The sequence below is a fragment of the Pseudomonadota bacterium genome, from assembly GCA_026388315.1.
In the GTDB taxonomy this organism is placed as follows: Bacteria; Desulfobacterota; Syntrophorhabdia; order Syntrophorhabdales; family Syntrophorhabdaceae; genus MWEV01.
In genome coordinates, this window is sequence record JAPLKA010000020.1 from 1 (window position 1) to 46654 (window position 46654).

51 protein-coding genes, 1 tRNA gene and 1 riboswitch are annotated in these 46654 nt (G+C 45.2%); of the genes, 31 read left to right on the plus strand and 21 right to left on the minus strand.

Going from position 1 to position 46654, the window contains the following annotated elements; translation table 11 throughout:
- Positions 1-247 precede the first annotated feature (247 nt).
- The 18 genes from NTX75_01345 (at position 248) to NTX75_01430 (ending at position 12980) form a co-directional block, all read left to right on the plus strand.
- Positions 248-673 (plus strand): hypothetical protein, encoded by a 426-nt coding sequence (locus tag NTX75_01345; protein MCX5814874.1) that lies wholly within the window; start codon positions 248-250, stop codon positions 671-673.
- Positions 663-1469 (plus strand): hypothetical protein, encoded by an 807-nt coding sequence (locus NTX75_01350; protein MCX5814875.1) that lies wholly within the window; start codon positions 663-665, stop codon positions 1467-1469. Before NTX75_01345 ends, NTX75_01350 begins: the two co-directional genes overlap by 11 nt.
- A 9-nt stretch (positions 1470-1478) precedes the next feature.
- Entirely contained in the window at positions 1479-1862 is a 384-nt protein-coding gene (locus tag NTX75_01355) for a hypothetical protein (protein ID MCX5814876.1), read from the plus strand.
- Positions 1863-1925: 63 nt separating this feature from the next.
- Positions 1926-2081, plus strand: coding sequence for a hypothetical protein (locus tag NTX75_01360; GenBank protein ID MCX5814877.1), 156 nt, complete (start codon positions 1926-1928; stop codon positions 2079-2081).
- Between the two features lie 48 nt (positions 2082-2129).
- Positions 2130-2612 carry a PRTRC system protein E gene (locus NTX75_01365; GenBank protein MCX5814878.1) on the plus strand — a complete coding sequence of 161 codons (483 nt, stop codon included), beginning with the start codon at positions 2130-2132 and terminating at the stop codon, positions 2610-2612.
- The gene (locus NTX75_01370) at positions 2609-2941 is read left to right on the plus strand and encodes a PRTRC system protein C (protein MCX5814879.1); all 333 of its coding nucleotides are present in this window, start codon (positions 2609-2611) and stop codon (positions 2939-2941) included. The genes NTX75_01365 and NTX75_01370 overlap by 4 nt, the downstream gene beginning before the upstream one ends.
- Entirely contained in the window at positions 2938-3906 is a 969-nt protein-coding gene (locus NTX75_01375; GenBank protein MCX5814880.1) for a hypothetical protein, read from the plus strand. The genes NTX75_01370 and NTX75_01375 overlap by 4 nt, the downstream gene beginning before the upstream one ends.
- Before the next feature lie 34 nt (positions 3907-3940).
- Positions 3941-4231, plus strand: a complete 291-nt coding sequence (locus NTX75_01380; protein MCX5814881.1) for a hypothetical protein — start codon at positions 3941-3943, stop codon at positions 4229-4231.
- 11 nt (positions 4232-4242) lie between these two features.
- Entirely contained in the window at positions 4243-4425 is a 183-nt protein-coding gene (locus NTX75_01385; GenBank protein MCX5814882.1) for a hypothetical protein, read from the plus strand.
- Positions 4426-4490: 65 nt separating this feature from the next.
- Positions 4491-4688, plus strand: a complete 198-nt coding sequence (locus NTX75_01390; protein MCX5814883.1) for a hypothetical protein — start codon at positions 4491-4493, stop codon at positions 4686-4688.
- Positions 4630-5367, plus strand: coding sequence for a PRTRC system protein B (locus NTX75_01395; protein ID MCX5814884.1), 738 nt, complete (start codon positions 4630-4632; stop codon positions 5365-5367). The genes NTX75_01390 and NTX75_01395 overlap by 59 nt, the downstream gene beginning before the upstream one ends.
- Complete coding sequence (locus NTX75_01400; protein MCX5814885.1) at positions 5364-5978, plus strand: PRTRC system protein A; 615 nt, start codon at positions 5364-5366, stop codon at positions 5976-5978. Before NTX75_01395 ends, NTX75_01400 begins: the two co-directional genes overlap by 4 nt.
- Positions 5975-6799, plus strand: coding sequence for a PRTRC system ThiF family protein (locus tag NTX75_01405; protein MCX5814886.1), 825 nt, complete (start codon positions 5975-5977; stop codon positions 6797-6799). The genes NTX75_01400 and NTX75_01405 overlap by 4 nt, the downstream gene beginning before the upstream one ends.
- Positions 6800-7061: 262 nt before the next feature.
- A complete protein-coding gene (recQ, locus tag NTX75_01410) occupies positions 7062-9536 on the plus strand; it encodes a DNA helicase RecQ (GenBank protein MCX5814887.1) in 2475 nt (824 codons plus the stop codon).
- Between the two features lie 215 nt (positions 9537-9751).
- Positions 9752-10750: a tyrosine-type recombinase/integrase gene (locus NTX75_01415; protein MCX5814888.1), complete on the plus strand. Its 999-nt coding sequence runs from the start codon at positions 9752-9754 to the stop codon at positions 10748-10750.
- Positions 10737-11717 carry a tyrosine-type recombinase/integrase gene (locus NTX75_01420; protein MCX5814889.1) on the plus strand — a complete coding sequence of 327 codons (981 nt, stop codon included), beginning with the start codon at positions 10737-10739 and terminating at the stop codon, positions 11715-11717. The genes NTX75_01415 and NTX75_01420 overlap by 14 nt, the downstream gene beginning before the upstream one ends.
- Positions 11693-12856, plus strand: a complete 1164-nt coding sequence (locus NTX75_01425) for a cytoplasmic protein (GenBank protein MCX5814890.1) — start codon at positions 11693-11695, stop codon at positions 12854-12856. Before NTX75_01420 ends, NTX75_01425 begins: the two co-directional genes overlap by 25 nt.
- The gene (locus NTX75_01430) at positions 12849-12980 is read left to right on the plus strand and encodes a hypothetical protein (GenBank protein ID MCX5814891.1); all 132 of its coding nucleotides are present in this window, start codon (positions 12849-12851) and stop codon (positions 12978-12980) included. The genes NTX75_01425 and NTX75_01430 overlap by 8 nt, the downstream gene beginning before the upstream one ends.
- Positions 12981-13157: 177 nt before the next feature.
- Here NTX75_01430 and NTX75_01435 read toward each other — a convergent pair whose 3' ends face one another.
- From NTX75_01435 to NTX75_01450, 4 genes are all read right to left on the minus strand, one after another.
- A complete protein-coding gene (locus tag NTX75_01435; protein MCX5814892.1) occupies positions 13158-13934 on the minus strand; it encodes an ABC transporter permease in 777 nt (258 codons plus the stop codon).
- Positions 13931-14791 carry a molybdate ABC transporter substrate-binding protein gene (modA, locus tag NTX75_01440; GenBank protein MCX5814893.1) on the minus strand — a complete coding sequence of 287 codons (861 nt, stop codon included), beginning with the start codon at positions 14789-14791 and terminating at the stop codon, positions 13931-13933. Before modA ends, NTX75_01435 begins: the two co-directional genes overlap by 4 nt.
- A gap of 430 nt (positions 14792-15221) precedes the next feature.
- Complete coding sequence (locus NTX75_01445; GenBank protein ID MCX5814894.1) at positions 15222-17375, minus strand: S41 family peptidase; 2154 nt, start codon at positions 17373-17375, stop codon at positions 15222-15224.
- Positions 17376-18373: 998 nt separating this feature from the next.
- Positions 18374-22216: a metallophosphoesterase gene (locus tag NTX75_01450; protein MCX5814895.1), complete on the minus strand. Its 3843-nt coding sequence runs from the start codon at positions 22214-22216 to the stop codon at positions 18374-18376.
- A gap of 681 nt (positions 22217-22897) precedes the next feature.
- Here NTX75_01450 and dnaN point away from each other — a divergent pair.
- From dnaN to NTX75_01500, 10 genes are all read left to right on the plus strand, one after another.
- Positions 22898-24001, plus strand: coding sequence for a DNA polymerase III subunit beta (gene dnaN, locus NTX75_01455; GenBank protein ID MCX5814896.1), 1104 nt, complete (start codon positions 22898-22900; stop codon positions 23999-24001).
- Positions 24002-24065: 64 nt separating this feature from the next.
- A complete protein-coding gene (locus NTX75_01460; GenBank protein ID MCX5814897.1) occupies positions 24066-24566 on the plus strand; it encodes an SWIM zinc finger domain-containing protein in 501 nt (166 codons plus the stop codon).
- Positions 24567-24617: 51 nt separating this feature from the next.
- On the plus strand, positions 24618-25091 hold the full coding sequence (locus NTX75_01465; protein MCX5814898.1) for a hypothetical protein: 474 nt from the start codon (positions 24618-24620) through the stop codon (positions 25089-25091).
- Positions 25091-25354 (plus strand): hypothetical protein, encoded by a 264-nt coding sequence (locus NTX75_01470; GenBank protein ID MCX5814899.1) that lies wholly within the window; start codon positions 25091-25093, stop codon positions 25352-25354. The genes NTX75_01465 and NTX75_01470 overlap by 1 nt, the downstream gene beginning before the upstream one ends.
- A 159-nt stretch (positions 25355-25513) precedes the next feature.
- Positions 25514-25768: a hypothetical protein gene (locus tag NTX75_01475; protein ID MCX5814900.1), complete on the plus strand. Its 255-nt coding sequence runs from the start codon at positions 25514-25516 to the stop codon at positions 25766-25768.
- Positions 25761-25982, plus strand: coding sequence for a hypothetical protein (locus tag NTX75_01480; GenBank protein ID MCX5814901.1), 222 nt, complete (start codon positions 25761-25763; stop codon positions 25980-25982). The genes NTX75_01475 and NTX75_01480 overlap by 8 nt, the downstream gene beginning before the upstream one ends.
- Positions 25979-26251 carry a hypothetical protein gene (locus tag NTX75_01485; protein ID MCX5814902.1) on the plus strand — a complete coding sequence of 91 codons (273 nt, stop codon included), beginning with the start codon at positions 25979-25981 and terminating at the stop codon, positions 26249-26251. Before NTX75_01480 ends, NTX75_01485 begins: the two co-directional genes overlap by 4 nt.
- A 1-nt stretch (position 26252) precedes the next feature.
- Positions 26253-26603, plus strand: coding sequence for a hypothetical protein (locus tag NTX75_01490; protein ID MCX5814903.1), 351 nt, complete (start codon positions 26253-26255; stop codon positions 26601-26603).
- Positions 26594-27016: a DNA repair protein RadC gene (locus NTX75_01495; protein ID MCX5814904.1), complete on the plus strand. Its 423-nt coding sequence runs from the start codon at positions 26594-26596 to the stop codon at positions 27014-27016. The genes NTX75_01490 and NTX75_01495 overlap by 10 nt, the downstream gene beginning before the upstream one ends.
- A gap of 9 nt (positions 27017-27025) precedes the next feature.
- Positions 27026-27328 carry a hypothetical protein gene (locus tag NTX75_01500; protein ID MCX5814905.1) on the plus strand — a complete coding sequence of 101 codons (303 nt, stop codon included), beginning with the start codon at positions 27026-27028 and terminating at the stop codon, positions 27326-27328.
- A 79-nt stretch (positions 27329-27407) separates the two neighbouring features.
- Here the strand turns inward: NTX75_01500 and NTX75_01505 are convergent, their stop codons facing one another.
- The 3 genes from NTX75_01505 to NTX75_01515 form a co-directional block, all read right to left on the minus strand.
- Positions 27408-27896, minus strand: a complete 489-nt coding sequence (locus NTX75_01505) for a hypothetical protein (protein MCX5814906.1) — start codon at positions 27894-27896, stop codon at positions 27408-27410.
- A gap of 1 nt (position 27897) precedes the next feature.
- Positions 27898-30075: an ATP-dependent RecD-like DNA helicase gene (locus NTX75_01510; GenBank protein MCX5814907.1), complete on the minus strand. Its 2178-nt coding sequence runs from the start codon at positions 30073-30075 to the stop codon at positions 27898-27900.
- A gap of 466 nt (positions 30076-30541) precedes the next feature.
- Positions 30542-30613, minus strand: a tRNA-Thr gene (locus NTX75_01515).
- Between the two features lie 320 nt (positions 30614-30933).
- Here NTX75_01515 and NTX75_01520 point away from each other — a divergent pair.
- Complete coding sequence (locus NTX75_01520; GenBank protein MCX5814908.1) at positions 30934-31401, plus strand: hypothetical protein; 468 nt, start codon at positions 30934-30936, stop codon at positions 31399-31401.
- An 83-nt stretch (positions 31402-31484) separates the two neighbouring features.
- Here NTX75_01520 and NTX75_01525 read toward each other — a convergent pair whose 3' ends face one another.
- The 12 genes from NTX75_01525 to NTX75_01580 form a co-directional block, all read right to left on the minus strand.
- The gene (locus NTX75_01525) at positions 31485-32537 is read right to left on the minus strand and encodes a two-component system response regulator (GenBank protein MCX5814909.1); all 1053 of its coding nucleotides are present in this window, start codon (positions 32535-32537) and stop codon (positions 31485-31487) included.
- A gap of 91 nt (positions 32538-32628) precedes the next feature.
- Positions 32629-33726 carry a threonine-phosphate decarboxylase CobD gene (gene cobD / locus NTX75_01530; GenBank protein ID MCX5814910.1) on the minus strand — a complete coding sequence of 366 codons (1098 nt, stop codon included), beginning with the start codon at positions 33724-33726 and terminating at the stop codon, positions 32629-32631.
- Positions 33719-34711 carry an adenosylcobinamide-phosphate synthase CbiB gene (gene cbiB, locus NTX75_01535; GenBank protein MCX5814911.1) on the minus strand — a complete coding sequence of 331 codons (993 nt, stop codon included), beginning with the start codon at positions 34709-34711 and terminating at the stop codon, positions 33719-33721. Before cbiB ends, cobD begins: the two co-directional genes overlap by 8 nt.
- Positions 34702-35583, minus strand: coding sequence for an adenosylcobinamide-GDP ribazoletransferase (gene cobS / locus NTX75_01540; protein MCX5814912.1), 882 nt, complete (start codon positions 35581-35583; stop codon positions 34702-34704). The genes cbiB and cobS overlap by 10 nt, the downstream gene beginning before the upstream one ends.
- The gene (gene cobT / locus NTX75_01545; protein ID MCX5814913.1) at positions 35573-36622 is read right to left on the minus strand and encodes a nicotinate-nucleotide--dimethylbenzimidazole phosphoribosyltransferase; all 1050 of its coding nucleotides are present in this window, start codon (positions 36620-36622) and stop codon (positions 35573-35575) included. Before cobT ends, cobS begins: the two co-directional genes overlap by 11 nt.
- 28 nt (positions 36623-36650) lie before the next feature.
- On the minus strand, positions 36651-37172 hold the full coding sequence (gene cobU, locus NTX75_01550; GenBank protein MCX5814914.1) for a bifunctional adenosylcobinamide kinase/adenosylcobinamide-phosphate guanylyltransferase: 522 nt from the start codon (positions 37170-37172) through the stop codon (positions 36651-36653).
- A complete protein-coding gene (locus tag NTX75_01555) occupies positions 37160-37960 on the minus strand; it encodes an ABC transporter ATP-binding protein (protein ID MCX5814915.1) in 801 nt (266 codons plus the stop codon). Before NTX75_01555 ends, cobU begins: the two co-directional genes overlap by 13 nt.
- 9 nt (positions 37961-37969) lie before the next feature.
- A complete protein-coding gene (locus NTX75_01560) occupies positions 37970-38977 on the minus strand; it encodes an iron ABC transporter permease (protein ID MCX5814916.1) in 1008 nt (335 codons plus the stop codon).
- Positions 38974-39837: a cobalamin-binding protein gene (locus NTX75_01565; GenBank protein ID MCX5814917.1), complete on the minus strand. Its 864-nt coding sequence runs from the start codon at positions 39835-39837 to the stop codon at positions 38974-38976. The genes NTX75_01560 and NTX75_01565 overlap by 4 nt, the downstream gene beginning before the upstream one ends.
- Positions 39838-39874: 37 nt before the next feature.
- The gene (locus NTX75_01570; GenBank protein ID MCX5814918.1) at positions 39875-40543 is read right to left on the minus strand and encodes a diphthine--ammonia ligase; all 669 of its coding nucleotides are present in this window, start codon (positions 40541-40543) and stop codon (positions 39875-39877) included.
- Positions 40540-41508 carry an asparagine synthase-related protein gene (locus NTX75_01575; protein ID MCX5814919.1) on the minus strand — a complete coding sequence of 323 codons (969 nt, stop codon included), beginning with the start codon at positions 41506-41508 and terminating at the stop codon, positions 40540-40542. The genes NTX75_01570 and NTX75_01575 overlap by 4 nt, the downstream gene beginning before the upstream one ends.
- Before the next feature lie 57 nt (positions 41509-41565).
- Positions 41566-43482: a TonB-dependent receptor gene (locus tag NTX75_01580; GenBank protein MCX5814920.1), complete on the minus strand. Its 1917-nt coding sequence runs from the start codon at positions 43480-43482 to the stop codon at positions 41566-41568.
- A gap of 49 nt (positions 43483-43531) precedes the next feature.
- Positions 43532-43670: riboswitch (cobalamin riboswitch) on the minus strand.
- 47 nt (positions 43671-43717) lie between these two features.
- On the opposite strand from NTX75_01580, the gene NTX75_01585 reads away from it, so the two are divergent.
- On the plus strand, positions 43718-44179 hold the full coding sequence (locus NTX75_01585) for a PaaI family thioesterase (protein MCX5814921.1): 462 nt from the start codon (positions 43718-43720) through the stop codon (positions 44177-44179).
- Entirely contained in the window at positions 44145-44798 is a 654-nt protein-coding gene (locus NTX75_01590) for an endonuclease III domain-containing protein (GenBank protein ID MCX5814922.1), read from the plus strand. The genes NTX75_01585 and NTX75_01590 overlap by 35 nt, the downstream gene beginning before the upstream one ends.
- Positions 44799-44810: 12 nt before the next feature.
- Here NTX75_01590 and purM read toward each other — a convergent pair whose 3' ends face one another.
- Both purM and NTX75_01600 read right to left on the minus strand, forming a co-directional pair.
- The gene (gene purM, locus NTX75_01595; protein ID MCX5814923.1) at positions 44811-45848 is read right to left on the minus strand and encodes a phosphoribosylformylglycinamidine cyclo-ligase; all 1038 of its coding nucleotides are present in this window, start codon (positions 45846-45848) and stop codon (positions 44811-44813) included.
- Between the two features lie 122 nt (positions 45849-45970).
- Positions 45971-46255, minus strand: a complete 285-nt coding sequence (locus NTX75_01600; protein MCX5814924.1) for a GYD domain-containing protein — start codon at positions 46253-46255, stop codon at positions 45971-45973.
- Positions 46256-46654: the final 399 nt, after the last annotated feature.

The window sequence follows — 46654 nt, forward strand, 5'->3', positions numbered from 1 at the left end:
TATCCGCAAGGCCGGAAACAATTTGTTCTATTTCACTCTTGGTGAATTTAGAGCATATCCAGATGATGAAACGGGCTATTTTGGGCATGTTGGGCTTGTCTCCTTTATGGTCTCGCAAACACATAAAAACCCTATTTCGGTGGGGGGAGACAAGCTCTTTTGAAATAATAGTTTGGAATTAAAAGAGTTTTGTGAAATAAGATCAGAATCATTTTACAAAACCCATTTAAAAGGAGAGAGAGGATTCATGAAAAGTCTCGATGAAAAAGAAACAGAGGCCATTAAAAATGTTTTGAAAACAATTGAAAGACATCATAAGGAAAAAAGCCGATGGGTTACCCGTTCAAGCGTTGAGGCATTTGATAATGATTTTGTTCAAATCAATGCCATATGGGGTATGGATGGATCCAGTTTTGAGGAGATCTTCGAGATAGACAGGAGGATTCTTCTTAAACCAGGGCTCACAGAATCTTTGTATTCGCCGAAGGAAAAACCATATCGGGTCATTCTTTGGGATTGCAGGTTTGAAAAATCCAAAAAACATACTATAAGCGTTACGGCAATCAATGCGGATGAGGCTGTCACAAAAGCAGCGGAAAAACTCGGAACAGATAATTATGAGCTCGAATCAACATTCAATAAAATAACAAAAGGAGGAATCCATGAGTTTTGAGGTATTGGCTAAACAAAATGAGATAGACGAAGAGTATCACAAGTCCATCGAAGAGGGTGAAACAAAAGTAAAGACTGATACCGCTTCCGGTTTTATTAATGGAATCAGCGCGTCCATGCAGAAAACAACTGTGGACGATTATGTATCAACACATGAAAATGCAATCGAAAATGCAGATAAGTTAGAGGAACTCGTTAAGAAAGCAAATGTCACCAGTATAGAGACCTACAAGAGTGCATTCGAACTGAAAGGTCTCCTTTCGTCATTGTTCTGTTACACGTTTAATAACAATAAGGATACTTTCAAAAAGGTTAGTGCCCTCGAAAGTGAACTCGGTCACAAGATCGGAACGTTTGCAAAAAAATATGGCAAGGCGTCCAAGGATATGCGGCCCGCTATCAAGTATCTCCTTTGGAACAGAAGATACACAAGCACGGACTATGCGAAGGTTGCCAACAATTTAATCAAAGCCGGGCATCTATGGAAAAGCAATAAAGGCAATTACTTTGTTACAGGGCTTCATCTGGCTGTCGGAGACAACACATTCACATTTAGCAGAAACACCGGAAAAGAATACAGAAATTACGTGAAAGTCTGCGCTATCCAGTGCTTCTATGTCTCTTCTTTTTGGCAGGATACATTGAAGGTATTTGAAGATAAAGGAATCATTGGTACCATCCCGTTGATTGATGAGACAATTTACCATCGCACATCTATCGGGGATTACAAGGGCTCTGCAAAAATATCCTTTTGTTACAAGGATAAGCAGCACATCCTTAACCATTATGTTAGTTAGGTGGCGATTATGATTACTTACCAGGTAAAAACATATATCACGACCACGATAGTAGCAAACGGATTTCCGATTGGTAAGTTTGTACAAAACCGACTCGATACCTATGAAGAACCTCAAAGGGAGGGCACAAAAAAAGGTGATCGGATAGGCTTCTCAAAAAAGAAGTATCTCGCCACATTAATGATGCTCTTTAACACAACGCAGGATTGCATCGCTAAAACCATCGGCGTCTCTTATGGTTTATTGAGAAAGTGGAACACCGAGGCAGAATTCAAGAAGATAGTTGAAGCTCATTGCAGGGAATTCGCCAAAACATTGAACGATACAGCGTCAAATGACGTGCAGTATTACAGCAAATTACTCAGGCAATGCATAACAAAAAATCAAGGATAAAGCAGCACATCTTTGAACATTATGTACCATAGATAATTATCAAAATTTAAAAGAAGGTTAAAGATGGGAAAAATGAGCATCAGATACAAAGGGAGAACCATTGATCTGGAGAACTGCGATCTTGATGAAGCCCGCAAACTGTACTGGAGTTATTTTTGGCGCACCGGGAATTTTCTCCATGCTGTATGGACTGATTTAACAAACAAAGTATATCTGTAGGCAAAACCACAGACAAAAAATACCAACAAAAAAAAATAAGGAGGCACCATGTTAGATTTCGTAAAAATCAGCGGGATTATTCCGTCTGAAGGAACACTCTCGCTCACAATGTCAAAGATCAAAGACGGACGCATCGTTGTCAGCTATGCGCCGAAATTCAAAGACAAAAATCACGAGGAATTTTCCCCGATTACACTGGCAGGCACGCCGGAAGAACTTAATGCAGAGTTTTCCGCTGCAATCGCTGATATTGCCAAACAGCAGGAAAAGCTGTACGGGCTTCTGAAGGTCAGCGCGGTGGTCTCGAAGAAAAAGGCAAGCATTACCAAAGCCGTTGCTGCCGAGGAACAGAAGGTTGCCAAGTCAGGCAGCGCTGACATTAAAGCTGATGTGAAAACGGATACAGTAAAACCCACTCAGTTCGACCTGTTCTCAGCGCCCCCCGTTAAACAGACTCCAGATACACCGTTGGAGACGAAACCGGTACCGGTCAAAGAGAAAGAAGAAGAAATTGAGGAGGACATTCTATGAGTATAGAAACATTGCAAAGAATATTCTCATACAACAACCTCAGGCTCGAAGACCCTGATCCCTCGATGACACCAGAAAAGGTCAAAGAGTTTTATGCGGGTATCTATCCGGAACTCACTCAATCCATTATCGAAGAACCGCAGGTCAGCGAGAATGCAGTCACATATAAGTTTGCAAAAACCTATGGCACAAAAGGGGCGGAAACGTTGGAAGATACCGATGACGATACCCCGGCTTCATTTTCTGATATGGAGACGTTCTGCAATATCATGTTCACACATGATATCAGATATGAGGCATTTCCTTCCGAGGTACTGGAGGCGATATGAATCTCCCGACACGGATCGAAGCGCCAGTGGTCATAGAAATCAAGGATGTCCTGTCTATGTATTCAAATAGCAGGATAATCGAAGAAATGGCGAATACCTATCCCCTTCTCGGAGGGGACAGGCCTTTTATTTTACAGAAAGATACTTGCTCAGATATGGAGCTTGTTATCAATGAAAAGTTAAAGGAACACCTGTTCCGGTATGATCGGTTAAGTAACGAAGACAACATCCTGTCTTATGAGGTGATGCACCGCTACAACGTAACGGAGTATCACCTGGCTGTGAGAATGCATATCTGCTATGTCTGTAAATGCACGTTCGATTTTGTGCTGGAAACTGACCCCGCAAGGCATAAGGCGGTAGATGCGATACGCCTCGTGGGGAAAATGATGGTACACGATCTGCTTCTGTCGGTAAGCAACCCTCCGGCATTCTATGAAGAGAAGGCTGAAATGGGTATGTTACATGAAGAATACGACATCGAACCTGAGACGATAAAAGAGTTAGAAAAAGACGTTAAGCAATTCAAGACACAATTCGGCAAAGGCCGGAAAGCGACAAAAAGCAGCAGGTTGGCGCGTCTGAAGAAGGCGAGACAATCCCTGAAAAATGAACTTGCCCTACAGGAACGCTCGATACTGGACAATGCGATAGAGCTATTTACCATATGTGCCGACCCGGAATTATCGAATAAAATGTTAAATGCAATAAATTTCGATAACTGGGAAGAAGGAGAGATAACACCACTGGCGCTGTTTTCTTTTATTGGACTACAAAGGTATTCGTCCATGGAGGATTGGTGGTGGAATGAACTCGAAGGATATAGCCAAAGCGGTTGCGCTGAGCCTGTGATTGAGGTGTCAATCCAAACAAAGGAGGATGCGGAGGGTCTAATCGGCCTTTCCAGATACTTTACGCTGCTCAAAGATCTGTTCTGCGCCATCGATAAACTGTCAGGGAATTAATAACAAATTAGAATAACAAATCAGGAGGTTATGAATGCCGGAAATGGCAGAAGCTAAAGGGAAATCAGCAATAAAGATTATTACATGGGATATCACGGAGAACCAAGTTGTGGAGCGTAGAAAAGAGTGTAGCAGGGATGAACTCGCTAAAATCCTCGTAGGCGAGACCGTAGAAGTTCCGGACCCGGAAGACCCAGAAAAAGAAGGGTATAATAACGGCTTTGTAGGAACGGTAAAAGCGTTAAAAGTTAATTACACCACGGTTGCCGACCAGGATGAAAATTGTTTCGACATCGAAGTATCAAAACTTACGGTAATGCTGTAAGGAGGGGCGATATGCAGCGGTCATGGAAATGGTACATAAAGTTCCCCCAGGATGCGTATGCCCTGGGACCCGTTGAGTTCAGCCGGAAAGAATATGAAAAACCGCCAGACGAAAAAGATGTACGCGAATACGCCAGGGGATGGGAGGGCGTCAAAAGACTCCCGCGTGGGTTTGAGTGCTGGCCCGCAAAGTAAAAATCAAATACCGGGTGACGCCACACGGCGTTGCCCGGCAACACCTTCAAGGAGGATACATATATATGACAAAACTGGAACAGATAAAACCCCGGCTGCCGATGGAGGCAGCACTGAAGCTGAGAAAGTGCGGGGTAATTAAAGACAAAAGAAAGCAGTCGCTCAAGTATGGCTGCAGAAAAACAAAAGGAAGGAAGGTGAATAATGGCAATCACACATCGTTGCAGTTTCGAGAAGGAGCCTCAGGGAATAAGCAGGCGTGAATACAACTATATCTGTAAGCAGGCGCTTTTGATATACAAGTGTGCAGATGATAATGACGATTTGCCGCAATATGTTATCACGCAGCACCCTATGGACGAACACGGAATTATTCGCAGCGGGTCTCCCCTGACAAGAGGAACTATCAGAAACATTTACAGAGGTCTTGCGTCCGGGCATGATACGAAACCGTGTTATTTGCCCCCGGAAATCATCGCATATGTATCCGGCCTTTTTGTCATGTGGTGGCGTCCCGGCGATGTGCGATACCTGTTGTTTGCGAATAACACAGGCATAAAAAGCGGGTATTCGCCCGTACCGCCTGCGCTGTTTCTTGCGAACGATCAGGGTCTGATGGTGTGGGCGCTGGAGGAAAATAAAAGACCTTTACCCGAGACAAGGCTGCATCATTACCCGCTATTTAATATTCATAGCAATGGAAGCTGCTGTATGGGGAATATCAGAGTGCCCGACAAAATGAACATCGAGGTGACAAAAGAATATGAACAACTATTCTTCGGTGGTGTGTGCAACAACGATCTACCGCCAACGCTGGATAAAATTACCGGAAAAGATTTATGGAACATGCTCATTCGTAAAAAAATGAAGCATTTCCCCATGGAGTATCTTGCAGATACAAAGAATACCATCGAAAACATATTGAACGGAGGACATATATGAATAGACTCGATGCAATTATACAAGGTACGTTTCCGACCGTGATGGTTCCGGCACACCAGGAACTCGAACCCTTGAAAGAAGGAATGACGCGCCTGCTGATGGCAAAAAACGGTCTTTATTTAGAAACAAACCCCCCGTGGGGGCATCTGACAGAACAACTGTGGGACTCTTCAAGAGAACTCCCTTACGGAGTAGTTGAAGAAAGGGATACGTTTAAAGAAGTGATTGCGAACACCGATGTGCTGGAGATAATCCGTGACGAAATCTTGCCTGTCGCAGTAGACTATGCTCTCCGCAGAAAAGAATGGGCGGGCTGGATAATCCGGCAAAACGGTAACTACAGCTTTATGCCGCTCAACATAGACGCTTCAAGGGAAAGTGTCCGCTATAATGCGGATTCCCTTGATGAAGGAGCCTGTGTCGTGGTCGATATTCATTCCCACGGGCGTATAAAGCCTTACTTCTCTGAAACAGACGACCTTGATGATGCTGGCGGAGTAAAAATATGCATCGTTATGGGGAATTTTAGAGAAGTATATTCCCATTCTCCCTTCGACCCGCAGATACGGTACGCTGTACAAGGATTTTTCATCAAAAGGGAGTGGTTATGATGCACTACCTCAAAAAAGATATTGTCATTGCGGATCAATTTTCTCCCGTAAAAATACTGCTGGCAGGGGTAGGTGGCACAGGCAGTCACATATTAACAGGGCTTGCCCGTATGAACCAGGCTTTAAAAGCGCTCGGACATCCCGGCTTGTATATATTAGCAATAGACGGAGACAACGTATCTGAAGCCAATGTCGGTAGACAATTATTCTCGAAGGCTGACATAGGCAGAAACAAGGCAACTGTTCTTGTCACACGCCTGAACGCTTTTTTCGGGACAGACTGGATGTCCTACCCATACGAGATCACGAAAGAATTCTCAAATGGAGATGGTTCGCCTCAAATCATTATCACTGCTGTCGATAGCCTCAAATCCCGCATTCTCTTTTATAGGTCCGCAAAAAACCTCACTGCACACTACTGGATGGATACCGGGAACACGGCGGATACGGGGCAGGTTATATTCGGATCGGTTAATCCTGTGGAACAACCCGATAAACCAGGAGTAACACCGTATCTTCCGAACGCTGTAGACCTCTACGGCAATAATCTCTCAGTCGGGGAGGAAGACAGTCAGGGTCCAAGCTGCTCTATGGCGGAAGCCCTAAACAGGCAGGATCTCTTTATCAATCAAATGGTTGCAACCTGCGCACTTCATATTCTGTGGCAGGGATTCAGGTACGGCTATCTCACGCAGCATGGCGCATTCATCAATATGCAGTCGATGACGACGCGACCGCTTCCCGTAGACCCTGAAACATGGAATAGAATGGGGTGGAAGGGAATCAAGGAAAAGAAGAAAAAATCTAAGTCGGCAAAATAAAGTGTGCTATCAGCTTCGCAAGCCTCTAACTCAAAAAGTTAGGGGCTTTTTTATGCATTATATGTTTGCTGTAAGATAAACTGTATGTGGTAACTTTTGATGAAAGCGATGTATTACTTTGAAGAAAATTAACAGTTAATGACTGTTTTTGATGAACTTGAGAAACAAAGATAGCCTGAAGGCCCCATAAACTAAAGCCTGCCACAGCAAACCTGACTGTTTTCTTCTGGCTATTGTTACAATAACAATATTAAAGTAAACAATGGAAACAGCTTCCTCGGCTTCCCCTCATCACATATTGCGCTCATACTTTGGTTATGATGCGTTTAGAGGCAATCAAGAAGATGTTATTCGACACCTTCTGTCTGGAAAAGATGCATTCGTTCTCATGCCCACAGGAAGCGGTAAATCGTTATGTTATCAGATCCCTGCCATTATTCTTCCGGGAGTATGTGTAGTCATTTCCCCTCTTATTGCCCTTATGCAGGACCAGGTGGACGGGATCAGTGAACTTGGAATTAAAGCAGGATTTCTTAATTCTACCTTAAGTCCAGGTGAAGCATACAGAGTTGAGAAAAAAGTAATCGCCGGTGAACTGGATTTACTTTATGTAGCGCCAGAAAGGATGATGACAGAAAACTTCATGAGGCTGCTTAAAAGGATAAAAATAAGCCTGTTTGCAGTAGATGAAGCACATTGCGTCTCTCAATGGGGCCATGATTTCAGGCCAGAGTATTTAAAACTCAACATCCTTCCGGAAGAGTTTCCTCATGTGCCGCGTGTTGCCCTCACTGCTACCGCTGACGAGATTACGAGAAAAGAAATAATAGAAAAGCTGCACCTTGAAAACGCCAGTCATTTTGTATCAAGCTTTGACCGTCCAAACATATATTACAGGATAGATGTGAAACAGAACGAAAAAGTCCAGCTTGTAAATTTTATCCAGGATGAACACCCTGGTGATTCGGGAATTATTTATTGCATGACGAGAAAAAAGGTTGAAGCTATTGCAAGCTTCCTCTCTGAAAAAGGTTTTACTGCTCTTCCTTATCACGCAGGCCTTGAACAAGAGCTGCGGCTTCAAAATCAGAGGAGGTTCCTCCAGAACGAAGGCATGATTATGGTTGCAACTATAGCATTCGGGATGGGCATCGACAAGCCGGATGTTAGATTTGTAGCCCATTTAAATCTGCCAAAAACGCTTGAGAGCTATTACCAGGAAACCGGACGTGCAGGACGTGACGGTGAAAAAGCTGATGCATGGATGATATATAGCCTTGCCGATACAATTATTCTACGGCAGATATTGGAATCTTCTGACGGGAACGAACAATTCAAATGGATTCAGAGACGCAAGATGGAAGCCATGCTGGGATATTGCGAAACAACAAAATGCCGCAGACAGGTCCTGCTGGGATATTTCGGGGAAAAACTTTCCGAAGCATGCGGAAAATGTGATGTGTGCGAAGGGAGAGTGGAAACCATAGACGGAACACTGATTGCCCGGAAAGCCCTCACATGTGCATACAAGACAGGGCAGATGTTTGGAGCTGCGTATTTGACCGATGTATTGCTTGGAAAAGAATCAGCGAGAATCCAAGGTTTCGGTCACGATAAACTGCCTGCTTTCGGTGCTGGAAAAGAACTTTCTGAAACAGAGTGGAAGTCTGTATTCAGGCAGCTCGTTGCTGCAGGCCTGTTAAGGGTGGACATTGATGGTAAGGGTGGTTTTAGATTGACCTCAAAGTGTAACTCTATATTCAAAAATGAACAGAAGGTCGAGTTACGGAAAGACCCTGTTCCTGCTTATCTTACAAAAAAAGCTAAACCTGTAAAAGCCAAATCTGAAACATCTAACGAAAGGAATAAAGTCAAAACCATTGCCTACCCCTTTCAAAACGAAATCTGGAATGCGCTTCGTTCACTAAGACACGAAATCGCAGAAAAGAAAAGGCTGCCGGCATATGCTATCTTCCATGACAGCACACTGAAAGCACTCTGTGAACATCTCCCGGGTTCGTTGGAAGAAATGCGGAGCATTCCGGGAGTAGGTGAAAAAAGGCTTGAGATGTATGGCGAACAGATTCTGAAAATTATCAAACAGATTAAAGGGAAAAATATTAATAATTCTGAATCTCTGAAAAAATCATCCAATTCTACAGATAATCCATCTACAGATACAGAACCCACAGAAGAAGCAGACCATAGTGCTGCCAAAAACGAAAAAGAGATGAAAAAAGAGGAAATACTTCAGCTCATTAGTCACAGTAAACTTACCTCGAATGAAATAGCTGAAAAAGTTGGTGTCTCAATGCAGACCGTATGGGCATACAAGGGCCATATAAACATGGGTACTTACGAAAATAAAGCAATAACAGACGAAGAAAACACCTCCGGGTCAGATGAAACGATTGACAACCCCATGGGCTCTGTAAGTCAACAAACCGGGAATCCACAACAAATAACCATAGCGGAAGCTGTTGAGATTGTAAATAATCTTCCGTTGGTCATACAGAATGATGAAAATACGGATAGTCTAATCTCGGAAACCAGAGCAAGCTATAGAAGGGCTTTTGAACCGTGGAGTAAAAAAGAGGATGATCTTCTCATAGAACTGTATCGCAGCGTTGAAGCAACCAAGGCTCTGGCTGAGATTTTATGCAGACAACCAACTGCCATAGAATCCCGTATCTTCAGGCTGCAACAAAGTGCTATCAAGCAACCCGGTAATGCTTAACATTGTGAATCAGTTATTGTTTTTGCCTCGACTTGCCAGACGAGCTTTTATCGCAGCTTTCACTTCATAATACACAGAAATGACCAGTGAGAAAGTTAAAATTACCAATTATTTTGTACACCTACCTATACGTACCAAAATATCTTGACCTCCGGTAATGCAGGGGTTAATCATTTATCCTGCTTTCTCTAAACAAAAGAAAAAGGAGGAAGAAGATGGAACATGTAAATGCAATACCTAAACAGGCAGACAGCAGCAAAGAAGGAGTACGTGAGCGGACCACGCTCGACCATATCATCGAAAGACTTGCCTCTATGGAGCTTCCCGGCAAGGAGTACCTTGAGCAGTACATGCATTACAAATGGCGGGTAAACCACAAGCCCAAAACTATGAAAGGCTCTTTCACTTCGATTGTGCTTTTTCTAACGTTTTATGGGGCATCGGGCAAAAGCGACATTACCCGCCTTGAACGTTCTGATCTTGAGGCCTTTATCGAGCACGAGCAGGATCGCGGCATGTACATCTCGACGGTAAAAGTGCGCATGGCCTCCGTAATCGCTTTCGTCCACTTCCTCATGGAACAGGACATCCTCTCCTCATTGCTCCTTAAGAAAACAATCAGATTAAAACTTCCCGAGACCCTCCCCCGGGCAATGAACCCGGGTGATGTAAAAAGACTCATCGGGTCGATCGACGTCGTGAGGGATCGCGCGCTTATCCTTCTCCTTTTGCGGACAGGAATACGTATCGGCGAGGCCTTAAGCCTCACCATGAACGACATCGACCTCGCAGAGAAGAAGATCCATGTGCTGGAGGGGGAGAAAAACAGCATGGGCCGAGTGGTCTATCTCTCGGGAGATGCCGTCTTCGCGTTGAAGCGGTGGCTGGCTGTACAGAATAAGGAAAACGCTTACATCTTCTCCGGACGGGGCAATTCCCCCATCTGCTACAGCACCGCCAGAAGCCGCTTCTTTGTCTACCTCAGGAAAGCCGGACTTGAACATAAAGGCTATACGGTTCACTGCCTTCGTCACACCTTTGCAAGCGAGCTCCTCAATGCCGGCATGCGTCTCGAAGTCTTACAGCAACTCTTAGGCCATCGGGATATTGAGGTCACCCGGCATTATGCGAGGCTTACCGACAGAACCAGGGAAGAAGAATACTTCCGTGCCATGGCGATCATCGAAAAAGGAGGGATCCATGGAGATTACTGAGAGATACGGCAGGTCGCTTAAGAGAAAAAACTGTGCCCCGTACACAATAAAGAACTACATGAACAGGATAGCTCATTTTACCCGTTGGCTTCGTATTCCCCTCTTTGAGGTAACCCGCCGGGAGATAGGGTTGTATGTGGACCGCCTCCTGAGGAAACACTGCTCGCCGAAGACGATCGCCTGCCATTTGCAGACCCTGCATCTGTTCTTCGCCTACCTCATCGAGGAAGAAAAAATAGCGATGGACAACCCTGTTCGAAAGGTCTCTATCCGTCTGCCTAAACCTTTGCCCCGGTGCCTGAAGGACAAAGATGCAGAGAGGTTTTTTGCCGTTATCACCGATCCGAGGGACAAAGCCATGTTCATGCTCATGCTCCGCTCGGGTCTGAGGGTCGAAGAGGTTGCCGGCCTCACAGTCGATGCAATAGACTACCGGAGACGGCAGTTGTTTGTAGTAAGGGGAAAAGGCGCCAAGGACAGGGTGGTCTATCTCAGCGACGATGCTATATCCGCCCTTGGCGTCTATCTGGCAAAACGGCCGTCGAAGGCAAAGAAGCTCTTCCTCGTTCAGAAAGGGCTGCATAAAGGAACACCGATCTCCGTCCGGGGGATCCAAAGAAGGATGGAACGCTATGCACAAAAGAGCGGGGTCACTGTATCATGCCACGCACTGAGGCACACATTCGCAACCCAGCTTCTGAACGCAGACGCCGACCTCGCCACGATCCAGGACCTTTTAGGCCATGCGCACATTACAACGACCCAGCGGTACTGCCGGGTGGCCAACCTCAAGGTCGAACGGGACTATCACAAGGCCATGGAAGTGGTCCTGCAAAGAACCCAAAAGATGGAGGACGGGCACAACCGTCCTCACTGGTCAAACCCGGTCAGGAAAATGTGCATCCCCCTTAGTTCGCCGGAAGATGAAGAAAGGAGCTTTAAATGGCAAAAAGTAAAGATGAACTGAATAACATGGTCGATGAGATCACCATCGATGCGTACAACGACGACGAACAACTCAGCGCCTTCGGGCAAGCCTTTGAGGACGACCTCTCCCTGCCCGCGGAGGCCTTTGTGGTAGGAGAGCCTGTGACAGTGATGGCAATCGGATACGAGGGGAACGAGCGTCAGGGGCTCACCGCTACATGCCGGCGGGACGGATCCATATATATGGTTGCGGCCCACAGCCTCATCTTCCCTGACAACTCAAAAGCGGGCGATTATATAGCGGCCTACCGCACATGGCTCGGCATCGAGCCTTACCTGCATGTCAAGAAACGACCAACAGACGACCTCGACATGAGCAGGGCCGCCGAACTCATCGTCCTTTCGGTTAGAACAAACGCCATCTCATGCCGTATCCCCGGAAAGGACCGTAGCCTTACCCTTCGTCCCTCCGGATACCGGGAGATCGCGCCGGGCGAGATCATTACCGTATCTCCACGGAAGAAGTGGCAATATAAAGGCCATCTGTACCTTGCCGGCGAGATCATCGCATCTCGCACCGATATACCAACTCTGGGGCTTGCGCCTTTAACGCTCCATGAAATTGGAGTGTGGGACCCCGGAGAACACTATTGGGGAGAGCCTCCATTGGAGTTATGGGCCAGGCCCGTAATCAAGCGGGGCATACGCCCCGAATATGAAATGGAGCAGGTGCTTCCCGGCGAAGACCCCGACAATCCCGACACAGACCCGATCCTTGATGCCGTCGACCTCGAACAGTCAGGTGACCACAAAAATGCCCGCCGCATACTCATGGATATGCTCGCATCGGATCTGCGCTGTCTCGATGCCCATGCACATCTGGGAAATTTTGCGTTCCCCCGGAACCCCGACATGGCAGTCCGCCATTACGATATGGGAATCAAAATAGGAGAGTTCTCCCTCGGTTCAAACTTTGACGGTCTCCTTCCGTGGGGGTGCATACACAACCGGCCCTTCCTCCGCTGCCTCCACGGTTACGGCCTTTGCCTGTGGCGCTTTGGCCGGTTGAGGGATGCGGAAAAAATATTCACCCGCATGCTCTGGCTCAATCCGACGGACAACCAGGGTGCACGTTTTAACCTGTCCGAGGTAAAAGGAGGAAAGACCTGGCATGAATAAAGATCTATCAATAAAACAGGAAGTTATCTGTGGGAATGTGGAAAGCTGTTCCACCTTCCCACATTCCCACAGACACGGCGGCGGCGGATGTGATGGCCTCAGAAAAGGAAACAAATTGTCTTGACAGAAGCATGGAGAAAAGCGATAATAAAAAATGGTGTTTAACTATATAATATCAATAGAGAATGTAGGATATGGTACGTATAGCACCTACAAGTCTACACCATGACGGTTTTGCCTTTATGCACCATTACCACAAAAAAGCTGCAAGACGACGGCCTTCAAGGCGTTCTTTTTGGCTTTACGCATACGATTTTTTACCCGATAAGAGCCTTACTCCGTACAGAACCCCCAGCCCAATGGTGATCAAAATCAGAACAAGAACCGCAGTGCCCTCGATATCCGCTCCGGAAAGTCGCATAAATATGGCAACCGGAAGGGTTTCAGTCTTCATAGACATCGAACCGGCTACAGTGATTGTTGCGCCGAACTCCCCTACAGCCTTTGCCCAGGTGAGAACAGAGGAGGCAATAATGCCCCGTTTGCTCAACGGCAGAACAACACTGAAAAAAACGTCGGAGGGTGTGGCTCCAAGGGTTCTTGCTGTTTCTTCGTAGACTCGGGGAATTTCATCCATGGCTGCCTTGATGAGCCGAATGGCTACCCCTACCGTGGTAACGAACTGAGCGAGAAGTATCCCGTATACCGTGAAAACAAACTGTACCCCCCGCTCCTGTACAAATTGTCCTGCAGGAGTGTTGAAAGAAATGAGAATCATCGCGCCCAGCGCTACCGGGGAAACGATCATAGGAAGTTCGAGAAGGGTGTCTATAATCTGTCTGCCGAAAAAGGTGAACCTCGACAAGGCGTATGCCGAAGGAAGGGCAACGAAAACGGAAATGGCCGTGGCGACAGTCGCAGTGATGAGACTCAATCGAACGGAAAACAGTACTCTTTCTGAAAAAAGCGTCTCGGTAAACAATGAGCCTTTATAGAAGTAAAAAAGGCAAAGGATAAGTCCTGCATAGACGCAGAAAACCCCTACACTGAACGCGATAGTAAGCCGCTTAAAGCTCACTTACCCACCCACTGGGCGGGAACCACATACTCTCCCCCAACCGGCTTTTTTTCTCCAATCCAGGTGATAGCTTCCTCCGGGCTCATAAAGTAATGGTATTTCTTAAACAAGGCTTTTCCTTCATCGGACAGAATGAAATCAATGAATTTTTGGGCAAGGGGCCTATTGGAAGTGAATTTTGAAATCCCTATTGGAATATATCCGATACGGACTATTTCGTGTTTCTTAAGGGCAATGGTCTCAATACGTGCAGGGTCCCAATACTGAAACACTTCCCACCCTATTACTGCATCAGCCGTCTTTAAGGAGATGGCCGTTGCTGTTTTCTCACAGCTTTCGGTATAATTGACGAGGTTCTTTCTGAACGCGGCCTTTTCTTCCAAGGTAAAATTCTTTTCTATAATTTCTACCGCGTAAAGTCCGACACAGACACCGTCGGGGTTGGCTATGGCAACTCGAATAGAAGGCTTTGTAAGATCTCGTAGTGATTTAATCACTTTCGGGTTACCCTTCTGCACGTTAATCGCGGGAACAAGGTACACTACATAACGTTCCGTCTCCGGGAACACCAGCCCCTTCTTTTTGGCTATTTCCATATAATCAGATGAACCTGGGAAATAGATGTCCCCTTTCTTCGCGAGGGTCATCTGAGAAAGAACAAAACCCGATCCACCGAAGGTCACATTAACTTTGACTCCTGTTTTTTTCTCAAAAACCTTGGCTGCTTCTTCGGTTGGTGGCTTGCTTGCAGCACCGGCAAACACAAGAAGTTCTTCGCTGTGCGAATTGGGCGTTCCGGTGAAGAGGAAGAGCAGACCCATCGTAAGGGCAAACAGAATGATTTGTTTGGACATCATTGACAATATTCCTCCTTGGTAGTTTCTTGATTCCGTTATATAATATCATAGATAACGCCTAAAGGGAATAGCAAAAAGGCGACCAGAGGGCAATCGATTACCACTTGATATGTTTATATCGTGGAAAATAAGCAGAAACTTGCTTTCAGGAAGTTGCAAACGCCATCTTCTGCTGAAAAAATCACAATCAAATATCTGCACCTTTCAACCCATAATAAACGGAAATTTATCATAAATATTGGCACATTGGCGGGGATTGCACACACCTACAAGTCAGGCATAGGGTCTTTTGACTTTGCTACGTATAGAAGGAAGAAATGTTGGTTTATGGTAAACCGGTATCATCGGTAAATATAATGATACCGGTTGAATTGAATAATTTAATGGGTCTTGAGGTCTCGAAGTCCCTGAAGTCTAGAAGGGAGCAGGATCAGGGGAGTTGGCGGAGGTATTCCACCGCGTAGTTCAGTTCTACGTCTACTCCTCTCGTGAAGTTCAGGACATTTTCCATCGTCTTCGGTACCCGGAGGCCCGGGGCAATACCGCCTGTCCCTTCTGTTCCGCTGTCGAGCTGGATGATGCCGTTTACGTCAAGTGAACGCCCATAGGGATAGCCGAAGGAATAGCCTCCCGGCATATAAATTTTTCCTCCCACCATGCCGAAGGAACCGTTGGTGCCGTGAAAACCGATGACCTTCCCTTTTGGCGCACGGCTTATTCCCATGGCCACCCCTTCACCGGAACTGACACAGGAGGGGTTGACGATGGCAACGACAGGGCCGCCGTAATGGGGGGTCTGCGGGGTAATGTACGTTGGCGGACCACCGATCGTTGTGGTTCCCGCCGCTTCGTTAAGGAAAACATCCTCGAACGCCCCGGTCTGCGCGTTGTACTGGTTTATTGTTTCGTAGAAGGCAGTGGAAGAATGGAAGAACCCCGATATGTCCGCCGCAACCTGGTCAGAACCGCCATGGTTTCCACGGAGGTCAATGATGATTCCGGGCACGCTGTTGGTCACGAAGTATTGGACTGCCTCCAGAAATTGATCGTACACCCCAAGAGGACGGCCCGAAGGATCATTTTCGCAGTGTATCTTTATGTATCCGTAGCCGTTGTCCAGCCTTCTGTATTCAACCATCTTGTCAAGCTTCAAGAGCTCTTCAATCGTAAGGGATGGGGAGAAATAGGCCATCGACAGGGTTGCCATATTATCGTCCACAGAGATGAGGGTAGCCGATGAATCGGAAGAGGCATCCCGGTTCCTGAACGAGAGACTCAGCACTGTACTGATGGGGGCGCGGGCGAGGAAACGTATCTTTTCCAGCCGCCGATGTTCTTTGGTGGCGGTTGGAGAGGTCCAGAGAAGCCTTACATCGTTTATCGCCTGTTCCATTGACTTGCCGTTCCAGGAGAGGATTTCCGCTCCTTCGGCTATGCCGGCTATGCCGGCGGGGCTCCCCGTTATAACGGCAGCAGCGATGATCCGGCCGTCGTCGAGCCCGGCAAGCGCGAGCCCGTAACCTCCGCCGGCCTGTTCGGAAAAGATTACCTGGTCTATGGCAGGGGGGCTTACATGCCCGTCGGGAATAGACGTAACGTAGTCCAGTAGGGCACAATAGTACGCTTTCTGGTCTTTTGCCGCTTCTGCGGCGGCAATGTGGGGCCTGAACGCGGTGAAGAGACCGTTCCAGTCAATTCCCTTCCACTCGGTGAAGGCATACTCGGCAGAAAATTTGGCATGGGCTGCATCAAACGCCTTCGACCAGTTCAGGCAACTAAAATCGGATGGTGGAGGGGTCAAGTACCCCGTCTCCACGCCTTGGACCCAGTCCACGCCTTGCTTTGCCTTAATCCAGTATGCCTTTGCTTGGTTGAAGGTACAAATCGGGGGGAAGGGACTGTTCACAAGGTTCCAGCCTGCATGGAGCCTGAAAGCCGGCGGGGTGGCAGGCTGGCCGGTCAACAAAAGCTTCGCCGGGGCTTCCAGATAGATCCAGTAACCTTTGCCGAACTCAAATGATGTCAAGGTGTTTTGACCTTCCACCCCTGCTCCTTGCCCCTTGTATTTCAACCAGGTTTTGTTCACGTTGTCATATCCCCAGATGATGCGGACACTGGGGGATATATCCTTGAGCACCGACCCGATAGAGGTATCAGATGAAGGGAGTTGGGGAAATGAGACAAAATTCCAGCCCCCGGAGAGGGAAATGGAGGTCTCCCGGGATTCCATATAAAGGTTGACCGTTTTATCAGGGCTTGCGTCGGTGAGCATAATGAGGTCGGGAGGAGATGAATCCATATACCCCCTCCTTGAAAGGAGAAGGGTATAGGTGCCCGGAGATTGCGGATAAATAGTGTAATTGCCTGACGTATCCGTGAAGACGTTACCCGTGTATGCGCTGCTGGAAATATCCTTCGCGGTAACAAGGACATCTTTGAGGGGGCTCTGTGTGGACAGATCCCTTATTACACCGGAGATGGTGTAGGCCTGTGCGGCCGATGCGTCGGCGGAGAGCAGAAAAATCAGACACAGGGTAACGGTCAGGAGTACAGGCAGGGACACGGTCGATAATGTCTTTCTCATGGCGTCCTCCTTTATCAATCAATGGGTACATATTTCCGTTTGTTCCGTTATTCGATCAGAATGATGTCCATTAATATAGTATACCACATATAACACGCTGAGTTTGAATTTTGACGCATTGTACAGCATAAAATATTGATGCGGTGAAAGAAACAACGCATGACCGCCCACGCTTTCGGTCCGGGACAAATCGAGATATTATGGAAAAACCTGTTACGAACAGCATGGAGCCGCCCAAACCCTGAATGAACCGCGAAATTACAAGAAAAGACAGGCTGTATGCGATACCACAGAAGTAATGAGCCGAGAGAAAATAACAGGTATCCGCCGATAAAAACTCTTTTCAATCCGACTCTGTCGGCTATCTTCCCGAAAAGAAGCATTGTGCTCACGATGGCAATTATATAGCTCAAGGCAACCCGGCTCGATGTGTCAGTACTCCTAAAAATGCTGCTATTGTTGGGAGGGATATATTGACGATATACTCATCGACATTGACGATGAATGCAACAAAGGCAAGGTTTAAAACAACCCGAAAAAATGATCATTGACTAAAAAAACCTGCATTTTTTGTGTATAATATTGAACTTTAAACTTGGGTATGAACCTAACGCAATCGAACAGCAATAAATTGTAAAATCTATAAGCATCTTGATTTCTTAGATATTGATTTATCGCCCCCCCCCATATAACTGATTTTCTAACAACCACATTTAAAATTCAAGAAAAAGCATCATGCTTTATTGCTTTCCGCTTGTAACATTGAACTGTAAAGGAAAGCGTCCTATGCTTGGTTACAGGAAGGCTTTGATAAAATGTTATCCATAACTTGTTTAAAAACAATGAAAGTGACAAAGCTGCGTTTGGCACCCGCAACTAAATGACCTCCCATCAAAGGGAAAAACAATGATTATCACTTGAATGGTGCTGATATTTAATGAGATGCCCATCTTCTCTTATTAGACCAGGGGTTTCAGGATGGGCGTCTTAAGGGAATGCTAATTCAGGAGGCTATGTTTATGGCGATAAAGGCTCCTCATGCCTAGCCAGACAATTGTCACCAGGAGAATTAACATGAGGAGCGCAGGCACGACGCCGATGGTGAGACAGAGATAACCGAAGCCCACGGCAGGGAGCAGGAGCATCCTCACCCCGGTCTTCATGGCCTCGCTCGTACTTATTGTATCTGCTATGGAAGGCGATACCCTGTAATACCACTCCACAAAAGATCTTCCAACTGAGTTCACAGAAAGAAATGCATCCCTGAACTCTCTCAGGATTTGCACATAGGGGTGGAGGTATGACCCGTAGGCAGCTGTTGCAATGAAGCACCCGCCTCCGCCGCCTCCTCCTGATACCGCGGTTGCCGTGGAGATACCGACACCGACGGGATCGGATATATTGCCGTCCGCTACACCGTCATTGTCGCCTGCGCCTCCATCGGTGACGGTCAGCGTTGCAGTACTTCCATTGATCGTTACGTTTGTGAACTGGTAAAAACCGCTGCTGTCGCTTACCTTGTATATCCTGCTCCCTGCCGGAATCCCGCTGGGGAAAGCAAGGCTGACCTGAACGGTTCCTCCGACAGGAACACCGGTCAGATTGTACGAGACCACGCCGTCCTTAAATATGTATCCCGTGGGTTTATTTGTCTGGTTAAGGCTTGGGTCTGTATCGAGAAGGACGTTCACATTGCTGATGGTCGTGGCGGCGGTGTCTATGGTAATCTTCCCTGTACCTGTCGGTGTGGAAGGAGAAGCCTTGTTGGTCGCTATCGTTGTGAAGCTCCACCGGGCATTCCCGGCCGTCGATTGAATTGAAGCGGCATATGTTTCTCCATTTGATAAATTGCCTGATGGCGTGAATGTTACTATCTTTCCGTTGAAGGATACAGCGCCCTGTACGGGGGTGTTCCCGCTGCCTGTGACGGTGAATGTGGTCGTAGCTGCAGGAGGCGCGGTTGCAAAGGTTGCGGTAATAACTGCATTTACAGACACGTCTACTGCATTAGCAGCAGGGGATGTGGAGGTAAGAGGCGTTGGCGGCTGGTAGCCCTGAAAGGTTCTGCTGTAGACCTTATTTCCAAAGTCATTGTACAGATCAGCGGTGACCGTTTCTCCATTGACAGTCCATAGAGTCCAGTGGTTCTGACCCGGCATGGGGTTGCCCGAGGCATCGAAGACAGACCCCGAATCCCCGTTCATCCAGTGGATAACACTTTTGCCGTCCCATTTTGTGCCTGATACCTGGCCCCACTGATCGTTAGAGGAGTGGATGTGTCCTGTGATATAGGCATCTACATTGTAATCGACGAGTATCTGCCAGAGGGCATCCCTGTCTGCCGGATGGCGGACCATGCCTTCGGCAGGATCCCCTGGTTTGACAAAGGCCTGGGCATGGCCGAGGACAAAGATATGACGGACACCCCGGGCCTGGGCATCCTGCAAATCCTTTTTCAACCAGTTCTGCTCCGCTGTGCCGAACCGGTACATTCCATACTCGGGGGGTCCATCTGCTTCATCATACCGGCAGTTGTCTATGGAGACGAAATGGGAGTTGCCCCAGTCGAATGAATAGACCGTACCGGGATACTTAGCGGTGATAAGATTGAGCGGGTCGGGACCGGTCGGCTGTGCGAACTGCTGATTGAAAATGACAATCGGGTCCTGCCCGGCCGGTATGGTTCCCGCCATTAACATCTCGTGGTTCCCGGGGCTGATGAGAAATGGTGTAGTTGCAGCGAGCACATCGGTAGCATTTTTGTAATTACTGTAAAGGGTTTCTCTGTACGGCCAGTTTGCGTGGAAGAGATCGCCTGCATTAATAGCAAAACTCGGCTTCTTAGCCGCTGCAAGCTTTATAATATCAATAAATGCCTTCGGCAGACCTTTTACATCATCTGCTGTTGTAGGCCCCCTGTTGTCAGCCATGGTGACAAAGGTGAACGGGGTCTCCGGAGGGACGGCGGTAGAGAATGTGTAATCCGGCGATGCGGCATTCCCTGTAACGACCTGATAATGATATGCAGTAGCGGGGGAAAGGCCGGTAATAGTCAGCCTGTGGGCATTCGTCGATACATCTTCAAGTTTGGAGAAGGTATAATTTTGGGTCAGTCCCCATTTTATCTCTCCTATTTCCGGTTTATCGGTATCCCAGTAGATGGTTGCATCCGTTTTGGTAACGAGCCCGATCCTTGGTCCGTGGACAATAGTAATATTTTCCGGGGTTGTAAAGGCAGTCATGGAGGATGGGGCAGTTGTATTGCCGTTATTATCTTTATAGACGACCCTCCATTGGTATTGCCGTGCTGCCTGGAGGGTGCCCGCTGGAAGGGTGAACTGTGTCAGATTATTGGTATCAAAACAGCTGTAAGTGTTACCTTTGGCATCTTTACAATTTGTTACGAAAACCACATTATTCGAGCTGTCCCGGACGATCCACTGGCTGGCCTGATGGATGCCCGGCATAGATGATGCAGTGAGCGTCGGGGTGAGTGTATTAACTGTTTCACCCTTTGCGGGAGATATGTTTGTGGCGGGAGGCAGTATTTCAAAGGCATCGATGGTATTTCCTGATACGTCCATGACAGTTGCAACCATCGTGTTGCCTGATACATCAAACCTGGCAAAGTGATAAATAGATTGTGCCTTTATTATATAGGGCGCTGACACCGGGTCATATGGCGTATCCGAGGTCAGGTCTGCCCCGCCGCCGCCAAGGGTAAGGTAGGTGATGCCGTTTACGAGGAGCCGGGAATAGAAGTGCTGGTGGCCCTGGATAACAAGGGGAACATTGTTTGCCTCAAAGACCGGGCCGAGGGCATCTCTGATATCCACCGCCAATGCTGCATCTATGGGATACCGGGAGGCCCACATGGGGGCATGGAAGACCGGGATATTCCACTGCGTCGAAGATCGCATGTTACCTGAAAGCCAGGCATACTGGGGAGTACCGCTGGTAAACTCGGAAAAGAATACGTCCAGCATCAGGAACCTCGCAGGTCCGTAATCGGCGAGGTAATAGTAATCCTTGTACTGTCCAGGGCCTTTTGGTAAGGGATAAAGACTATAGGGTAAGTATTTATAGAAGATCTCCCCGGGACTTGTCTTTTCGTTTATATGGCAGGCGTTGGCAGCGGTCATGCCGGTATAGGGATATGTGCTCAGATTACACTTGCCTTGCTCATCAAGAATCCCCGGCCAGTAGTGCTCGTGGTTCCCTACGCAGGCCAGAAGGGGAAGATTCGCCATGAATGTCAGCGAGCCCGCGAGGGTCCTGTTGAAGTACTGATGATCCCAATAGTGCTCGTCCATTCCGCAATTGACAAAGTCGGAGGCGTTAATGAGTAATGTCTGCCGTATCGGAACATTCTGGCTCACATCGCTCATGATCTGCTCTTCTACCACGCTGTGCTGGGTGAATGAGGTGTCTGAAGGGAGCTGCGCCCCCCTGATATCCCCATATCCGTAAAAGGTGAGGGACGTTGATGCGGGGTCCGGAGGGGTCATAAAAGAACCGCTCGCCGATGTGCCGTCAACAGCAATCCGGTAGTAGTACGTCGATCCAGCGTTGAGGCCTGTTATGATATATGAGAATTGATGCTCGTTCTGGCCGCTTCCGCTTTCCGGGACCGGAACCGGGAGTCCGTAATTGCCCGGGCTTGTCCCCCACTGAATGGTCGCGCTTGTTGGCGTTGAATCGGTCTGCCAGAGGACGGTCATGGCATTGTTGTCAACAGTCGTAGTGCCTGTCTTAGCAGCAAACAATAAATATGGTCCCTTCCTCAGATTCGCACCTGCACCAGAAGAGACTCCGGCTAAAATAACGAAAATGAAAAGCATGCAAATAGCTGCGACAAAAATATGTTTTAAAAGGGAGAACATATAATTATTTCTTAATTTTGTTCGTATTGTACCACAGATATCTCAAATGTCAACAATGACCGCAAGGCGTCAAGTCAAAACATGAATGTCCGGTTTAATTCTGTTGCGTCTTCTCCCTGCATACCATGATTCATTTCCCTGCCAGAAAAACGATTACCACTTCAAGTTCTGTACTGTAAAGTAAGCTGCTCTATGCAACATTAAGGAAGAAGCCCGGAATCTAAAGGAACAGAAAACAAGCCTTCAAAACATTACGTATTTCTAACCGTATTCAATAAGCCTTTCCGATAATTCAAACGACTCAAAAAGTTTCCGGCATAATCAAATAAGTAATACATAATCAAAATCTTCAGTAGGTTTATCCGAAAACTTTTCAAATAAACTTTCAGAACAACCTTCAAAAAAATCCAAATAATAAGGAGCCGCCATGAGAACGCCATTGTTCATTATTGTGTCGTTAATCAGGAAAGTGCTGTTAGCTGTCGCATGTTGCGAACTGCCAGAAATACAGCACCGACTGAACGCCGTCCGTCTGAGGGCATATCTGAATCAAAAAGCATGTTCGAGAAAACACGCGAAAAAAATCGCATGTATCTATGAAGCAATCGTACACCCAATAATTTATACCAAGGAGGCAATATGATCATAGACAAAAACACGTTATTAAAACCTTTATCAGCAATCAGCAGCATCAGCGAACAACGCGGATATACAAATCTTCTGCCCATTCTGAATAACTGCCTGATAGAGTTTAATGGCAGTTTCAGCATCTTCGCAACGAACCTGGAAGTGTCCGCAACAATCGAAACGCCCTACAATCACAGCGGGGAGTCTCAAAAGATATGCATTCCCACAAAAATGTTCCTCGAATATCTCAAATCACTCAACGATGGCGACGTAGAACTCACCCTCGAAGTAAATGTCTTGAGGGTACAGCAGGGGAGAACAAAGGCGGAGTTTTCTTTGGCAGAAGCTGATGAGTATCCTGCTGCATCACAAAACGTCGATGCAGATGAGAAGAAGATGGAGTTTACCATCAAAAAAGACATCTTAAGATCGCTGATTAAAAAAGTAGCATTTGCCATTGCGGCTGATGGAGCGAGAGGTCAGGCCGTGACGGGTGCATACCTCGAACTCAGCAACGGAAAAATCAAGATGGCAGGAACAGATGGCTTCAGGCTCGCTGTTATCGAATATAGTGATCCGTCTCTGACCACCGTCGATACATCAAGTATAATCATCCCGCGGAGGGGGCTATCAGAAATTGCCCGGTTAGCAAACGAAGAAATAAAGATAACAGCGGGCAGGGGAAGTGTCACTGTCATATCAGGAAACACGACGCTCGTATCAAAACTGATCGATGGCATATATCCAGACGTTGACGACGTGATACCGGAGTACCGGGAAGGAGCAACCATAGGCAGGGAAGCCTTGCTCAGATCATTAGGGCAGGTCGGTACCGCAAGCGAAAAAGGGGCAGTGAAAATCAGTTTTGATGACAAATCTATGAAGGTAGAAGCGGAAGGTGGTATCGGGAACATAGAAACCGTAGTTGATGTTGAGTACACGGGGGAACCAATGACTTTCCTTTTTAATCAGCGGTATCTCACGGATGCGCTTTCTCACTTAGAGGAAGAAACCATCGTACTGGCACTGCCGACCAACGGCTACGGTGCGGTGATGATGCGCGAGGTTAAAGACACAACTGTTTATACCAACATAATCATGCCGATCAGAGGATAGAAGACACAGCAACAGCCTATGGAGACATGTAGGCTGTTGCTACCACAAAAAAGGAGTAGACATTATGTATAAATGGATAAAACAATGGAAAGTGCAGGGCTCAGGCAAAGAAGTATATACGGTATCCGTGGATAAAAACGGTTGCTACGGCTGCTCATGCCCCGTTTGGAAGTTCAAAAGGGTAGGGTGCAAGCACATAGACCTCATAAAAAGCAACCCAAACCATATGAACGGCAGCAATACATACCGGTCCGCGACGCCCGGTAATGTCGGAGAGGTGACGATTGTCGGTGTCAACGTATTATATCCCTTAGTCCCTTTTAATCCGGGGATTCAGACTCATCTTATCGCGACAATCATTTATGATATGCAAAGGGCAAACGTGGATCCAAATTATATAAAAGATTACAAAGACCGGATGTTTAAAGAAAAGGTCAGCTTCAAGGCGGTGGACGGATATATCAGAAGCAAAGGTAGGCTCGTCTACTCTAAATGGGTAGAAAAACAAGGGTGGACGGGTCTTGAAACCGTACCATATGATACACCATTAAAAGAAGATGGATAAATAAAATAAACCATAATTATGTGGTGTTATAAGGAATAAGGGAGAAATAACATGAAGAGAAAAAAGAGAATAATATGGTACTGCGATATGTGCGGAACGGCCCTGTTTGATGGGGATCATGCATACGCTACCACGGTAGGAGATATCTCAGAAAAGGATGATGGTTTTGTTGCAGCCTGTGATGAGCCTTGGCTTACAGTAGCATGCAAGAAATGCGGCGAAAAAATATCTGACGCTCTATGCAGGATAATTAATCCGGAGCCTAAGGCAGAACCTATCATGTATCTCCTGTTCACCTGTGACGATTGGCAGTCATGCAGCAGCATGGTGCTGCGCGGTATATTTCCTGACAGGGCGGAATTGGAAAAGGCAAGAAGCGTACTTCTCGAAAACAATGTCATTCGTGACATATACAACAATACTCTGGTTTACGAGGGGCATGTCGGCGTTTTTGAGGTAGACGGCGGTTATATTTGTCCGAGTCAGTATGAGGTGCAAAACACGGCATTATCGGAGGTTGCCTGATGGGCACTATCGAAGGCATAGAAATACTCAAAAATTATACCGCCGGTAATTATGTCGGCTATTTCCCACAGACGATATATACCCTTACCGGTATGCCGATTGGGTGGGACACAATGGTACCGTTAAAACGGATACCGCTGAAAATATCTAATTTTTTCAACAATTTTGTAGAAGTAAGGCGGTTCTGTCTGAAAGACGATTTCTCAAAAAATCAGTACTTCTTTAAAGCGACTTCAGGGAAATTTTTTGAAGTGCTTTATTAAAATCTCGTAACGAACCACATCTTACCTAAGAATAAAACGTACCAAAAATCTTAGAACAGCCAAATTAAAATTAAGGGGGCAGTATGTATAAAGCGTTAATTACCAAAAAAACGATAGATAACATTTTTAAAAATGCTAAACACCAGTCCGAGGTAGTCGTTGCATTGTATCGTAACGTATTCGGAAACGACTACGACAGTATACGGAAACTTCACGGTTTCCCATACGCCTCAAGAGCATTCAACGACTAAAATCCATCACCCCGATATCTTCGCCGGTGGAACTTGGCTTAACCACGGTTTCAGCACAGCCGAGATTGAGAATATCAGTCTCGATTCGCCGTGGGAGGTCAAATGGATTGATGAGAAAAAGATCGAATGGGCTGAGAATATTTTAGAGGTTGCCAATGGGTAAAATCGAAGTGTTTTACCAGGCGATAGATGGTTGTCATCAGACAAGATTTTACCGCACCTTGAAGGGTGCTCAGAAATACGCCCAATTAATGATCGGCACACACCCTGAGATTGGTTGCGGATATGCAATAAGCCACGACGGAATAGGCAAAATAATGGCGACAGGCTGCAAGCTGGCAGATCTGTTTCCAAAGAGAGCGCAGGAGTTGGCATGAAATCGGAGAAAATAGAAACATACGCTACAATCCTGCGTAAAGATTCCGGCTGCATCGGATGTATGGGGCCAGAAACTCCGTACATCCTTTTTAAGCTCAATGATGGAAGGGAACTCCTCTGGTGGTCCGATAAGGTAGATCGCGAATGGCGGCGGGAGGAAGGTGACACTGTGAAGATCGCCGCTTTTGTAAGACAATCTACCGGCAGGTTGTTCCGGGTGAGAATCAGCAGTGACCCGAAAAACTATGTGAAACAATTAAGGAGGTAGGATGAGCACCACATGTAAAATATATGATATCGACGAAGCGCCGAGGAAAATAGAATTATTCGGCATTAAATCAAAGGAACAAGAATCTGCTACGCATGTCATTGAATTTCCTGGAGGGGCTGTCGAGGTATCAAGAACCTCAGACGGGAACTACTGGGCACACATCATCGTAAATAAAGATTATATCGTCGAAGGCTGTAATGGCATCCGCAAATCTTACGGTGCAATCATAGGCAGCCGGGTCGATACCGGTAATGGTGTCAATAAGATACCCAGTCATGAAGACATAACACAAGTGGCATTGTTGATTAAACCAATTTGTAGACCAGGAGGTATTGATAGATGCAAATAAAAATCAAAGACAAAGAAAAAGTTGTTTTTAACGCACCCGGCAACGTTGCCGAGATATTCCAGAAGATTCTTGCCACAGAAAATGAAATCGATCGCGATAAGGAACATTTCTGGGCAGTAGGCATAAACGCCAATAATACAATCAAGTACATAGAACTTGTAAGTCTCGGTACGCTCGAATCATCGCTCGTTCATAGTCGTGAAACATTTCGGCTTGCAATTTTGAAGGCAGCATCAAGAATCGTAGTTGCACACAATCATCCATCAGGAACCCTCTCGCCGTCAGAAGAAGACATCAAGATCACAAAAAGACTGGTCGATGCAGGAGATATAATCGGCATCAAAGTTCTGGATCATGTGATAGTCACCAAGGGCGGATTCACGAGCCTGAAGGAACAAGGCTATATTATTTAAGGGGGAGCCATGGGAGCAGATTTTTTTGGAACATATTCAAAAGGGAAAACAGCACGGGAAGCCTTTGCGATGTCTAAGAATAAGGCTTTTCATGATTATGGGCACAGCGGGTACACAGGGAGCATAGCCGAAAAGAACACATTTACAATGATCGATGTTCCTGAAAGTTTTACGCCGGTGAAATATGCTTCAAAATTGTTGAAAGAAGATGATGACAGGGTATCCGATAAATGGGGTCCAGCCGGATGCATATTCATCAGACAGGATAACGATGAAAATGTGTACTTGTTTTTCGGATGGGCAAGCTCATAAAGTGGAATGTCGCATAAAAGCAAAAAGCGTCTCTTCGGAGGCGCTTTTTTTATACCTTTTCTATGGTTCGATATGGTTGTTACGGAAAGTGAACCGTTCCGAATGAGGGGGCAAGTGTCTCTGATGCATACAATGGGGTAACTGAACCCTTAAAGAATATAGAAAAAAGTATCAGGGTCAGAACTGCGCTGATAATTGCAATTTTTGTCAATATTTTGCGAAGATTGAGAAAAAACATGACCATAATTATACTTCCGAATGCGAGGCAGTATGTGCAGTACGTATCGTACCACACCTGAAATCCGATGAGATAGACTTCAGTTCCAACCCCTGCAGAAAGAGCAATGACAAGGAGAAGGTCTTTTTTTAAAATGCTCAGCAGGATAACGAGCGCCATAAAGGCAATACCGATGTACTGCAGGCCAATACCGAAGAGATTACCACTCAGGTACGAGCATGCACCCCCGCAGATGCTGTAGTAAATCTCCAATACGATTGCTATACACGCAAGTATAACATTCAGTATGTGTCTTTTTCGCTCCAACCATTTCAATGAATTATCTTTCAAATTACAGGTACCCGCCCAACCCGCTGAATCTTAAAATCTGTCTGTTGTTTTTAATCGCAATTGCAAGGGCTTTTTCAGATCCTATTAGCACAAGTTTTTCCCTTGCCCTTGTGATCGCAGTATATATTAGATTACGATAAAGCATGACATAGTGCTGTGTTGTTACCGGCATGATAACGCAAGGAACTTCGCTCCCCTGAAACTTATGAACAGTGAGCGCATAGCCAAAATCAACCTGGTCAAGCTCAAAATCTTCGTAATCAATGATCCTGTCATCGAAGAGGATGGATACCTTTCTCTCTTCGCTGTCTGTTTTTATCACGTATCCGATCTCTCCGTTGAATACCTCTTTTCCGTAGTTGTTCTCTACCTGTATAACCTTGTCGCCAGGTAAAAATCCGCCAACCTGAATAACGCCCAATAATTTCTTAACCCTGTGATCCTTTTTGAGCATCGCAAGATTATGATTTCGCATAGTGTTTCTCAGGGCGGTATTCAGTTCCCTTGTTCCGGTAGTCCCCTTTTTCATAGGAGATAGAACCTGGGTTTTTTCCATCGGCGAATACATCTGTGAACTGACCGCTTCAACAATCCTCTCCCTGATGTCCAGGGGATCAACCTCGTTTATAAAAATAAAATCTTTTGAACCCACCAGATGTTGTATCGTCTCTCCCGCATGGATACAGTGTGCTGCCCTGACAATATTCGAATCCTCTGCCTGCCTCTGTATCCTTGTGAGAACATTCACCGTGCAGAGGCTGTGTTCGACCATATCTTTCAGGACACGCCCCGGGCCCACAGATGGAAGCTGGTTGTAATCGCCTACCAGGACGAGGCAGGTACCCCGTATCGCCTTTAAGAGCGATTCCATAAGGAGTATGTCGGTCATGGACATTTCATCTATAATGACAAAGCCGGCTGACAAAGGGTTTGACTCGTTTCTTTTGAACCTCAGAGATGCGCCGTCAAATTTGGCTTCAAGGAGTCTGTGTATTGTTTTTGCTTCCCTGCCTGTAACCTCGGAGATCCTTTTTGCCGCCTTACCTGTCGGCGCTGCGATGGCGTAAGAAATCTGCAACTTTTCAAGTATCTGTATCAGGCTCAATAACGAGTATGTCTTTCCGGTTCCCGGTAATCCGGCAAGGACGGAGAGTTTCTTCAACAATGCCGATTTGACAGCGCTCCTTTGTTCTTCAGTCAGGTATGTGAACTCGTCGATAATCTTCTCTATGACTTCCTTTTGTATCATGGATTGCTCATATGCCATCCTGTTTATTCTGCCCGCAACATACCGTTCTGCATTGTATATCCGTTTGAGATACACGCAATCGCTGGTAAGCACAAGATTGTCAAACCTGTTTTCATGAAGGTGATCGGAGATGATTATCCCGTCGAGTTGCAGTATCTCGCAGGCCCGCTTCAGCAGTTCCGATTCGGCGAGGTAACAATGACCCTCCTTGAATGTTGCGTTATCAAGACAGTACATGATCCCTGCCGTCATGCGTGCGGGATGGGTGTCCTTTATCCCCAATTCTTTTGCTATAATATCTGCTTTCAAAAATCCTACACCCCGGATTTCTGTTAAGATGTAAGGGTTATTTCTGATCTTTTCAATTGCGGATGAACCAAACGCTTTGAGGGCCTTCTTTGCATACGTTACCGTAAGCCCGAACGAACAGAGTGTTGTGATGAGATCTGCGATGTCTCTCTGTTCTTTCCACGAGGACATGATCTTTTCAGAGGTAACTTGTCCGATGCCCTTCACCTGCAATATTGCCTGAGGGTTTCTGTCCAGGACTTCAAGGGTATCCTTCCCGAAACATTCCACGATCCTCTGCGCCGTCACAGGGCCAATACCATTAATAAGACCGGATGAAAGGAACCTGATTATCTCTGCCTTGCCGTGAGGTTCAACGATATCGATCTTTTCTATTTTTAGCTGAAACCCGTATTTTGTGTTTGTCCACTTTCCGGCAATGATGTGCTTTACACCATCATAGAAGAATCCCTCTGGAATCGACCCTACACAGGCAATGGTATTGCCTGCTGCTGGGCAATTTCCGTTAAAGCCGGAGCCCTTCTCGATGATCTTTACCACTTTGACGAGCATTACAGAAAAGTTTTCGCTTTGGTACAGGAACCTGAGAAACTCACCCATTATCGAAAGGTTGTTGTTCATTTCCTATGTATTACTTATTTCCAAGTTCAGACCGTACCATATTCCTGGCTCATCCGTCCGTCCCCATTCGACGGTGCGATGCAACGGGTAAGCCTTATTCTGGGCTGAATTGTAATGATTCTCCCTTGCCAAGGTGATTTACCAGTATGAGCCGTATAAAACCCATATTATGATATCAGCCTTCTTTGCTGCGTTTTGTTTCAGAGAAGCCATGATAATCGCACAGGCAGTAATGAAGGAACCGCAGGGAACCCTTGAAGCAAAAGCTTAGATACATTGTTTTTAATGATTTTATTGAAATAATTTATGGTAAGACCTGAAGCTTAAATTAAGAGATTCGGCACTTTCATGGTGGGCGCATTTTGGGCGCAAATTCGTTTTTCAATGGTCGCTTTTGGGCGCGTTTGACACTTTGGTTGTTTTTGGGAATCTCGTATAAAGTGGCGTAAATGCTTGGTATTGGTGAAGCCGACGCGGGGAATTGAACCCCGGACCTGCTCATTACGAGTGAGCTGCTCTACCCCTGAGCTACGTCGGCGTGAAGTTTTTTATATAGCATATTCAATGGTTTACGTCCAATACAAATTTCCGAATTTTTATAGTTCTAATATTTTTTTCTTTCGTTCATTTTCGTTCATTAATGTCGTTCATCCGTCCTGTTCGATCAATCTTATCTTTCCGATCAATCAAATTCACTAAAATAAGTTTTGACATGCTCCTTTACCAACTCATCAGGCAAACAATTTCACATTCATAAGTTATGTTCTGCCGTTAAGATATGATATTGAGATTGCATTAAAGAAGGCTATTTTGATATAGTATGAAAATGAGTTATCTTAAAAGGGGCCAGGAGGGGTTATGGCGAATGAGGACTTAATAGTCGATCTGGATGAAGAATTAACAAGTCTCTTTGACAAAGAGGAAATGTTTGCCTTCTTTAATCTTGAGGTCAATACACCTTCAGAGAAAATTGTGTCAGGTCTTTGTAAGGTAACAAAACCGAAGGTAGGTGAAGCGCAGTCTGTCTATTTCTCGCTTCTTTTTATTCTTGATATACAGGACAATGAAACCTGGAGAGAGGTTGACGCGTTGATTAACGACATTCCGTGGGACAGCTTTGAACGTTATTCGGAACGGATAAAATATGTTCTCCCCATGTTATCGAGAAGCCTTTCAACCGGTAATTATTTCAAGGAAGTATGTATTTATTTAACCAGTATAAATGACCTTACAAAGCAATATATTTTCAATAAGGTATACTCTATCTTACCGGTAGTAACAAATTTTAAAACCGGTGATTTAACGTTCTGGGATGATTTAAAGTAAACAGAATAAGAGCTTGGAAGGGAAACAATCTACATCAACTCAGCTTCTTTGCGGAATTTTTTTGCAACCTCATATAATTCTCTTTATATTTCGATAAATGTATCAACGATATCCGGGTCAAAGTGGGCAGCATATCCATTCTTGATAATATCAACAGATTCCTCCTGGGCAAATGCAGGCTTGTATATACGGCGGGTAATGAGGGCATCATAAACATCCGCAACTGCCATGAGACGTGCTGATATAGGAATGTCGTCACCTGTTAAACCTTCAGGGTAACCGCTTCCATCCCATTTTTCCTGATGCGAATAAGCGATCTCACGTGCAAATGTGAGAAAGGACGTAGGTGATTCAAGACGTCTTTCTGCCGCCATAATAGCGTCACGACCGTATGTTGTGTGCTTTTCCATAATCTCAAATTCTTGCGGGGTGAGTCTCCCCGGTTTAAGTAGAATATGGTCAGGCACTCCAACCTTGCCAATATCGTGGAGGGGTGCAGATTTATAGAGAAGGTCGATGTTTTCGTTTGTTAAAAACTGTTTAAATCTCGGATTATTTTTCAGCTTCATGGCAAGCATTTTGACATAATTCTGGGTTCGCCTTATGTGGTTGCCTGTTTCGCTGTCCCGTGTCTCAGCCAATGAGCCCATGGCGATAATGGTAACGTCCTGGATGGCAACAATCTCCTGGGTTCGCCTCAAAACTTCATGTTCGAGAAACATATTTTTGTCAATAAGAAAATCCCTTGAATCTTTCAAGAGAAGGTGTGTCTTTATCCGCGCAAGTACGAGAGGCGCACTGATTGGTTTGGTGATGTAATCTATTGCGCCAACTTCAAAACCCCTTTTTTCATCTTCAATATCAGATTTTGCGGTGAGGAATATCACTGGAATCTTTGCTGTTTTTGGGTCTTCCTTGAGGCGTTGGCATACTTCATATCCATCCATTCCCGGCATCATAATATCGAGAAGAATAAGGTCGGGCGGATCATCTGAAGACGCTATTTTGAGGGTTTTTTCACCGTTTGTAGCGATTTTAGTCCTATAAAAGTCTTTCAGCAGCCTGCTCATTAAGATAATATTGTCCGAAGAGTCGTCAACAATAAGAATCGTATGTGCTTTTGGATATTCAATTATATCTGACGTAGAGCCTCCCCGCGATCCACTAAAGCTTGTTTGTTAATACCGGCTAAAATAATATAAGATCTTTTGACAGGGTTTTGCATATTTACAGATTGATAGTATAACTGAAATCTTTTGTTCTATCAAAATAATCCTTCAGATATTTCAGTAACATTTTGATATGTTTTTTTGAGCTTACCGCTACCCTTATGTACGTATCGTCAAGACCCCTGAAGTTTGAACAATCTCTCACGATAATATTTTTCAATCTAAGCATCTCCGCGATTTTCTTTCCATGGAGCGAATTAAGGAGGTAGTAGTTTGCGGCAGTTGGGGTATAATCTATTCCAAGCCTTGTAAACCCGTTCTCAAGAATCACTTTGTTCTGTTTTATGATTCTCATGGATCTGCTTTTGTAATGAGAATCTTCTAAAGCGGCAACGCCTGCAATTTGCGCGAGCATATTTACACTCCATGGTTCCTTTTGCTTCTTAATGGCTTCAACCAATCCAAGCGGCAAGATGCCATATCCCAATCTCAAACCTGCAAGGGCATAAATTTTAGTCATTGACCTCAGGACTACAAGGTAGGGGTTATTTTTTACAGCATCTATCACCGACCCATCAGGACAAAAATCAATAAATGATTCATCGACGATGAGGTAAACTTTTTGTCTTGTTGCCGCTTCGGCAATCTCCAGCATATCTTCTCTTTTGATCAGCCTCCCAGTCGGGTTGTTGGGGTTACACAGAAAAACCGCATCAGCTTTATTTTTAATTATTGTATTGATAAATGATACGTGATTTATATCAAAGTCTTCAGCCTTTTTCAGATCATAATAGATTAACACAGATTCAGGATTTGCAATCCTGCATGCCTTTTCGTATTCACCGAATGTTGGAGCAGGAATGAGAATCTTTTTGAATCGCATAGTTCTGGCAATCAAATAAATCAATTCAGTACAGCCATTCCCGCAGATTATCGATTCAGGGCTTATATTGAATATATTCCCGAGCTTTAATCTCAGCCTTTTTGCATCAGGGTCAGGGTAATGGATAAGATTTTTCAATTGTTTCTTTATTTCATTCACAACAGATTCAGGTGGTCCCAATGGGTTTATTGATGCACTAAAATCAATAATTTCCCCTTCAGGGAGGCCTGTCTCATCCATTAAACTGTAAATATCCCCACCGTGATCAATCATAGCTCAAAAAGAATAATATCAGTAATACGATAAAAAAGCCAAAGAATGAGGAAAATCTTACGATTCGTATTGCCTCAACAGAAGCGTCAAGATAATCTTTTTCTGTTTCCGCTCCAATATAGGGCTTTGAAACCTCTAATCCATCATATGTAGAAGGACCACCAAGCATTATCCCTAATGCACCTGCCATTGCTGCTTCCGGATAACCACTATTGGGGCTTAAATGTTTTTCTCCGTCATGGTAGGCAGTTTTCAGGGCATTCAGCATAATGACCCTTGATTTATAGATAATTCCCGATGAAAGGGCTATAAGAATTCCCGATAAACGTGATGGGATGTAATTAAAAACATCGTCGAGTCTTGCAGATGCCCAGCCAAGGTTTATATACTTCTCATTTTTGTAGCCGACCATGGAATCAAGTGTATTGACCGCCTTGTACGACATTGCAAGAGGAAGCCCTCCTATTGTGAGGTAGAAAATAGGTGCAATAACACCGTCTGAAAGGTTTTCTGAGAGTGTTTCTATGGTAGCCCTTAATATGCCTTTTTCGTTGAGTTTGACTACATCACGACCGACTATCATACTTAAATGCTGCCTTGCAACACTTATTTTTCCTTCTTTCACCGCGTTTATAACGCGCATTGCGGCATTAATGAGCTCCCTGGCTGCGAGGGTTGTTGCAGTCAGATACACGAGAACAGCAAGGCCGACATAGCGGTAAAAACCTTTCAAGCCGAAGAGTATCCATTTTTCAAGTATATACGTTATGAGAAAGACGGAACCGGCAATGAGGGTTGTCAGAAGTACACCGGCAAATCTCTCATCGTTTTTAAAAGCCTTTCTTAACAGACGTTCAAAGATTGTTATTAATTTTCCAATGAATCTGACAGGGTGGGGGAGGTAAGGCGGATCACCGACAACAATGTCAAGACAGAATGCCAGTACGAATATGAAAAGAAAGATAATGCCATGATTTATTTCCACAGGAGCGCAACCATCAGGAAGATGAATTCCGATACTTCATGGATAGCACCGAAATTGTCCCCGGTAAGACCACCGAACTTGCTGACAAACCATCGTGACAGCAGATGGCAGATAAAGAAGAGTATTATCATTTCAACAACACAGAAAATGGATAACGCCCATATATGAGAACCGAATGATGTATTTACAAGCTGAGATGTGAGTAAAACAAAAAGGCTGAAGAAAAGAAATGTCAGGAAAAGGGTTAAAAGGGTTGCAACGAGGAAGTACGAGCAGGTTCCTTGTTTAAGGAATATTTTTCCAAGCCCGTCCGGTTTTGCGCTCTTCCCGAGGCGCATGGTTAGAACCATTACCCACTTCGAGAAGACCGGCACAAGAAAGAGCACAAAGTAGGGATTAAATTGCCTCCCTGACAGGAAAAGCTCTTTTACAAAAATATATTTCAGAAGAATTGCAAGGCATATAGCTGTTGCACCGATGGCCCCGGTTGAGCTGTCTTTCATAACCGCGAGTCTTCGTTCTTTGTCGTAATTTGCATTACCTGTTGATTTAACGGATAATGCGTCACAGGTGTCTGAGAGACCGTCCAGATGAAAGCCCCCGTTCAGGAGAACATAGACAAGGATGATCATCCCGCTCGTGACGGATGATGAGAAGAAAATGTTGAGGATGAAAGCGGAAAGGGTGATGACGAGACCCTGGAAAGCGCCGGCAACCGGAAAGAACATGGATGAACGGGCTATGTCTTTCTCAGAAATGTTCCTTTCGGTTTTCATTCGAATTGGTATGATTGTTAAGAATTGAAAAGCAAGAAATACCCATTCTATAAACTTAAAACTTAAAACTTTAAACTTAAAACTGTTATTTTTCATTTTCTTTCGATACACCTGCTTCATCAAAGGTGGCCATCTCTGTGTATATTTTCAGTCCTGCCTCTATGATGAACATTCCCAGCGCAGCACCCGTGCCTTCGCCAAGTCGTAAGCCAAGGTCCAGGATGGGGGCTAACCCCATAGTTTCGAGCATCACCTTGTGGCCTATTTCAACAGATTTGTGGGCAGCGAACATATAGTCCCTGGATTTTGGTTCAATAGCATATGCAATCATACCACCGGCAGTAGATATAAAACCGTCTATAACAACCGGTATTCTCTTTGATGCAGCACCGAGGATGAGACCTGCTATCCCTCCTATTTCTGTACCCCCGACCTTCGAAAGCACGTCGATTGGATCCTTCGGGTCAGGCTTGTTAAGGGCAATAGCGTCTTCGATGACCTTGATCTTGTGTTTGAGGGCATCGTTTGATATTCCGGTTCCTTTGCCGGTAACTTCAGGAACGGGCCTGCCTGTCATGATTGATGCAATAGCACTGGATGGCGTTGTATTGGCAATGCCCATATCGCCGGTTCCAAACATGCTGTAGCCATATCCGGAATACTCAACGGCAAGCTTTATCCCTACTTCGATGCATTCTTCGGCTTCCTGCCGGGTCATGGCAGGCCCTTTCCGCATATTTTTTGTACCCCGTACAACCTTCCTGACAATGAGATCCGATTGTCCTTCAAAGTCGCAATCAACGCCGATATCAACCACTACCACATCCGCAGCCGCGTGTCTCGCGAGGACGTTTATTCCAGCCCCGCCCCGAATAAAGTTGTAGACCATCTGTTCCGTGACCTCTTTCGGGAAGAGGGAAACGCCTTCTTCGGCCACCCCATGGTCACCGGCAAAGGTGAAGATGGCCTTTTTGGAGATTGCGGGAGGCATTTTCTGCCCCGTGATGGCCACAAGCTGTTGCGCGAATTCTTCAAGCCTGCCAAGGCTCCCCATCGGTTTCGTAAGGTTATCGAGCCTTGCCGTGGCTATCTTAAAAAATTCAGTATTTACAGCTTCAATATTGATTGGTTTCACTGTCTTCACTCCTTTCACTTTTCACTTTTTACCTTTCACTTTTTATTTTTATTGGAATTCCTGCCACCATGAAGACAACGTCCGTGGCTGTTTCCGCAACGGCACGGTTGAGGCGTCCAAGGTGGTCTCTATATTCCCGCCCGAGAGGTGTCTCCGGTACGATTCCAAGGCCTACTTCGTTGGAGACCAAGTAGATCGCGGAAGGGGAGGGCGATAAAAGAACAGACAACAGTCCTTCTATCTCCTTTTCGACATCAAGATTTGCATGCACAATGTTCGACAACCACAGGGTGAGACAGTCTACGAGAATCATATCATAATCACCTTTGATCTTCATGAGGAGCGAGGCGATATGGAGAGGTTCTTCAAAGGTATCCCAGTGTTTGCCTCTTTCTGTTTTATGTTTTTCGATGCGAACCTGCATTTCATTGTCCAGGGATTCGGCGGTTGCAAGGAATGCCTTTTTTCCGTTTAAAAACGATGCTGCTTTCAGGACATAATCGCTTTTTCCGCTTCTTGCGCCACCCAGCACAAGGACTATTTTCTGCATCTGTTTTTTACCTCCTCAGAAACTATCAGTACGAAGGGTTTGGAAGTAAGGGGGTTGGACTCTACAACCACCACCGTTTTATATACGTCTTCAATATCCCGGTAATTGAGGACGTCTTCAGGTCGTCCTGTGTTCTTTATTGTACCTTTGTCCATGAGCACGAGGCGGTCACAGTATTCTGCAGCAAGGTTGAGGTCATGGAGAACAATGATGATTGTAAGGGAGTATTCCCTCTTTAGTTTTCTTATGAGGTCAAGGATGGCAACCTGGTGGGTAATATCGAGGTGCGCCGTTGGTTCGTCAAGGAGGAGAAGAGCCGGTTCCTGCGTGAGGGCGCGCGCAATAAGCGCGAGTTGAAGTTCACCGCTGCTGATTTCGGAAAGATACCGGTCTTTCAGGTGTATTATATTGGTCATTTCCATGGAACGTCCGGAAATTGCAAGATCATGTTCCGATTCATAAAACTGGAACCTTCCATAATGAGGGATCCTTCCCAGGAGCACATATTCTTCTATGGTCATCTCTGTTCCCGGAACTCCCTGAGAGACAACGGCAATTGTTTTGGCCAGTTCTTTAAAGGTTTTTTCTTGAATATCTCTCCCCTCGAAACGGATTGTGCCTTCCCATGGCTTGACCAGTTTCGTGATAGCCTTAAGAAGCGTGGTTTTACCGGAACCGTTTGGTCCTATAATGCCGATGAATTCTCCTTTTTCGACATCAAGATCGATATTATTGAGTATAACCTTTGAACCGTATCCGCCTGCGAATTTCTTTATTTCGAGAATCATGTAAGCTTCCTAACGTGCATGATATTTTTTACTCAAGACGTACACAAACAAGCTGCCGCCGAGTATGCCGGTAATTACACCGACAGGCAGCTCCACAGGTGAAATGACAGTCCGTGCCAGGGTGTCGCAGAATATGAGAAAGCCTGCACCGGTCAGGTAAGAGACTAAAAGGAGTACCCTGTGGTCGTGTCCCGCGAACATCCTGACGAAGTGCGGTACAACAAGTCCCACAAAACCTATTATGCCCGTAATTGAAACGCTCACGCCGGTCAAGAGAGAGGCGACAAGAAAAAGCACCTTCTTTGCCCGCTCAACGTTAATGCCTAAGTGTCTTGCCTCATCCTCTCCAAGGAGAAGCGCGTTTAAATCCAGAGAGAAGACATAGGATAAAGCAAGACAGATGAAAGAAAGAGATAGGGCGGTCAGGATAAGTAACCAGCTTGGTTCCTCAAGTGAGCCCATGATCCAGAATATGATGCTTTGAATATCTTCTGTCCGGGAAACGGCCAGGATGAGGGTTACTATGGACGACGATATGTAGCTTATCATAACGCCCGTCAAAAGAAGTCCTTCTGTCTTTACAATACCTCTTCTGATATTGATGAGAGAAATAGGAAGGGCAACGAAAAAGGCGCCTATGAATCCGGACAGAGGCATGGCAAAATCAGGAAAGATTCTGTTTAGGCCCGTGACAATACAGAGTGCTGCTCCAAGTGCTGCTCCTCCGGAGATTCCAAGGGTGTAAGGTTCAACAAGAGGGTTTCTGAACATTCCCTGGAGAATGACCCCTGCGAGACTTAAGGAGCCTCCGATGGCAAGCCCGAGCAGTATTCTTGGTATCCTGATATCAAGGAGTATACTGTACTCTGTTGTTCCGCTGCCTTTCATGAGCGTGGGCAAAATCTCCATGAGCGATATACCCGATGAGCCGCTTCCGGAGGCGTAGAACATTGATGCAAGGAGAAAAACGAAAGAGAAAAGAATGGAGAGTAACGCGGCCCCTGTTTTTTTGCTCATTTAAAGGCCTCAGGGTGGAATATTTTTGCAATGTCTTCCAATGAATCGGCAAAGCTGACAGGTGTGGGGCTGCATATCTTATCGGAATCTACAAGAAAGATATTTTTGTTTTTTACGGCATTTATCGTTTTATACCGCTGCCACATCTTCATTTCTTTCTCGCCGGTATTTTCTCCGGTATCGCCCATTGTTGCAATAATCACGATTTCGGGGTTGCGGCGCACTACCTCCTCTCTACTTACGAGTCCTGATCGGGCATCCTTGAATATATTAATTCCCCCGGCGTATTCGATAAAATCATTTATAAAGTAGTCTCTTGAAGCAGCAAAGAGGGGTTTGGCGCCAAGTTGAATGAAGACCTTTTTTCGGGGCAGAGCGCTTACCTTTCTCTGTGTCTGTAATAGTCTTTTCTTTGATTCGTCGATCATGGTCCGGGCAAGGTCTTCTTTGTTCAGGAGCCTCCCAAGACCGGAAAATGATTCGCAGAGTTGAGTGAAGTCTTTTGTTATACTGAAGATAACTATATTAATGCCGAGGGTTTTCAACTTCTTTACATCTTTCTGATTGGTAAGACCAGTACCGATAACGAGGTCCGGTTTCAGGCTTACCACCTTTTCGATGTTGGTCTCCATTACAGAGCCGACTTTTTCTTTTTTTACTGCTTGAGGAGGCTTGTGGCAGTAGGTGGTAACACCCACTATTCTTTCTTCGGCGCCGAGAAGGAAGAGTCCTTCCGTTATGGCCGGGCTCAATGAAATAATCCTTTGCGGAGCGCCTTTCGGGGTGTGTCCCTCTGCGTAAGCAGCGTCCGGCAGGATATGGATTGAAACAATAAGGCTCATCAGAAAAAGGTAAATCACACAAAATCTGCGCATTAGATTTTTGTTGCCTTCATAATTATTTTATTTTACCCGGTACGAGCTGTAAAAACCAGTACGAGTCCGTCAATACCTTCTCAAGGGGGGTAAATCGAACAGGATTCTCAAAAATAGGACCGTCATACACAAAGGTATGATATTCTCCTTTCTCCCCGCAAAGGTCAACCGTCTTCAACGATTTTATATCATCGATAAAGGCATTGTCTATGGAGCGGCCAAGCCATTCTTCACCAAGGAAACGGGCGTCTGTTGCAACGACGATAGCCTTGAAGCCTGCATCAATGAATGCATTTATAAGCTCCGCCCTTCCTTTGAGCCACAGGGGAAGGACCGGTTCTACGGGAATGTTGGAGCAGACCCGTTCTACCCATTCCCTGTGCTCTGCCATATCGATGTCACCGAAGACGCCTGTTGTGATGCCTTTGTTTTTTAGTGCTGAAACAGCTTTTTTGAACTCATTTTCGTAGGTTTCCCATGAGGCCCGCTGCTGTAAAAGGGGGATATTCAAAGCCTTGGATTGTGCCCTGAGAAGCTCTGATGAGAGTCCGTGAGTCCGTGAGTGGTTTCCGTCCTCTTGAGCCATATTGAGGAGATATTCCACATTTATCGACTGTTTTTGTGCTTCATATAGCGCCATTGCGCTCTCTTTGCCGCCGCTCCAGGAACAGAATGCCTTTTTATTCTTCATGATAATTCTTCCTCCATCCAACCGCATATTGCGCAGTGTGATTTCCCCGTTTTGACACCTGCGCCGCAGCCCGTGCAAACTCTTTCACCTTCACGAGGGCAGGGGACATCACCAACTTCTCTGCGAAATATCTCATAGTAGTAAAGGTGTTCCTTGTTTCTCAATCTTACCGGGTATTCGCCACATTTTTTACTGAAATATTCATCGGATATCCGGGCAGTGATGATACTTCTTAAAATGCTCATGCCCGAGCCAACTTCAAGGGGTCTTTTTGTTTGCCACAGAAACTTGTCCGGAATGAGTCCGCTGAAGGCCTTTCTGAGTATCCATTTACCATGTGTTTCTCCATTTTCCTGAGCAATCTTCAGACCGTCGGGGATATTGAGGGCAAGGTCTATGATGGCGTCATCAAGGAAGGGCTGATTTACCTTCATCCCCAGAGAGGCGGCAAGTGTATTGGAACTGAAATTCATGTGTGGTGTAATCATTTTTATGTAGTCTGACAGGTTTTCAAAATCTCTCATAAAATCGTAGCCTCCGAAGAGTTCATCGGCGCCATCTCCTGCCATTACATGAGCGGCACCCTTCTCGTGAAAGGTTTTCAAACCGAAATATGCGGCAAGGTCGTTAGGTATGGCCGGATCAAAGCTTCTTAATGTTTTAATAACAAAAGGGATTGTGCCTATCGCCTCATTGACGCTAATTGAAATATGTTTGTGATGGAAATGTAAATGTTCAGCCAATTCTCTTGAATAATGGATGTCCTCTCCTTCAGATGAGAGACTCACTGAGATGGCAAAAACTTTCGAGGGGTCAGTCATGGCGCATACGATGCCGGCCAGTATGCTTGTATCAAGTCCCCCGGAAAAAAGGATGTTCGGCGTCATGTTTTTTGCTACCGTATTCATCAGAGCGTCACGCAAAGATGAGGCAATTTTCGTGATTGAATCATTATCATTATACATCAGTTACCTCCCTTGAATATATCTGGGTATAGTTTTTTACGCAATATTCTCCTCTCTTTAAAAACTGACAGTAACTCCGCCGTAACATGCAAAACCAGGAGATGTATATCCCCAGACTTCCTGATATTGTCGGTTTAGGAGATTATCAATCCTGCCTGTCAATTTGATCTGTTTTACCAGTTCATATTGAACTGCCATATTGACTACAGTGTATCCACCCATAATCCCGCTGCTTGGGTAGGGGTCATAATCGCGCCGTTTTCCCACGTAAAAGACCCTCAGGTTGATATTCCCCTTGTCAAGAAACCGGTAATTCATGTCGACGCCAAATTTGTTTTGAGGCCGACGGATCAGAGATTCACCGGTAGTCCTGTTTTCCGTATCGGTATATGTATAATTGAATTTCGCTTCGAGGTTTTCTATCACTTTGATCTTTGTTGAGAATTCAATGCCGTCAGACCTTGCCTTAGATATATTTACGTAACCCTGAGCGTTATCATATTCAATGAGGTTTTTAAAGTCATTCCGGAAATAGGTGAGACCAAGGGAAATTTTTTCATCGAGGAACGCCTGATCAATACCGAGATCCCATCCCTTACTCTCCTCTGCTCTGAGATTGGTGTTTCCCACTGGTGCCCACAGGGTAGCCGGCGCATAGAGCTGATAAAGCGAAGGTGCCCTCACTCCGGTGCCGTAAGTTCCCCTTAATTTCATAGCCAATTCCTTAATCAGGTAGGCCGGTGCAATACGATATGTAGTATTGGAACCGATCTCGCTGTGATCGTCAATTCTGATTCCTGCCGTACCAAAGAATCGTTCCCCGATTTTGATCTGATCCTGGAGATAGTAACCTTTGTTTCTGGCAGTCTCGCGGGGGAAGTTGTTGAATCCCGGCCCCCATGCGCTTACCCAATAATAATTCGATTTTCCCGTCTCTTCCTTATATTCTGCACCAAATGTCAAAGTATTGGTCTTATGAACTTCGACGGTATGCTGCCATCCGAACCTGTCAAGCCTTCCCTGATAGCTGGATTGTTCCGAGTCTGTCGGGTGCTGGAAATCGGTAGGGTTGTTATATGATCTGTCGTTTTTATTTGTTCCGAATTCTATTGACTGAAGCCAGCGACTATCGAAAAGGTCTATTTTCACCTTTCCGTTTGCCAACAGTTGAGTGGATTTGCCAACGTTATTCACGTCGTCTCTACCTGGCCCTCCCCCATTATCGAGGTCGTTTTCTGTTCTTGTATATCTGACGGAAAAGTCGGTATCAACATGTTTGTTGAATGTGTATCCGAAACGTGATGAGACGGATTTGTTATCATAACCATCTCTTTCGATGTTGCCATATTTACTGTTTGCCGAAGAAAGACCCCTTGAATTGATGTGGGAAAGACTAAGAGAGTAATTGAAGTCCTTTGATGAACCGCTGATTCCTGTCGACTCTCTGAAGGTGTTGAAAGAGCCTCCTTCACCCGATATAAAGAATTTTGGTTTCCCTTCCCCCTTTTTTGTAATGATGTTGATAACCCCGCCGATTGCGCTTGAGCCGTACAGTGTACTTTGGGGCCCGCGGACTACCTCGATCTGTTCAATGTTATCCACCGTAAGATCGGCAAAGTCGAATAGACGACCGAAGTGCATGACATCATTCGCTTCCATGCCGTCTATCAAAACAAGGGTATGTTCCGGGTTGGCCCCCCTTATATAGACTGAGGCAGTTCCTCCGAGACCTCCCGTTTGAACGGCATCCAGTCCGGGCAGACCTCGAAGGACGTCTATAAGCGCCGGTTCGTTCTTTTCCTCAATTTCTTTGGCCGATATAACACTTACAGAGCTTGCGGTTTCTTCTACGGGGGTCTCGACCCTGGAAGCGGTAACAACGATATCTTCGAGCCTGTGAGGCTCGCTGCAAAGTAATACCTTTGGACTGAAAAAAACAAAAGAAACGATAAGTGTAATTATGAAGCGGTACATGAAACCTCCCTATGCCTCGTAAGGATTGTGTCGTTAAGAATTCAACCCAAGGTTTCCTGACTGAGGTTAAGCTTTTGCACCTTCCCATGCTGTTTTGAACAGCACAGTGGCTGGGTTTAATTACCCACGCAAAGCCTTTTACCCTTCACAGTTGCGGGACAGCGGAAGATTTTCACTTCACTTCCCTTGAAAGGTTGAATTTATTGCACTGGTGATTTTTTAGCATGTGTTAATCTTGAATGCAATAGTATTTTTTGTGATATACTGTGTCATGCACGAAGAATACATACAAAAATTATTTAATGAGTGTAATGTTGGCAGACTTCTTGGCATAGAGATTTACGAGGTAGAAGAGGGCAGGGCAAAAGGGAAGCTTACCATAAAGAAAGAACATATCAATGTATTCGGTAATGCCCACGGTGGTATACTTTTTACATTAGCAGATCATGTGGGTGGGGCGTGCGGTAACAGCCTCGGGAAGATGGCCGTATTGGTTGAATCGTCGATACAGTATATGAAAGGAGCTAATGAAGGCGAGACCGTCTTTGCAGAGGCAACGCTTATACATAAAGGGAAAAAAATCGGAAGGATCGATATAAAAATCTCCCGTGAAAACGGTGATTTACTTGCATTGATGCATATGGTCTTTTATATGAAAGGCGATGACCACAAAACGAAGACTCCTGAAAATCTTTAACATTCTTCTCACTTCTTTCGGTAAAAGGAACTGGTGGCCCGGAGAGACACCTCTGGAAATTATTGTCGGTGCCGTACTAACCCAGAATACCTCCTGGAAAAACGTTGAAAAGGCCATCGAGAATATGAAAAAAGAGGGGATATTAGATGTTGAGAGGCTCTACGAGATAAACACCGAAAAATTGAGCGAAATCATAAGGCCTTCAGGATTTTTTAATATAAAATCAAAGAGGTTAAAAAATATTATTAATGTTATTTATAATGAATATGATGCAACTATTGAAAATATGACAAATATCAAAACTGATATATTGAGAAATCTATTACTCGGCATAAATGGGATAGGGCCGGAAACCGCTGACAGCATTTTGCTTTATGCATTAAATAAGCCTGTTTTTGTTGTTGATGCCTATACGAAAAGGTTTTTGAAGAACCATGACCTGTATAATGGCGACGGTGATTACCACGAGATACAGAAATTCTTCATGGACAACCTCCAATCGGATGTCTGCTTATTTAACGAATTTCATGCGCTCATTGTTTGCCTGTGCCAGATTCATTGCAGGAAAGTGCCGGTATGCACAGGATGTCCTTTAGAAGGGGACAAGGATAGAAATTAGTTTGTAAATTAGCTAATAGCTTATATGAACCTTTTCTCCGTCCGGGGTCTTCTGAATAGAGCCTATTTCAAATGCATTCTCTCCAGATTCCATAAGCTGTCCAATAATTGCTTTTTCGTCGGCCATATTGGCAATAATTATAAATCCGATGCCCATATTGAACGTTGAATACATTTCATCCAGGGGTACATCCCCCAGTTTCATGATAAACTTGAAAATAGGTGGAATTTCATAATCGGACAGGTCTATTCTTGCAGAAAGTCCGTCAGGGATAATCCTTTTAATATTTCCAGGCAGACCGCTACCTGTAATGTGGGCCATGCCTTTTATCGAAAACTTATCGAGGATATTGCTGATAGATTTTACATAAATTCTTGTTGGTTTCAGGAGTTCTTCATATAGTTTGTCATGCAGTTCCTCAAACTTTTCATTCAGATCAAGATTGTGTATTTCAAGGAGAACCTTTCGTACGAGCGAGTAACCATTGCTGTGCAATCCGCTGGAAGATAAGGCAATTATTCTATCTCCATCCTTTATATCTGCGCCGTCAATGATGTTTTCTTTGTCAACGAACCCTATTGCAAAACCGGCAAGATCATATTCACCTTCCTTGTAGAAAGAGGGCATTTCTGCAGTTTCACCACCTATGAGTGCACACCCGGCCAATGAGCATCCATCACAGATACCTGAAATTACATCTCTGTAAATCTTTTCTTCTATACTGCCGCAGGCAAAATAATCGAGAAAGAAAAACGGTTTTGCGCCTAATGTAAGAATATCATTAACAGACATGGCGACAAGGTCAATACCAATCGTATCGTGTTTACCGCTCATGAATGCTATTTTTAGTTTTGTTCCCACCCCATCCGTAGAGGTTACGAGGATAGGGTTTTTGTATCCACCAGGCACCTCCGTGAGGGAACCAAAACCGCCTATACGGTTTAACACAAAAGGGTTGAATGTATTGTGAATCTTGTCTTTTAAATTACCCATTAACCTGTCTGCCTTATGTATGTCCACTCCAGCATCTTTATACGTTAATACACCCATTTTTTTACCTTTATAATTATAGAGTATTGTGAAAATTACATGCTAACTATTCCAGCATTCAGCTTTCAGCTACCAAAAAACCTGCATGCTGATAGCTGAATGCTGATAGCTGAACACAAAAATCACGTCATTTTTGTGATGAATTCGTCTACCGGAATAGCAGGCAAGGTTACTATCTGTACCGTACCTCTTGAGCCAAGATCAATAGAGATTTTCGCTATGGCTTCATTGTTGGCGGCATCAAGGATACTGATAAAATCATACTGCCCCAATACAGCGTACTGGGCAAGCACCTTTGCACCCATATTTTCGATCTCTCTGTTTACTTCCTCGATCCTTTCCGGATGTTTCTTAATCGTTTTCCTACCGTCGTCTGTTAATGTACTTATCATAATATATATTGGCATGTAATCACCCCCTTTCTTTCCTATATTTTAATTGAGAAGGATTTATTGTCAACAATTATTTTTCTTTTTAAAAGTAATTAGACGGAAAATAACATGCAATAATTTTCACATAATACACTTTATGTTATTTTTGTGTTGCAATGGGACAATCTTTATACTAAAAATAAGAGCCAAAATACGTGATGTATTTTTTTATTTATTGTTATTTTATTCACATATATTTAATTATTTTGTCTTTGATGTACGAAAGATGTATTTTGTAATATTTTCAAATATACCCGAGGGGGTCCCTGTATGGCAAAACCAATGGATCAATACAAATGGCACGAACTTAATGTGGGATGCGTCATCGAGGAGGTTGGTAATGCCAGTGAGTACTTAACCGGTGACTGGCGTTCT

Coding starts and splice junctions, on each gene's coding strand:
- NTX75_01520 (MCX5814908.1), top strand. CDS start 30,934: ATGGCGAATGAGGACTTAATAGTCGATCTGGATGAAGAATTAACAAGT.
- NTX75_01580 (MCX5814920.1), bottom strand. CDS start 43,482: ATGTACCGCTTCATAATTACACTTATCGTTTCTTTTGTTTTTTTCAGT.
- NTX75_01470 (MCX5814899.1), top strand. CDS start 25,091: ATGGGCACTATCGAAGGCATAGAAATACTCAAAAATTATACCGCCGGT.
- NTX75_01460 (MCX5814897.1), top strand. CDS start 24,066: ATGTATAAATGGATAAAACAATGGAAAGTGCAGGGCTCAGGCAAAGAA.
- NTX75_01345 (MCX5814874.1), top strand. CDS start 248: ATGAAAAGTCTCGATGAAAAAGAAACAGAGGCCATTAAAAATGTTTTG.
- NTX75_01420 (MCX5814889.1), top strand. CDS start 10,737: ATGGAGATTACTGAGAGATACGGCAGGTCGCTTAAGAGAAAAAACTGT.
- NTX75_01375 (MCX5814880.1), top strand. CDS start 2,938: ATGAATCTCCCGACACGGATCGAAGCGCCAGTGGTCATAGAAATCAAG.
- NTX75_01415 (MCX5814888.1), top strand. CDS start 9,752: ATGGAACATGTAAATGCAATACCTAAACAGGCAGACAGCAGCAAAGAA.
- NTX75_01570 (MCX5814918.1), bottom strand. CDS start 40,543: ATGAAGAATAAAAAGGCATTCTGTTCCTGGAGCGGCGGCAAAGAGAGC.
- NTX75_01425 (MCX5814890.1), top strand. CDS start 11,693: ATGGCAAAAAGTAAAGATGAACTGAATAACATGGTCGATGAGATCACC.
- NTX75_01490 (MCX5814903.1), top strand. CDS start 26,253: ATGAGCACCACATGTAAAATATATGATATCGACGAAGCGCCGAGGAAA.
- NTX75_01465 (MCX5814898.1), top strand. CDS start 24,618: ATGAAGAGAAAAAAGAGAATAATATGGTACTGCGATATGTGCGGAACG.
- NTX75_01600 (MCX5814924.1), bottom strand. CDS start 46,255: ATGCCAATATATATTATGATAAGTACATTAACAGACGACGGTAGGAAA.
- NTX75_01495 (MCX5814904.1), top strand. CDS start 26,594: ATGCAAATAAAAATCAAAGACAAAGAAAAAGTTGTTTTTAACGCACCC.
- NTX75_01445 (MCX5814894.1), bottom strand. CDS start 17,375: ATGAGAAAGACATTATCGACCGTGTCCCTGCCTGTACTCCTGACCGTT.
- modA (MCX5814893.1), bottom strand. CDS start 14,791: ATGATGTCCAAACAAATCATTCTGTTTGCCCTTACGATGGGTCTGCTC.
- NTX75_01350 (MCX5814875.1), top strand. CDS start 663: ATGAGTTTTGAGGTATTGGCTAAACAAAATGAGATAGACGAAGAGTAT.
- NTX75_01500 (MCX5814905.1), top strand. CDS start 27,026: ATGGGAGCAGATTTTTTTGGAACATATTCAAAAGGGAAAACAGCACGG.
- NTX75_01560 (MCX5814916.1), bottom strand. CDS start 38,977: ATGAGCAAAAAAACAGGGGCCGCGTTACTCTCCATTCTTTTCTCTTTC.
- NTX75_01395 (MCX5814884.1), top strand. CDS start 4,630: ATGGCAATCACACATCGTTGCAGTTTCGAGAAGGAGCCTCAGGGAATA.
- NTX75_01480 (MCX5814901.1), top strand. CDS start 25,761: ATGGGTAAAATCGAAGTGTTTTACCAGGCGATAGATGGTTGTCATCAG.
- NTX75_01510 (MCX5814907.1), bottom strand. CDS start 30,075: ATGAACAACAACCTTTCGATAATGGGTGAGTTTCTCAGGTTCCTGTAC.
- NTX75_01485 (MCX5814902.1), top strand. CDS start 25,979: ATGAAATCGGAGAAAATAGAAACATACGCTACAATCCTGCGTAAAGAT.
- NTX75_01380 (MCX5814881.1), top strand. CDS start 3,941: ATGCCGGAAATGGCAGAAGCTAAAGGGAAATCAGCAATAAAGATTATT.
- NTX75_01355 (MCX5814876.1), top strand. CDS start 1,479: ATGATTACTTACCAGGTAAAAACATATATCACGACCACGATAGTAGCA.
- recQ (MCX5814887.1), top strand. CDS start 7,062: ATGGAAACAGCTTCCTCGGCTTCCCCTCATCACATATTGCGCTCATAC.
- NTX75_01430 (MCX5814891.1), top strand. CDS start 12,849: ATGAATAAAGATCTATCAATAAAACAGGAAGTTATCTGTGGGAATGTG.
- NTX75_01575 (MCX5814919.1), bottom strand. CDS start 41,508: ATGTATAATGATAATGATTCAATCACGAAAATTGCCTCATCTTTGCGT.
- cobD (MCX5814910.1), bottom strand. CDS start 33,726: ATGATTGATCACGGTGGGGATATTTACAGTTTAATGGATGAGACAGGC.
- NTX75_01390 (MCX5814883.1), top strand. CDS start 4,491: ATGACAAAACTGGAACAGATAAAACCCCGGCTGCCGATGGAGGCAGCA.
- purM (MCX5814923.1), bottom strand. CDS start 45,848: ATGGGTGTATTAACGTATAAAGATGCTGGAGTGGACATACATAAGGCA.
- cobS (MCX5814912.1), bottom strand. CDS start 35,583: ATGAAAAATAACAGTTTTAAGTTTAAAGTTTTAAGTTTTAAGTTTATA.
- NTX75_01385 (MCX5814882.1), top strand. CDS start 4,243: ATGCAGCGGTCATGGAAATGGTACATAAAGTTCCCCCAGGATGCGTAT.
- NTX75_01360 (MCX5814877.1), top strand. CDS start 1,926: ATGGGAAAAATGAGCATCAGATACAAAGGGAGAACCATTGATCTGGAG.
- cobU (MCX5814914.1), bottom strand. CDS start 37,172: ATGCAGAAAATAGTCCTTGTGCTGGGTGGCGCAAGAAGCGGAAAAAGC.
- NTX75_01590 (MCX5814922.1), top strand. CDS start 44,145: ATGACCACAAAACGAAGACTCCTGAAAATCTTTAACATTCTTCTCACT.
- NTX75_01400 (MCX5814885.1), top strand. CDS start 5,364: ATGAATAGACTCGATGCAATTATACAAGGTACGTTTCCGACCGTGATG.
- NTX75_01370 (MCX5814879.1), top strand. CDS start 2,609: ATGAGTATAGAAACATTGCAAAGAATATTCTCATACAACAACCTCAGG.
- NTX75_01405 (MCX5814886.1), top strand. CDS start 5,975: ATGATGCACTACCTCAAAAAAGATATTGTCATTGCGGATCAATTTTCT.
- NTX75_01450 (MCX5814895.1), bottom strand. CDS start 22,216: ATGCTTTTCATTTTCGTTATTTTAGCCGGAGTCTCTTCTGGTGCAGGT.
- NTX75_01365 (MCX5814878.1), top strand. CDS start 2,130: ATGTTAGATTTCGTAAAAATCAGCGGGATTATTCCGTCTGAAGGAACA.
- NTX75_01555 (MCX5814915.1), bottom strand. CDS start 37,960: ATGATTCTCGAAATAAAGAAATTCGCAGGCGGATACGGTTCAAAGGTT.
- dnaN (MCX5814896.1), top strand. CDS start 22,898: ATGATCATAGACAAAAACACGTTATTAAAACCTTTATCAGCAATCAGC.